Here is a 41688-nt window from a genome sequence, read left to right on the forward strand (position 1 = left end):
TGTCGATGTCGCGCAGGTTATTGATGTTGAGCACCGCCGTCGCCAGCAGGCCGCAGGCGGTCGCGGGCAGGAACAGGGCAGGGATCACCGTATGCGCCTGCAGGTACCAGCTTCCCATCACGCTCAGCCAGCCGAAGAAAACCAGTACGGAGATATCACCGAGCCCAATATAACCGTAAGGACGCGTGCCGACGGTGTAGGTAATGGCCGCGATAATGGCCAGTAAACCCAGCACCAGGAAGCCAATGAAATCGCTGGGAGTCTTAGACGCCACCGTCACCAGCGCCAGGCCGGATGCGCAGATCAACACCACGGTGATAATCAGCGCGCGCTTCATCTGCGCCTGGGTAATCACCCCTTTCTGCATTCCGCGCAGTGGCCCTATGCGGTCCGGCTTGTCGCTGCCTTTTACCGCGTCACCGTAGTCGTTGGCGAGATTGGAGAGGATTTGCAGCAGGCCGGCGGTAATCAATGCCAGCGCGGCGACCAGCGGATCAAAATAACCCTGCCACCAGGCAAGGGCGGTGCCGACGATAATCGCGGCAAAGGCCAGAGGAAGTGTTTTAGGGCGCAGACTTTCGAGCCACGCCTGAGTACGGCTGATGTCAGTCATAAGTATTTAGCCAATAAAAATGGGGGCATTAGCCCCCATTAAACGTGATGAGAATCCAGTAACCGCGATTATAGGATAAAACGGCTCAGATCTTCATCTGCCACTAACGCATCCAGATGTTTACTCACATATTCTGCGTCAATGGTAACGGTTTGACCGTTCAGGTCGCTCGCGTCGTAAGAGATATCTTCGACCAGGCGTTCCAGCACGGTATGCAGACGACGCGCACCAATGTTTTCGGTGGTTTCGTTCACCTGCCATGCAGCCTGAGCAATACGTTTGATACCGTCTTCGGTGAACTCGAGGTTCACGCCTTCGGTCGCCATCAGCGCTTTGTATTGTACGGTAGCAGAGGCGTTTGGCTCAGTCAGGATACGTTCGAAATCTTCGGTGGTCAGCGCCTGCAGCTCAACGCGGATAGGCAGACGGCCCTGCAGCTCGGGGATCAGATCCGACGGGCTGGCAACCTGGAAGGCACCTGATGCGATAAACAGGATGTGGTCCGTTTTCACCATGCCGTGCTTGGTGGAGACGGTGCAGCCTTCTACCAGCGGCAGCAGGTCGCGCTGAACGCCTTCGCGGGACACATCCGGGCCGGAGCTGTTGCCGCCGCGCTTACAGATTTTGTCGATCTCGTCGATAAACACGATACCGTGCTGCTCAACCGCGTCGATAGCGTCCTGCTTCAGCTCTTCAGGGTTCACCAGCTTCGCGGCTTCTTCTTCAATCAGCAGCTTCATTGCGTCTTTAATTTTCAGCTTACGCGCTTTCTGCTTCTGGCCGCCCAGGTTCTGGAACATGGACTGCAGCTGGCTGGTCATTTCTTCCATGCCCGGAGGCGCCATGATTTCCACACCCATTGGTGCGGCAGCGAGATCGATCTCAATCTCTTTGTCGTCCAGCTGGCCTTCACGCAGCTTCTTGCGGAACGCCTGACGCGCAGCGGACGGTTCCGCCTGCTGTTCTGCCTGGCCCCAGTTGTTTTTTGCCGGTGGGATCAGCACGTCGAGAATGCGCTCTTCGGCCATCTCTTCCGCGCGATAGCGGTTTTTCTCGATCGCCTGGACGCGCACCATTTTGATCGCCGAGTCGGTCAGATCGCGGATGATGGAGTCCACTTCTTTACCCACGTAGCCCACTTCGGTGAACTTGGTGGCTTCAACTTTGATGAACGGCGCGTTGGCCAGCTTCGCCAGACGACGGGCGATTTCGGTTTTACCGACGCCGGTCGGGCCGATCATCAGAATGTTCTTCGGCGTGACTTCGTGGCGCAGCTCTTCGTCAAGCTGCATACGACGCCAGCGGTTACGCAGGGCGATAGCCACGGAGCGCTTGGCGTTATCCTGGCCGATAATGTGTTTGTTCAGTTCGCTGACAATTTCGCGTGGGGTCATTTCAGACATGGGAGATCCTTACGCTTTGGAGGTCAATTCTTCGATGGTGTGGTTGTGGTTGGTATAGATGCAGATATCACCTGCAATATCCAACGCCTTCACCGCGATATCACGCGCGTTCATGTCGGTATTTTCCAACAGCGCGCGGGCTGCAGCCTGGGCATAAGGGCCGCCAGAGCCGATGGCAATCAGGTCATTTTCCGGCTGAATCACGTCACCGTTACCAGTGATGATAAGCGATGCGGTTTCATCGGCGACCGCCAGCAGCGCTTCGAGCTTGCGCAGCATGCGGTCGGTACGCCAGTCTTTCGCCAGCTCAACGGCAGCTTTCACCAGATGACCCTGGTGCATTTCCAGTTTGCGTTCAAACAGTTCAAACAGCGTGAAGGCATCCGCCGTGCCGCCTGCAAAACCGGCGATCACTTTGTCGTTGTAGAGACGGCGCACTTTCTTCACGTTGCCTTTCATGACGGTATTACCCAGCGTGGCCTGGCCATCACCGGCGATTACCACATGGCCGTTACGGCGTACACTTACTATTGTTGTCACGAGCAGACCCCCTGGTTACAGAATCGGGAAACAGAAGCCCTGAGCCTGTGCTCAGGGCTGAATTAAATGATAGATGGGGGGGATTTCGGGGGTTTCAACCCCCGGAGGCGAGTCGAATGCAGTTTGTGTGGCCGGCGACTTTCAAACGCGAAATGGTACCATCGGCATTTTCTTTGCCTTTGACCGGACCAATCACCACGCGATTCCAACCGTTATTGGTGGTAATACGCGAATCAAACCCTTCAAAGGCCAGCTGAGCACGTACCGTTTCCGCCTGCTCGGCACCTTTGAACGAACCGCACTGTACCATCCAGCGGCGTTCATCTTTTTTCTCCGCCGTCTGCTTCGGTGCTTCGGTCTCTTTGGTGACAGGCGCGGCCTGCTGCGTTTTCGGCTGCTGCGCGGTGGTATGCGCTGGCGTCTGGAGCAGATCCTGATACGGCTGAGCCGCCTGTTTCTGCGGCTGCGTTTTCGGCTGCTGTTGGACAGGCTGAGACTGCACCGTACGCGTCTGCTGCTGGTATGGCTGTTCCGTTACCCGCGGCTGCGTTTTAGGCTGCTGCACCGGCTGGGTTTGCGCCCACTGCTGCTGTTGCTGCTGAATCTGCTGTTGTGCCTGACGTCGCTGTAGCGTTTGCTGGCGCTGCGCTGGCGTCTGTTCATTCCACGGCACTTCGTTCAGCTGCGTAGGCTGCTGACGCATATCGGCCTGCATTTGTGCCAGCAGCTGACGCTGTTCATCCGTCAGCTGATTCGCATTCTGTACTTCACCACCCGCAGAAGGTTCGGTTGGCGCACGTACCCCAGGCTGACGGCTTTCCAGCTCTTTGATATAGCGCCAGCGCTCTTCAGGCTTCGGAGGAAGGCCGTTTCCGGCGACTTTACTGGCCTGAAGCGCCTCAGACTCTTCTTTTTTATGGTGCGTGATAAAGTACAGGCCACCAATAAAGGCGACGACTACAGCCGCAGCAATAGCGACCATTGCTGGCGAGACAGCAGGCAGGTTACGTTGCTTTTTCCTTGAGCTACTCTTTTTGCGTCGCGAAGGTGCCGGCTGGCCGCGACGTACATAATCTCGTTGTGCCACTATCGTTTCGCTGTATTTATTCGTTCGTCAGCCCGCCATGTTACTTAAGCGGCGGGGCTTTGACCAGATAAGGGTATCCGAAAGACGTTTACTTTAAGTCAATGCCTGGGTCGTGCCGCGAACAATCAGTTCGCAGTCCAGCAACCGCGAGCCGCTGCTAACTGTTTGACCGTGAAGCTGATCCAGCAGCAGAAGCATTGCTTCGCGGCCGATTTGATAGCGCGGCTGAGCGACCGTTGAGAGCGGCGGATCGCAAAATTCCGAAAGCGAAATATTATCGAATCCGATGATCGATAAATCTTTCGGTATGCGAAGGCCGCGGCGTTTGGCATACGATAATGCACCCAGCGCCATCACGTCGCTGTGACAAAATACGGCGGTTGGCGGCTCAGGCAGGTCCAGAAGTTTCTCCAGCGCCTGTCCACCCGCAGCGAAGGTAAAATCACCGCGCGCAATGTAGTGTGGATCGACGGTGACGCCGGTACGGCGCAGCGCCTGAACGTAGCCCTGTAAGCGGTAGTGACACAGCGGCATCTCTTCCGGTCCGGCAATACAGCCAATACGCTTATGCCCCAGTTCCTGGAGATAGTTTACGGCGTTGAATGCGGCGGTGAGGTTATCAATGTGGACCGTCGGCAGCTCCAGCTCTGGCGCAAACTCGTTGGCCATGACCATCGGCGGTAAATTACGCTGTTCTTCAATGCTGGCATCAAACGGCAGGCGAGAGCCAAGCAGCAGCATGCCGTCGATCTGCTTGGTGATAATGAGATCGATGAAGGTTTTTTCCTGCTGGTTCTGGTGAGCACAGTCGCCAATCAGCACCAGGTAACCCTGTTCCGCTGCGGTGACTTCAATACCGCGGATAATCTCGCTGAAGAAAGGGTCACAGATGTCCGGTACAATCACCAGGATAGTGCGCGACTCATTGCGTTTGACGTTTCTCCCCATCGCCTGTGGGAAATAGCCCACTTCAAGCGCAGCCTGCTCCACCCGGTTACGGGTCGCCTGGGAGACTTTATCCGGGTTCATTAATGCGCGGGATACCGTTGCCGTAGAGACCTGCGCTTTCTGGGCAACGTCTTTCATGGTCGCCGGTGCAACCTCTTTCCTGGACTTCAACGTCTTCTCCTCGCCTGAACACCGAACTTCTGACATCACCATTTTTACAGATAGTTAATGGAATCGGTTACAGAATTTTCATAAAAAGTGTGAGGAGCGTTAAATTTTTCGATCCAGCTTCAGCCTTCGATGGGATCGACGTCCAGTACCCACTTCACTTTTCTCGCCTCGGGCAGGGTGTTAATCAGCACCAGCGCGCCGCTGACGATGTGCTGAAGACGAACGCGAGAGGGGTGCTGGAGCAAAATTTGCCAGCGGAAACGGCCGCCGCGTTTTGGGGCGAGTGCCGGCACCGGGCCCAAAATCCACAGCTGATTATCCACCAGCGGACTGGCCTGCAGGAGGTTTCTCAGCTGCTGCAGGAAAAGCGGCGCCTGCTGGTTGTTGTGGTCTTCCGCGCGGATGATGACGTGGCTGGTCCACGGCGGTAGCTGCATGGTCTGGCGTTCGGCCAGCGCCTGCTCGGCAAAGGCGTCATAGCCTTTGTGCAGAAGGGTTTGTAGCAGCGGGTGCTCCGGGTGGTGCGTTTGCAATACCACTTCGCCCTGTTTACCGGCGCGCCCGGCGCGCCCTGCCACCTGGGTGTAAAGCTGGGCGAAGCGCTCGGCTGAACGGAAATCTGCCGAGAACAGCGCGCCGTCCACGTCCAGCAGGGCGACCAGCGTCACGTCCGGGAAGTGGTGGCCTTTTGCCAGCATCTGAGTGCCAATCAGGATGCGTGCGCCGCCGCGATGCACTTCCGCCAGCTGCTGCTCCAGCGCCCCTTTGCGGCTGGTGGTGTCCCGGTCGATTCGGGACAGGGGCACGTCGGGGAAGAAGGGCGCAAGGGCCTGTTCCAGCTGTTCCGTTCCCAGACCCACCGGCACGATATGCGTGGAACCACATGACGGACACTGGCGCGGCACCGGACGCTGGCTGTCGCAGTGGTGGCAGCGTAAATGCCGCTGGGCCTGGTGGAAGGTATAGTAGTGGTCGCAGCGCGGGCACTCGGCAATCCATCCGCAGTCGTGGCACAGCAGGGCAGGTGCAAATCCGCGACGGTTAAGAAACAGGATCACCTGATTGCCCGCCTGCAAATGCTGGCGCATGCGGGTAATCAATGCAGGTGCTAGCCCGGCCTGGACCTGCTGACCTTTCAGATCCAGTACGTGCTGAATGGCCGGACGGGCATTCCCCGCGCGACGCGTCAGGCGCAGCATATGGTATTTACGCTGGCGCACGTTGTGCAGCGTTTCGAGCGCAGGCGTGGCGGAGCCGAGAATAATAGGAATTTGCTCGCTGTGGGCGCGATAAACAGCCAGATCGCGGGCGTGATAGCGCCAGCCTTCCTGCTGTTTATAGGAGCTGTCGTGTTCTTCGTCGATCACGATAACGCCAAGATTTTTAAACGGCGTAAACAGCGACGAGCGGGTGCCGATCACAATCGCCGCTTCGCCGTTTTTCGCTTTCAGCCAGGCGCTGAGGCGTTCGCTGTCGTTCAGGCCAGAGTGCAGCACCTCAACCGGCGCATTAAAGCGTTCGCGAAAGCGGGCGATGGTTTGCGGCGTCAGGCCAATTTCCGGCACCATCACCAGCGCCTGTTTGCCCTGCGCAAGCACGTTTTCCAGCACGCTCAGGTAGACTTCCGTCTTGCCGGAGCCCGTCACGCCCGCCAGCAGCCAGGCGGAGAAATGATCGGAGGCGCTATGAATCGCGCCCACGGCGGTTGCCTGTTCGGTATTCAGACGCAGGCGATCCCCTGAAACGGAGAAACTCTCGCGCCAGTCGTAAAGGGCAGGCGCTTCGCTTGCCAGGTCGCTCAACCCTTTCTTTCTTAATGCCTGTAGCGCCGTTTCGCTGACTTCAAGTTCGTCGACCTGATGCCGCCAGATTTTCCCCTGACGCAGCGCCGCCAGGGCCTGCTGCTGTTTCTGTGAGCGCTTGAGGCTGTTAATGTCGACGGCCTGGCCATCTTCCGTAGCAAACCAGTACCACATCGGCGCATGGCTGGCGCTTTTGCCCTGGCGCAGCATGATGGGCAGGGCGTGGAACAGGACGTCGCCAATGGGGTGATGATAATAATCCGCCGCCCATAGCAGCAGTCGCCAGGTGCTGGTGGAATAAACGGGCTCGCCGTCGAGCACCTCAACCACCGACTTTAGTTCATTGAGCGGCAGTTCGCTTCGATCGCTGACGGAGACAACAATTCCCACGCGCTGCTGTTTGCCAAACGGCACGGTCACGCGACAGCCCGCTTTGGCGCTCATGCTGTCGGGCAGCAGGTAGTCAAAGGTTCGGGGAAGCGGAACGGGCAGGGCAACGTGAGCGACGGGCATCGAATCTTCCTGACTTGAAAAGTGGCGCGTTAGTATACACATTAGTGAAAGCGGCGTGCGGATCAGTTTGCATACGTTGGTCAAATTCTGTATGATTCGCCGCCTTTGGTGTACTTTACGCCAAAGAACTTACAATCAACATCGCGTGGTGTCTGGCGTTAGGGCTGGAAGAGCGACGCGGCCTTAACTGAGGTTCTCCCATGAAAAAAGATATTCACCCGAAATACGAAATGATTACTGCAAACTGTTCTTGCGGTAACTCTATCCAGATCCGCTCTACCGTGGGTCACGATCTGAACCTGGACGTGTGCGGCAAATGCCACCCGTTCTACACTGGTAAGCAGCGTGATGTTGCAACCGGTGGCCGTGTTGACCGCTTCAACAAGCGTTTCAGCATCCCGGGCGCTAAATAAGTTTCCCGAAAAAAAGGCACCGCAAGGTGCCTTTTTTGTATCCGCTTCTCAGTATTCCCACGTCTCCGGGTCAATACCCAGTTCACGCATGATCACCTTCGCCTCTTCCGGGATTTCATCACTGCGTTCTTTACGCAGATCTTCATCGTTCGGCAACGGTTGACCGGTAAACGCATGCAGAAACGCTTCGCACAGCAGCTCGCTGTTGGTTGCGTGGCGCAGGTTGTTCACCTGACGACGCGTACGTTCATCGGTGAGGATCTTCAACACCTTCAGAGGAATAGAAACCGTAATTTTTTTTACTTGTTCACTCTTCTTACCGTGCTCAGCGTATGGGCTGATATATTCGCCGCTCCATTCAGCCATGAGATACCTTTAATCCTCTCAGTCATTTATCTAAAGGTGCAAAACCTGTAACCACTCGTTTTGAACCGCAATCTTGCCTAGTTTACCGTAGAGACGATACCGTGGCACGGATATTGCCGCTGCAGCGTGCACTAAAGCATATAATTTTAACGGCTATTTGCGCATTGCTCAATCTATACGCAAAGAAGTTTAGATGTCCAGATGTATTGACGTCCATACTTTCAATGTTTACTCTGGTGCCTGACTTTTCACCTCATTCGCCAGGAAGCCCTCACCATGACGCGTAAACAGGCCACTATCGCAGTGCGTAGCGGATTAAATGATGACGAGCAGTACGGCTGCGTTGTCCCGCCCATTCATCTTTCCAGTACCTACAACTTCACCGGATTTAATGAACCCCGCGCGCATGATTACTCGCGTCGTGGCAACCCTACGCGTGACGTGACCCAGCGCGCGCTGGCCGAGCTGGAAGGTGGCGCAGGCGCCGTATTAACCAATACGGGGATGTCCGCCATTCACCTGGTGACCACCGTGTTCCTGAAACCAGGTGACCTGCTGGTTGCGCCGCACGATTGCTACGGCGGCAGCTATCGCCTGTTTGATAGCCTGGCAAAACGCGGCTGCTATCGCGTACTGTTTGTCGATCAAAACGATGAACAGGCGCTGAAACAGGCGCTGGCAGAGAAGCCAAAGCTGGTTCTGGTGGAAAGTCCAAGCAATCCATTGTTGCGCGTTGTCGATATTGCGAAAATTTGTCAGCTCGCAAGGGATGCGGGAGCGATAAGTGTAGTGGATAATACGTTCCTCAGTCCGGCCCTTCAGAACCCACTCGCACTGGGTGCCGATCTGGTATTGCATTCATGCACTAAATATCTGAACGGCCATTCTGATGTGGTAGCGGGCGTGGTGATTGCCAAAGATCCCGACGTTGTCACCGAACTGGCATGGTGGGCCAATAATATTGGCGTCACCGCGGGTGCCTTCGACAGCTATCTGCTGTTGCGCGGCATCCGCACGCTGTCGCCGCGCATGGAAGTGGCGCAACGCAATGCCCAGGCGATTGTCGATTTCCTGAAAACCCAGCCGCTGGTGAAGAAGCTCTATCACCCGTCGCTGCCGGAAAATCAGGGGCACGAGATTGCCGCGCGCCAGCAGAAAGGGTTTGGCGCGATGTTAAGTTTTGAACTGGACGGTGACGAGCAAACGCTGCGTCGCTTCCTGAGCGGGTTGTCATTGTTTACGCTGGCGGAATCCTTAGGTGGGGTTGAAAGCTTGATCTCCCACGCCGCGACCATGACGCACGCAGGTATGGCACCGGAAGCACGTGCCGCCGCCGGGATTTCTGAGACGCTGCTGCGAATCTCAACCGGTATTGAAGATTCTGAAGATTTAATTGCCGATCTGGAAAATGGCTTCCGGATCGCAGCCAAGGGGTAATCATGAGTGTGATAGCGCAGGCAGGGGCGAAGGGTCGTCAGCTGCACAAGTTTGGTGGTAGTAGTCTTGCTGATGTGAAATGTTACCTGCGTGTCGCAGGGATCATGACGGAATATTCACAGCCGGGTGACATGATGGTTGTCTCGGCGGCGGGCAGCACCACCAACCAGTTGATTAGCTGGCTGAAACTGAGCCAGACCGATCGCCTTTCTGCGCATCAGGTGCAACAGTCCTTACGTCGTTACCAGAGCGAGCTGATTGCTGGCCTGCTGCCTGCGGACGTAGCGGACGGGCTGATCAGCGCCTTCACGCATGACCTTGAGCGTCTGGCCGCCCTGCTGGACAGCGGGATCACCGATGCGGTGTATGCCGAAGTGGTGGGCCACGGTGAAGTGTGGTCCGCGCGCCTGATGGCCGCCGTTCTGCAACATCTGGGCGTGGAGGCGGCCTGGCTCGATGCGCGTGATTTCCTGCGCGCCGAACGCGCCGCGCAGCCGCAGGTGGATGAAGGGTTGTCCTATCCGCTGCTGCAACAGCTGCTGGTGCAGCATCCGGGCAAACGTATTGTGGTTACCGGCTTTATCAGCCGCAGCAACGCGGGTGAAACCGTGCTGCTGGGCCGTAACGGCTCCGACTACTCGGCAACGCAAATCGGTGCCCTGGCGGGCGTGTCCCGCGTCACCATCTGGAGCGACGTGGCCGGTGTTTACAGCGCCGACCCGCGTAAAGTGAAAGATGCCTGTCTGCTGCCGCTGCTGCGTCTCGACGAAGCCAGCGAGCTGGCGCGTCTGGCGGCGCCGGTACTGCACGCGCGCACGCTGCAGCCGGTTTCCGGCAGCGATATCGACCTCCAGCTGCGCTGCAGCTACACCCCGGATCAAGGCTCTACCCGTATTGAACGCGTACTGGCGTCCGGCACCGGGGCGCGTATTGTCACCAGCCACGACGACATCTGCCTGATTGAGTTCCAGGTGCCTGCGGGCCAGGACTTCAAACTGGCGCATAAAGAGATCGACCTGATGTTAAAGCGTGCTCAGGTGCGCCCGCTGGCCGTTGGCGTCCACAATGACCGCCAGCTGCTGCAGTTCTGCTATACCGCTGAAGTGGCGGACAGCGCCCTGAAAATTCTGGATGAAGCGGGCCTGCCGGGCGAGCTTCGCCTGCGTCAGGGGCTGGCGCTGGTGGCGATGGTGGGCGCGGGCGTCACCCGTAACCCGCTGCACTGCCACCGCTTCTGGCAGCAGCTGAAAGGCCAGCCGGTGGAGTTCACCTGGCAGTCGGAAGAGGGCATCAGCCTGGTGGCCGTTCTGCGCAAAGGGCCAACCGAAAGCCTGATTCAGGGTCTGCACACCTCCCTGTTCCGCGCGGAAAAGCGCATCGGCCTGGTGCTGTTTGGTAAAGGCAACATCGGTTCCCGCTGGCTGGAGCTGTTCGCCCGCGAACAGGTCACGCTCTCGGCGCGTACCGGGTTCGAATTCATTCTCGCGGGCGTAGTGGACAGCCGCCGCAGCCTGCTGAACTACGAAGGGCTGGACGCCAGCCGCGCGCTTGCCTTCTTTAATGATGAAGCCGTAGAGCAGGATGAAGAGTCGCTGTTCCTGTGGATGCGCGCGCACCCTTACGATGACCTGGTAGTGCTGGACGTGACCGCCAGCGAACAGCTTGCCGATCAGTACCTTGATTTCGCCAGCCACGGTTTCCACGTCATCAGCGCCAACAAGCTGGCGGGGGCGAGCAGCACCGATAAATACCGTCAGATCCACGACGCGTTTGAAAAAACGGGGCGCCACTGGCTGTATAACGCCACCGTGGGTGCAGGCCTGCCGGTAAACCACACCGTGCGTGACCTGATTGAAAGCGGCGACAGCATTCTGGCGCTGAGCGGTATCTTCTCCGGCACGCTCTCCTGGCTGTTCCTGCAGTTTGACGGCACCGTTCCGTTCACCGACCTGGTGGATCAGGCGTGGCAGCAGGGCTTAACGGAACCCGATCCGCGTGTTGATCTCTCCGGTAAAGACGTGATGCGCAAGCTGGTGATCCTGGCGCGTGAAGCCGGTTATGACATCGAACCGGATTCCGTACGCGTCGAATCGCTGGTGCCTGCCGGCTGTGAAGAAGGTTCTGTGGACCATTTCTTTGAAAATGGGGAAGAGCTTAACGAGCAAATGGTGCAGCGTCTGGAAGCGGCGAACGAGATGGGGCTGGTGCTGCGCTACGTGGCGCGTTTCGAGGCCAACGGAAAAGCGCGAGTCGGTGTCGAGGCGGTGCGTCCTGAACATCCGCTGGCGGCGCTGCTGCCGTGCGATAACGTCTTCGCCATCGAAAGCCGCTGGTACCGCGATAACCCGCTGGTGATCCGCGGTCCGGGCGCGGGGCGCGATGTCACCGCCGGGGCCATCCAGTCCGACATCAACCGTCTGGCTAAGCTGCTGTAACCCCTCACCCTAACCCTCTCCCCAAAGGGGAGAGGGGACTGCTCGGTGCGGTCTTTTCCCCCTCGCCCCTTTGGGGAGAGGGCCGGGGTGAGGGGCCTTCTCACCCTCATCTTGAATTTTTCTCATATTCCCTGAGCAAACCTCACCGTTATTGTTGATTATTTCTATTGACGTCCCTCCACTTTTCCGTCATTTTTACATCTGGACGTCTAAACGTATAGAAGTTCACAACACAACAGACAATGACACGCGATTGATAGAGGTAAGGTATGAGCTTTTTTCACGCCAACCAGCGGGAAGCACTGAATCAGAGCCTGGCCGAAGTAAACGGCCAGATTAACGTCTCTTTTGAATTTTTCCCGCCGCGCACCAGTGAAATGGAGCAAACCCTGTGGAGCTCTATCGATCGTCTCAGCAGCCTGAAACCGAAGTTTGTCTCCGTGACCTACGGTGCGAACTCCGGCGAGCGTGACCGTACGCACAGCATCATTAAAGGCATCAAAGATCGCACCGGTCTCGAAGCGGCCCCGCACCTCACCTGTATCGACGCCACCCGCGACGAGCTGCGAGCCATCGCCCAGGATTACTGGAATAACGGTATCCGTCATATTGTCGCATTGCGCGGTGACCTGCCTCCTGGAAGCGGTAAGCCGGACATGTATGCCGCCGATCTGGTGGGGCTGTTGAAGGGGGTGGCGGACTTTGATATCTCCGTGGCCGCCTATCCTGAGGTTCATCCGGAAGCGAAAAGCGCTCAGGCCGATCTGCTTAACCTCAAGCGTAAGGTGGATGCCGGCGCGAACCGCGCCATTACTCAGTTCTTCTTTGATGTGGAAAGCTATCTGCGCTTCCGTGACCGCTGCGTCTCCGCGGGCATCGACGTTGAAATAATCCCGGGTATTCTGCCGGTCTCTAACTTCAAACAGGCGAAGAAATTTGCTGATATGACCAATGTGCGTATTCCTCTCTGGATGTCTAAAATGTACGAGGGGCTGGACGATGACCCGGAAACACGCAAGCTGGTGGGCGCAAATATCGCGATGGACATGGTGAAGATCTTAAGTCGTGAAGGGGTGAAGGATTTCCACTTCTACACGCTGAACCGTGCTGAGATGAGTTACGCCATATGCCACACGCTCGGCGTTAGACCAGGCGTGTAACAAAAAAGAGCCCTCTTCGGAGGGTTTTTTGATTTATAAGGGTTTTATTTTCCTGCCATATCAGCAATGCTGCCTTTGACGTACAAAACTCATGTATTTTCCATGGGAAATTAAACGGATTTAACTATCGAATCTGTGGGTTATCTCAACTATACCTTATCAACAAGGGCGTATATCGTAACGGTAACACTGTAAAAGGGAGCATAGCGATGAGCACGTCAGACGAAACCAATAAAGCGGCATCAGTCGGCAAATGCCCGTTCCATCAGGGCGGCGTCGATCACAGCGCGGGCGCAGGTACAGGCAGCCGCGACTGGTGGCCAAAACAACTCCGCATCGATCTTCTTAACCAACATTCCAATCGTTCGAACCCGCTGGGTGAAGACTTTGACTACCGCAAAGAATTTAGCAAGCTTGATTACTCCGCGCTGAAAGGCGATCTCAAAGCACTTTTAACCGACTCCCAACCGTGGTGGCCTGCCGACTGGGGTAGCTATGCGGGCCTGTTTATCCGTATGGCCTGGCATGGCGCGGGTACCTATCGCTCCGTTGACGGACGCGGTGGCGCAGGACGCGGTCAACAGCGCTTTGCGCCGCTGAACTCCTGGCCGGATAACGTGAGCCTGGATAAGGCGCGCCGTCTGCTGTGGCCCATCAAGCAAAAATACGGACAAAAAATTTCCTGGGCTGACCTGTTTATCCTCGCGGGTAACGTGGCGCTGGAGAATTCGGGCTTCCGCACCTTTGGTTTCGGTGCCGGGCGTGAAGATGTCTGGGAACCGGATCTGGACGTGAACTGGGGTGATGAAAAAGCCTGGCTGACCCACCGCGATCCGGAAGCGCTGGCGAAGCGTCCTCTGGCCGCCACCGAAATGGGCCTGATCTACGTGAACCCGGAAGGGCCAAACGCCAGCGGTGAACCGCTGTCAGCGGCGGCAGCGATTCGCGCGACCTTCGGCAACATGGGCATGAACGATGAAGAGACCGTCGCGCTGATTGCAGGCGGCCACACCCTCGGCAAGACTCACGGCGCGGGTGAAGCCACCCACGTGGGTACCGACCCGGAAGCCTCACCAATTGAAGCGCAGGGCCTGGGCTGGGCGAGCACGCTCGGCACGGGCGTGGGTGCAGATGCCATTACCTCCGGTCTGGAAGTCATCTGGTCGCAAACCCCGACCCAGTGGAGCAACTACTTCTTCGAGAACCTGTTCAAATACGAATGGGTGCAGACCCGCAGCCCGGCAGGGGCGATTCAGTTTGAAGCCGTAGATGCACCGGAAATCATGCCCGATCCGTTCGACCCGTCGAAAAAACGCAAACCTACCATGCTGGTCACCGACCTGACGCTGCGTTTTGACCCGGAATTCGAGAAAATTTCCCGCCGCTTCCTGAACGATCCGCAGGCTTTCAACGAAGCCTTCGCGCGTGCCTGGTTCAAGCTGACCCACCGTGATATGGGGCCAAAAGCGCGGTACATCGGCCCTGAAGTGCCGAAAGAAGATCTGATTTGGCAGGACCCGCTGCCGCAGGCGGTGTTCAATCCGTCGAAAGAAGACATTGAAAGCCTGAAGGCGGAGATTGTGGCGTCCGGTCTGTCCGTGAGCGAGCTGGTTTCCGTAGCCTGGGCGTCTGCTTCAACCTTCCGCGGTGGCGATAAGCGTGGCGGCGCTAACGGCGCACGTCTGGCGCTGGCGCCTCAGCGCGACTGGGATGTGAACGCCGCGGCGGTTCGCGCTTTGCCGGCTCTGGAAGCTATTCAGCGCACCACCAACAAAGCCTCACTGGCCGATATCATCGTGCTGGCGGGCGTGGTAGGCGTTGAGCAGGCCGCAAAAGCCGCGGGCGTGTACGTCACCGTACCGTTCATCCCAGGCCGCGTGGATGCGCGTCAGGATCAGACGGATATCGAGATGTTTAACCTGCTCGAACCGGTTGCCGATGGTTTCCGCAACTATCGTGCGCAGGTGGATGTGTCCACCACGGAGTCACTGTTGATCGACAAGGCCCAGCAGCTGACGCTGACCGCACCGGAGCTGACGGTGCTGATCGGCGGCCTGCGCGTGCTGGGTGCCAACTTTGATGGCAGCAAGAATGGCGTGTTCACTGACCGCGAGGGCGTGCTGAGCAACGATTTCTTCGTGAACCTGCTGGACATGAACACGCAGTGGAAGGCGACCGACGAATCCAATGAGCTGTTTGCCGGAAGCGATCGCGCCAGCGGTGAAGTGAAATATACCGCCACCCGCGCCGATCTGGTCTTCGGTTCGAACGCCGTCCTGCGTGCGCTGGCAGAGGTTTACGCCAGCGATGATGCGCATGAGAAGTTTGTCCGCGACTTCGTTGCCGCATGGGCGAAGGTGATGGATCTGGACCGGTTTGACCTGCAGTAACCCTTGTGCCGGGTGGCGCTAACGCTTACCCGGCCTACGGGCAAAAAAATCCCCGCTGATGCGGGGATTTTTATTCACGCTATTTACTCCCACTCCTGCAGGAACCGCTGCCCATACTGGTCGGCTACCAGCAGTGCCGCATACACCTGATCCGGCGTTACGCCGCCGGGCATGTTGTGGATGGTTTCTCCTTCCGCACAGGACGCTTCCGCGATCAGACGCATTTTGGCCGGAATATCCTCTTTGATGTTCAGCTGTGCCAGCGTGATCGGCAGCCCAACGCTGTGACAAAGCGCGGCGACGGTCTCTATTTCTTCTACCGGCGCGTTTTCCAGTACCAGCTGCGTCAGCGTACCAAACGCCACTTTTTCGCCGTGATAGAAGTGATGCGCGTCCGGCACCGCCGTCATGCCGTTATGAATAGCGTGTGCTGCCGCCAGCCCGCCGCTTTCAAAGCCTACGCCGCTGAGATAGGTGTTGGCTTCGATAATGCGTTCCAGCGCCGGTGTAACCACATGCTGTTCCGCCGCCAGCATGGCTTTTTCACCCTCTTCAACCAGCGTGTTGTAGCACAGCTCTGCCAGCGCGAGTGCTGCCTGCGTACATTTGCCGCCCGCCATGGTGGTCGCACCGCTGCGCGAGCAGGCGCGTGCTTCAAACCACGTCGCCAGCGCATCGCCAATCCCGGCGGCCAGCAGACGTGCCGGCGCACCCGCCACCACTTTGGTATCGACGATAACCATGTTCGGGTTGTGAGGCAGCATCAGGTAGCGATCGAACTCACCGCTGTCGGTGTAAATGACGGAAAGGGCGCTGCATGGCGCATCGGTGGAGGCGATAGTTGGCGCAATGGCGACGGGTACGTCCATGAAATGGGCCAGCGCTTTGGCGGTATCCAGCGTTTTACCGCCGCCAATGCCCAGCACTGCCAGGCAGTCGGCGCTGTCGGCCAGCTTTTTCAGGCGATCGATTTCATTTTGTGAACATTCGCCGCCAAACGGCGCGATTTCGGCATGCAGTTCGGCTTTTTTAAAACTCTGACGCAGGGTCTCTTCGGCAAAACCCAGCACAAATTTATCGCCGACAACCAGCCAGCGATTGGCCAGGGGTTTCAGATAGTCGCCGAGACGGGTAAGCACATCAGCGCCCTGGATATATTTCCCCGGCGATTGAATGATACGGTCCATAACAGTTCTCCCTTAGAGGTTGAGGTTACCAAACGCGTTTTTCCAGTCCTGCTCGAACTTCTCTATGGCTGACTCTACCGCTGGTGTGCCGAGCATGTGTTGCGCTACGTCTAAGGGAAGCGTGATTGCTTCACATCCGGCGAGCAGACAGTCCAGCGCCTGACGCGGCGTTTTGAAGCTGGCGGCCAGCATCTTGCTTTCCGGCGCGTGCAGCTCCAGCAGAGACTGCAGCTCCTGCACCATGCGAATGCCGTCACCGCCCTGCGCATCAACGCGGTTTACGTACGGCGCGACATATTTCGCCCCTGCGAGTGCGGCGAGCAAGCCCTGAGCGGCGCTATAAACGGCGGTCCCCAGCGTGGTTATCCCCTCTTTTTTCAACGCCTTGATCGCGGTAAGGCCCTCAGCCGTGACAGGGATTTTCACCACGATGTCCGGTATGGCATTACTCAAACGTTTGGCTTCCGCCACCATGCCTTCGGCATCGCGGCTCATGGTTTGAGCAAACAGCGTGCCTTCCGGTCCAATGGCTTTTTGCAGACGCGGCAGCACGTCCCAGATGGATTCGCGGCTGGCGGCGATGATGCTCGGGTTGGTGGTGACGCCCGCAATAGGAAAGATGCGCGCCAGACGTTCAACTTCCGCCACGTTGGCGGTATCCAGATACAGTTCCATTACTCTTCCTCGTTTCAGAGTTCTAATTCGTGTTGCAGCAGGGAGGCGATGGCCTCTTCTGAGCTGGCGTTGACCAGCGCGCTGCGGAAATCGTCATGCATGATGCGGCGTGCCAGACGGGAGAAAATACGCATATGCTGATCGCCCGCGGCGTGTTTGTTCAGCGTCAGCATGATGATGAATTGTGCTTCTTCATCTCCCCACATGACGGGCGATTTCAGGCGTGCGACGCTGATGGTGGATTGCTCAATGTGCTCAGACTTGCTGTGCGGAATGGCGAAGCTGAAGCCAAGACCGGTAGAGAATACGGCTTCGCGCGCCCACAGATCGGCCTCCAGCTTGCGGGGGTAGCGGCAACGTCCGGCGAGCAGCAGGTTATCGGTCATCCCTTTCATGACCTCTTCTTTACTGTTCCAGTCATTGTCCAGCGAAATACAGCGAGGTGTGACCAACGGCGTGTCCTGCTGATTCATGCGGAACTGTGCCAGCAGGTGTTCCACTTCAAGCGAGGTGCGGCACGCCATGGCCTGGTTCAGCAGCTGGCGGCAGGCGCGGCTATCAAGCTGTGCCAGGCGCGCTTTGGTTGCCGGAATGGCGGGCGACCCCATGCTCAGTTCGTCCAAACCCAGACCCACCAGCAATGGCAGCACCGAACCTTTTGCACCCAGTTCGCCGCACAGGCCAATCCATTTCCCCTGGCGATGGACGGCTTGCACCGCGTAATCCAGCGCCCGCAGGAAGGCTGGGTTCAGGCTGTTGTAGTGGCGTGTGACTTTGGCGTTGTCGCGGTCGACGGCCAGCAGATATTGCGTCAGGTCATTGCTGCCGATGCTAAAGAAATCAATCTCTTCACAGCACTGATCGATGATGAACATTACCGAAGGCACTTCCAGCATGATGCCGAGCGGGATTTTTTCATCAAATGGAATATGTTCAGCCCGGAGCTGCTGTTTCGCTTCGGCAAGTTTCTCTTTCACCCACAGGATCTCTTCCATAGAAGAGATCATCGGGATCATGATCTTCAGGCTGCCGTGAGCAGAGGCGCGCAGGATCGCCCGAAGCTGGGTGGTGAAAAGCGCTGCATACTCTTCGTAAATGCGTACGGCGCGGTAGCCGAGGAACGGGTTGTTTTCGGCCGGGATATTCAGGTACGCCACCGGCTTATCGCCGCCGATATCCATGGTGCGCACGATAATGCTGCGCCCGTTTGCACTCTCCAGCGCCTGACAGAAAATGTTGTACAGCTCGTTTTCACCGGGTGCGCTGCTGCGGTCCATATACAGCATTTCGGTGCGAAACAGGCCAACGCCCTCGGCGCCGTTCCCGAATGCTGCCTGCGCTTCCACCGCGTGGGCGATGTTCGCGGCAATCTCAACGCGCAGGCCATCGGCGGTTCTGGCTTCCCGATCGAGCCAGATACGCTGCTGCTCGCGTAGTGCCTGTTGTACTCGTGCTTCCTGGCGGTAGTAGCGTGCCACCGCATCGCTGGCGTTGACCACGACCGCACCGGCATTGCCATCAATAAATACGGGTTTATTGCGCCACTGCAGCAGGCTTTCACTGTCGACGCCCACCAGCGTCGGAATATTAAAGGAACGTGCAAGAATGACGGTGTGCGAGGTGGTTCCGCCGCTTTTTAACAGCAGCCCCTTAAGTAAGGTTTTATCGAGTTCCAGGAACTGGCCGGGCGTAAGATCATCAGCCAGACAAACACTCTGTTGAGTGAGCTGTCCCGGTGCGGGGAAGCGTTGTTCACCATAAATATGTTGTAAAAGTTGATAGCAGACATCGCGCACATCCAGCGCACGTTCCCGTAAGTAGCTGCTGCTGGAACGAGAGAACGTATCGCAGAAATGGTTGGCTGTGGCGATTGTCGCTTGCGCACAGCTTAGCCCCTGGCTTACGCCCGCAAGAAGATGCTGGCGCAAAGAGGTATCCGTAGCCAGCGAACGATGGGCTTCAAGAATGGCGTTGGCGGTGCTGTCGCTGTCCAGCGCGCGCAGCTCAATATTTTTCACCAGCAGGGTGAGGCCGCTATCCAGCGCTGACTGCTCTTCTTCCACGTTTTTCACGTCGGGTAAATCCGTCAGTGCATTGAGATCCAGCGAGGTCAGCAAGGTCAACACGCCCTGGACGCTACCGCTGCAAACGGGCAGGGCGCGGAAAAGCGTTGGATTAAGGCGCGCGAGGGATTCTGGCAGCGGATCGCGCTCAATATTGATGGCTTCTGCGAGCGGTGCATCACAGTGTGGGAACTCTTCCCGGAGCCATTGTTCCAGCTTTTGATGGGCGCTCTGCTCATCTTCACCGTGGATCACCAGACGACAGGCGTCGCCTGCCAGCGTGTCGGTGCCAATAAGTGCCAGTGCGCTCTTGGCATTCCCTTTTCGGTCGGTGCGCAGATTATGCCATTCGATCTGCGAGATAAACGTATTGCACAGCGTCTCCACATGACTTGCCGGACGCGCGTGAACCCCGTTGGGTAATTCACAGGTAAATTCCACTACCAGAGCCATACACACTCCTGAAAGCAATCAACATTCATTGGGGAACAGCATACGAGCGTGGTGATGATGCGCGCCATGTGACAAATCTGCCAAACACTGGATAAATGTAATATCACGCGAAAAGTGAGATTTGACTCACAGGTTATTAATTTTTGCTTAACGCCGGAGTGCTTCGAAATGTCGAGGCGGATCGCATTTTCATTTCGACATTACAAAAATCCAGTAAATGGCCTTTTTGTCTCCTGTCCGCCGTCTTTCTGATTGCCTATTGTTTGCCACAACATCTTTATGGTTTTAGGCCTGGAGCGACATATGAAAGAGTTGGTGCATATTCTCAAGAACACGCGGCAGCATCTGATGACCGGGGTGTCGCACATGATCCCGTTCGTGGTCGCGGGCGGTATTTTGCTGGCGGTTTCAGTCATGCTGTACGGCAAGGGCGCGGTACCGGATGCCGCAACCGATCCCAACCTCAAAAAGCTATTCGATATCGGCGTGGCGGGGTTAACGCTGATGGTGCCTTTCCTGGCCGCCTATATTGGCTACTCCATTGCCGAGCGCGCCGCGCTTGCTCCCTGTGCTATTGCCGCGTGGGTTGGTAACAGCTTCGGTGCGGGTTTCTTCGGCGCCATTATTGCCGGGATCCTCGGCGGGATTGTGGTCTGGTATCTGAAAAAACTGCCGGTCCCGAAAGTCCTGCGCTCCGTCATGCCTATCTTCATCATCCCTATCATCGGCACCTTTGTTACCGCGGGCATCATGATGTGGGGTCTGGGCGAACCTGTTGGTGCGTTGACGACGGGCTTAACCCAGTGGCTGCAAGGGATGCAGCAGGGCAGCATCGTCGTGCTGGCCATCATCATGGGATTGATGCTGGCCTTCGACATGGGCGGCCCGATTAATAAAGTCGCCTATGCCTTCATGCTGATCTGCGTTGCTCAGGGCGTCTACACCGTGGTGGCGATTGCGGCGGTAGGTATCTGCGTGCCTCCTCTGGGCTTAGGCCTGGCGACGTTGATTAATCGCAAGAATTTTACCGGTGAAGAGCGTGAAGCGGGCAAGGCAGCATTAGTGATGGGCTGCGTGGGGGTTACCGAAGGGGCCATTCCGTTCGCCGCAGCCGACCCTCTGCGTGTCATTCCCTCCATCATGCTGGGATCCGCGTGTGGCGCAGTGACGGCTGCCGTGATGGGCGCGCAATGTTATGCCGGATGGGGCGGGCTTATCGTTCTCCCTGTGGTGGAGGGCAAGCTGGGCTACATCGCGGCGGTTGCCGTAGGGGCTATGGTGACTGCCATTAGCGTCAACGTGCTGAAGAGTATTGCCCGCAAGAATGCAAAACAGGTCGATGAAAAAGAGGACGACCTGGATCTGGATTTCGAAATTAACTGAGTGAGGAAGAGAACATGGCCCGAATTATCGCAGTAACCGCATGCCCGTCAGGCGTTGCTCATACCTACATGGCGGCCGAAGCGCTGGAAAGCGCCGCTAGAGCCAAAGGCTGGGAAGTGAAGGTTGAAACGCAGGGGTCGATTGGTCTTGAGAACGAACTGAATGCTGAGGATATCGCCGCAGCGGATATGGTGATCCTGACCAAAGATATTGGCATTAAGTTCGAAGAACGTTTTACCGGGAAAACCATCGTGCGCGTCAACATCAGCGACGCGGTGAAACGCGCTGACGCCATCATGAACAAAATTGATGCCCACCTGGCGCAAACCGCCTGACGCTCTCCCGCCCTTCGGGGCGGGCTCGTTTTCCGTTACAGGAGTTCCCTCATGACGAATCGTACCCAGCGTTTGAAAGACGCACTTTTTGCCAGCCCACGTGAAATCTCGCTTGAGCGTGCTTTGCTCTATACCGCCAGCCATAAGAAGACGGAGGGCGAGCCGGTTATCCTCAGGCGTGCAAAAGCCACGGCGTACATTCTTGACTATGTGAACATCGCGATTCGTGATGAGGAACTGATTGCCGGAAACCGGACCGTTAAACCGCGTGCGGGCATTATGTCTCCTGAGATGGATCCCTACTGGCTGCTTAAGGAGCTGGACCAGTTTGCCACGCGTCCGCAGGATCGCTTTGAAATCAGCGATGAGGATAAGCAGATCTACCGTGACGTGCTGTATCCCTACTGGGAAAAACGGTCGATGAAGGATTTCATTAACAGCCAGATGACGGATGAGGTGAAAGCCGCTGTGGGGACGCAAATTTTCAGCGTCAACCAAACGGACAAAGGGCAGGGGCATATCATTATTGATTATCCGCGCCTGCTCAATAACGGCCTGGGTGTGCTGGTGGAGGAATTGCGCGAATACTGCGCCCGCGATGCGCAGAACACGTTCTATGCCGCCGCACTGATTCTGCTTGAAGCGTCCCAGCGTCATATTCTGCGCTACGCCGCGCTGGCTGAAACCCTTGCTACCGTCTGTGATGAAGCTTCACGGCGTGAAGAATTACAGAAGATGGCAGAAATCTCGCGCCACAACGCGCAGCATAAGCCGCAAACGTTCTGGCAGGCGTGTCAGCTCTTCTGGTACATGAACGTCATTTTGCAGTATGAATCTAACGCCAGCTCGCTCTCCATCGGGCGCTTTGACCAGTACATGCTGCCCTTTTATCAGGCCTCGCTCTCACAGGGCGAAGAACCCGCGTTCCTGAATGAGATTCTGGAATCGCTGTGGGTGAAGTGCAATGACGTGGTGCTTTTACGCTCCACCAGCAGCGCCCGCTATTTTGCCGGGTTTCCGACCGGGTATACCGCACTATTGGGCGGCCTGACGGAGAGCGGTCGTAGCGCGGTGAACGTGCTTTCCTTCCTGTGTCTGGATGCTTACCAGAGCGTTCAGCTTCCTCAACCGAATCTCGGCGTGCGGGTTAACGAACTTATCGACCGGCCCTTCCTGCTTAAAACGGCGGAGACGATCCGCCTGGGTACCGGCATCCCGCAGATCTTTAACGATGAAGTGGTGGTGCCTGCCTTCCTCAACAGGGGAGTGTCGCTGGAAGATGCGCGCGACTACGCGGTGGTTGGCTGTGTAGAGCTGTCAATTCCGGGTAAAACCTACGGTCTGCACGATATCGCGATGTTTAACCTGCTGAAGGTGATGGAAATCGCGATGCAGGAGAACGAAGGCAACGCAGCGCTGAGTTATGAAGGCTTGCTGGAGCATATTCGCGCCAAAATTAATCACTACATTGCGCTGATGGTCGAGGGGAGCAATATCTGCGATATCGGCCATCGTGACTGGGCTCCGGTGCCATTGCTCTCTTCTTTTATCAGCGATTGCTTAGCATCAGGGAAAGACATCACCGACGGTGGCGCGCGCTATAACTTTTCCGGCGTACAGGGCATTGGGATAGCGAATTTGAGCGACTCGCTGCACGCCCTGAAGGGGTTGGTCTTTGAACAGCAGCGCTTAAGTTTTGACGCGCTGTTAGCCGTGTTAAACGCTAACTTTGCCACGCCTGAGGGCAAAAAAATCCGCGCCCGGTTGATCAATCGCTTCGAAAAATACGGCAATGATATCGATGATGTCGACAACATCAGCGCTGAACTGCTGCGCCACTACTGTAAAGAGGTCGAAAAATACCGCAACCCGCGCGGCGGGCAGTTCACCCCGGGTTCTTATACCGTATCGGCACACGTGCCGCTGGGGGCGGTGGTGGGGGCAACGCCCGATGGCCGTTTTGCCGGGGAACAACTGGCAGACGGTGGACTCTCGCCGATGCTTGGACAAGATATGCAGGGCCCGACGGCGGTACTGAAATCGGTAAGTAAGCTGGATAACTATCTGTTATCTAACGGCACGTTGCTAAACGTTAAATTCACCCCTGCGACGCTGGAAGGTGATGCCGGGCTGCAAAAGCTGGCGGATTTCCTTCGCGCCTTCACCCAGCTTAAGTTGCAGCATATCCAGTTCAACGTGGTGAATGCGGAAACACTGCGTGAAGCGCAACAGCGTCCGCAGGATTTTGCCGGGCTGGTGGTACGCGTTGCAGGGTACAGCGCCTTCTTTGTTGAGCTATCGAAGGAGATCCAGGATGACATTATCCGCCGCACAGCGCATCAGCTGTGACGTGGTTGAAACGCGCGTCGACGTGGCGCGTATTTTCAATATCCAGCGCTACTCATTAAATGACGGACGCGGCATCCGTACGGTGGTTTTTTTTAAAGGCTGCCCTCACCGCTGTCCGTGGTGCGCGAATCCGGAGTCGATCTCGCCGAAAATCGAAACGGTGCGTCGGGAAAGTAAATGCCTGCACTGTGTTCCCTGCCTGCGGGACGCAGATGAATGTCCGTCCGGTGCCTTCGGGCATATCGGAAGAGATGTGACCCTGGATGAGCTGGAAAACGAGGTAATGAAAGACGATGTCTTCTTTCGTTCCTCGGGAGGCGGGGTGACGCTTTCGGGCGGGGAAGTGTTGCTGCAGGCGCCTTTCGCGACAAAGTTTCTACAGAGGCTGCGTCGTTTCGGCGTGCATACGGCCATCGAAACGGCAGGCGATGCGCCGTTGTCCCGACTAATGCCGCTGGCGCGCCAGTGTGATGAAGTGCTGTTTGATTTGAAGATCATGGACACGGCGCTGGCCCAATCAATTGTGGCAATGAATCTTCCCAGAGTACTGGATAATTTCCGTCAGCTGGTGGCTGACGGGATAAACGTGATTCCCCGCGTCCCGCTTATTCCTGGCTATACGCTTAACGAAACGAACATGGCGCGCGTGCTGGCTTTCCTGCTACCTTCAGGAATACGGCAGCTGCATTTATTGCCCTTCCATCAGTATGGGGAGCCAAAATACCGCCTGCTGGGGCAGAAGTGGGGAATGCGGCAAGCGAGCCCGCCGACAGAAGATGAGGTGTCAGCGATGCGTCTACTGGCCGAGCGCGAAGGTTTCAATGTTACCCTGGGAGGCTGAACATGACAGTGATAGCGGGACGTCATCTGGTGGCGGTGACCGCGTGCGTCAGTGGCGTCGCACATACCTATATGGCTGCCGAACGGCTGGAAAAGCTCTGCCAGCAGGAGAAGTGGAGCGTTAACATCGAGACGCAGGGAGCGCTGGGCGTTGAGAGCGAGCTTACGGAAGAGGACATCCGGCGTGCCGATGTCGTATTGCTCATTACTGATATCGAACTGGCGGGCAGTGAACGTTTCGAGCATACGCGCTACGTGAAGTGCGGTATTAACGCCTTTTTACGTGATCCCCAAAAGGTGATGGGAGCGGTGCGTAAAATGCTATCCGCTCCGCAGCATACTCAGGTCATTCTGGACTAGCTGCCTTTCCGGTGAGCTGGCTGTGATACTGGCGGCGGTATTCTGACGGCGAACGCTCCGTGTTCTTGCGAAATAACCGGCAGAAATAGTTGCTGTCGACAAATCCGCAGGCATGCGCCACCTCTTTCACTTTTAAATCATACCCTTTCAACAGCTGGCGCGCGTGTTCAAGCCGGGTATGCGTCAGGTACTCATTGAAACCCACTGCGCCCGTTTTCTGAAACAGATGCGACAGGTAGTTTGGGGAGATATAAAACGCCTGCGCGACGGATTCCCGGGTAAGCGGAGTGGCGAAGTGTTCGTCAATATAGACCCGAATCGCTTCAAACAGAGCCTGACTGCGGGAGGCGGTTTGGATCTGACTCCCCAGCAGGTCGACGCAGTGGCTAAGCAGGCTGGCGATAATCAGCCGCGCGGTTTGCTGCTCGTGCGGTTGCATCTGCATTTCATGGAGCGTCTGTAAGAGAAGCGAGCCAATGCGCGGACCGCGGCGGGCAACGTGCTGCTTCGCCAGGTTACGAACGTCTACACCGTCCCAGTGCAAAAGGCTAAACCCAAGCTGCTGTTTGCCAAACAGGATGCTCAGCGTTGTTGCGGGGGCTTGCCATTGTGGATTATTCCAGCCGCCAGCCGGGACGTATAAAACATCACCCTGCTGTAAAACGCAGCCAGCAAGGTCTGTCATCGAACCTTCGATCACAATCTCCAGACGCGGAAAATCGACCTGCAAGGCAAGTTCGGGGGCGGAGATCGCTGGGTTTGCAAAATGCACCTGACGCAGCGGCGTTGTGCTATTGATCAGGTCCGTCAGGATGCGGGTAATGTCGTGGTGCATGGTGGATACCAGGGTATTGCCGGGTGGCGCTAACGCTTACCCGGCCTACTTAACGTAGGCCCGTGCAAGCGCAGCGCCGCCGGGCATAAAGCATTAGCCGGTGTTACGCATACCCGCCGCAACGCCCGCAATCGTCACCATCAGCGCCTGTTCAACGCGTGGATCCGGTTCTTTCCCTTCTTCTTCCGCCAGACGCGAACGGTGCAGCAGCTCTGCCTGCAGGACGTTCAGCGGGTCGGTGTAAATGTTACGCAGCTGAATAGACTCGGCAATCCACGGCAGGTCCGCCATCAGATGTGAGTCGTTGGCGATGTCCAGCACCACTTTGATGTCGCCTTCCAGCAGTTCGCGCAGCTCTTTACCCAGCGCCCACAGTTCAGGTTTCACCAGACGCTGGTCGTAGTATTCCGCCAGCCACAGGTCAGCTTTCGAGAAGACCATCTCCAGCATTCCCAGACGGGTAGAGAAGAATGGCCAGTCGCGGCACATGGTTTCCAGTTCGTTCTGTTTGCCGTCTTCCACCACTTTTTGCAGCGCAGCACCGGCACCCAGCCAGGCGGGCAGCATCAGGCGGTTCTGCGTCCAGGCAAAGATCCACGGGATCGCGCGCAGAGACTCTACGCCACCGGTTGGGCGACGCTTTGCAGGACGTGAGCCCAGCGGCAGTTTACCCAGCTCCTGCTCAGGGGTGGCTGAACGGAAGTAAGGGACGAAATCTTTGTTTTCACGCACGTAGCCGCGGTACAGATCGCAGGAGATAGCCGACAGCTCGTCCATGATATGGCACCAGGAGGCTTTCGGCTCCGGCGGTGGCAGCAGGTTGGCTTCCAGGATCGCGCTGGTATAGAGCGACAGGCTGCTGATGGTCACTTCCGGCAGGCCGTATTTGAAGCGGATCATCTCGCCCTGCTCGGTGACGCGCAGGCCGCCTTTCAGGCTTCCCGGCGGCTGCGACAGCAGCGCTGCGTGCGCCGGTGCGCCGCCACGGCCAATTGAACCACCGCGTCCGTGGAACAGGGTCAGTTCAATACCGGCTTTCTCGCAGGTTTTGATCAGTGCGTCCTGTGCCTGATATTGCGCCCAGGATGCTGCCATCACGCCCGCGTCTTTCGCGGAGTCGGAATAGCCAATCATCACCATCTGTTTGCCCTGAATAAAGCCGCGGTACCAGTCGATATTCAACAGCTGGCTCATGACGTCGTTGGCATTGTTCAGGTCGTCGAGGGTCTCAAACAGCGGGGCGACCGGCAGGGCGTAGTCGATTCCCGCTTCTTTCAGCAGAAGGTGAACGCCAAGCACGTCGGACGGGGTCTTCGCCATGGAGATCACATAGGCGGCCACCGATCCTTTCGGCGCATCAACGATCGCTTTACAGGTGTTGAGCACTTCGCGGGTTTCGTTGCTTGGCTCCCAGTTGCGCGGCAGCAGAGGGCGCTTCGAGTTCAGCTCGCGGATCAGGAACGCCTGCTTGTCAGCTTCGGACCAGCTTTCATAATCGCCGATGCCGAGATAGCGGGTCAGCTCGCCCAGCGCTTCGGTATGACGGGTACTTTCCTGACGTACGTCGATACGCACCAGCGGCACGCCGAAACACTTCACGCGACGCAGGGTGTCGAGCAGTTCGCCGTTAGCGATGATACCCATCCCGCAGGCCTGCAGTGATTTATAACAGGCGTAAAGCGGCTCCCAGAGCTGTTCGTTCTGGCTGAGCAGGCCTTCTGGTTTTGGCAGGCGCTGGCCTTTCAGGCGCGCTTCCAGCCAGGCCTGAGTGGCCATCAGCTGACCACGCAGTTTTTTCATCAGGAAACGGTACGGCTCGCTGGCGCCTTCTTCGCCGGCCAGCGCGCGCAGTTCCGGCGTTGCTTCAACCATCGACAGCTCGGAGATCAATACCTGAATATCTTTCAGGAACAGATCGGTCGCTTTCCAGCGGCTCAGCAGCAGGACGTGGCGGGTGATTTCCGCGGTCACGTTCGGGTTGCCGTCGCGGTCACCGCCCATCCAGGAGGTGAAGCGCACCGGAACAAAATCAACCGGCAGGCGGTAGCCGAGGTTCTCTTCCAGCTGTTCGTTCAGCTCGCGCAGGTAGTTAGGCACCCCTTCCCACAGGCTGTTTTCCACCACCGCAAAGCCCCATTTGGCTTCGTCGACCGGGCTTGGGCGATGCTTACGAATTTCATCGGTGTGCCAGGACTGGGCAATCAGCTGGCGCAGACGGCGCATCAGCTGGTTGCGTTCGTAGTCGGCAATGTCTTTGTTATCCAGCTGCTTGAGGCAGTTGTTCACTTCCACCATTTTGTGGATCAGGGTGCGACGGGTAATTTCGGTTGGGTGTGCGGTCAGCACCAACTCCAGCGAAAGCGACTCCACCGCTTTTTTGATGGTGGCTTCGTTGAGGTCTGGCTGGTCTTTCAGTTTACGAAGGGTGCGGGCAATGACTTCCGGGTTGCTGGCCGCTTCGCCGTTTGGCGAAATGCTGTGGTATTGCTCAGCGGTGTTGGCCAGGTTCAGGAACTGGCTGAAGGCGCGTGCAACGGGCAGCAGCTCATCGTTAGAGAGGTTCTGCAAAGTGGTGAGCAGCTCCTGACGACTGGCCTCGTTACCGGCACGGGAAGATTTAGACAGCTTGCGGATGGTTTCAACGCGGTCGAGGATGTTCTCCCCCAACGCATCTTTGATGGTATCTCCAAGCACTTTGCCGAGCATACTGACATTACTACGCAACGCGGAATATTGTTCGTTCATAAAAACCCAGTCACCCCATCATTTTTGTTTATGCCCAGGCGAAAATCTTCTGGACATTATTTTGTCATCTCCCTTTATAAAGCCACGTAAAACCCCCGTCGTCAATTGCTGCGAAAACGGTTCAGCAAACGAATAAATGCGGGCAATTTACGAAATTTAATTCGCATTGCGTCAGATAAGAGATGCTTATGGGAATGTGACGGAGATCATGCGATTTGTTGCTCTCACCCTAACCCTCTCCCACAGGGAGAGGGGACTCTTCGGTGCGGTTTTAATGCCAGCAGAAGTGATGCACAACCTGGGTAATCAGTTCGCGGGTGGGCTTGATAAAGCGGGTCTCCAGATATTCATCCGGCTGGTGCGCCTGGTTGATGGAGCCAGGGCCAAGGACCAGGGTAGGGCAAAGCGTCTGAATAAACGGCGCTTCGGTGCAGTAGTTCACCACGTCGGTTTTCTCACCGAGCAGTTTTTCCACAACTTCAACCAGCTGATGGTCCGGCGGGCATTCATAACCCGGGATCGGCGGATGCAGTTCGGAGACCGTCAGGCGACCCGGCCAGCGCTCGCTCACCGGGGCCAGAGCCTCATTCAACAGGCCGTCAAGATCGCTCAGGGTCATGCCCGGCAGCGGGCGAATATCCATGTGCAGTTCGCAGCAGGCGCAGATACGGTTGGAGGCATCACCCCCGTGCAGGCTGCCGAGGTTCAGGGTCGGATACGGTACGGTGAACGCCTCGTAGTGATAGCGTTCTTTCAGATCGTCGCGCAGGGTCATGATGCGGCCGATGGCGTCATGCATCAGCTCGATGGCGTTCACGCCGCGCGCCGGATCGCTGGAGTGGCCGGACTGGCCCAGCACGCGCACGGCGGTAGAAATATGGCCTTTGTGCGCGCGGATCGGTTGCAGAGACGTCGGCTCACCGATAATGGCGCAATCCGGGCGAATCGACGTGTTTTCAGAGAAGTAGCGCGCGCCCGCCATGCTGGTCTCTTCATCAGCGGTCGCCAGAATGTAGAGCGGTTTTTTCAGCTTCGTCACGTCCACGTCACGCAACGCGTCGAGGATAAAGGCGAAGAAGCCTTTCATGTCGGCGGTGCCCAGACCGTAGAGCTTGTTGTCGTGCTCGGTCAGGGTGAACGGATCGCGCGTCCATCGGCCATCGTCAAACGGCACGGTGTCGGTATGACCGGCCAGCAGCAGACCGCCCGCACCGGTTCCGGTGCTGGCGAGCAGGTTAAATTTGTGGCGAGTGCCGGGGACGGGCTGAACCTCAACGTTAAACCCAAGATCGCTAAACCAACCCGCCAGCAGATTGATTAAAGACTCATTGCTCTGATCCAGCGCTTCTTCCGTTGCGCTGATGGACGGTGTGGCAATCAGGGCGCGGTAGATCTCGATAAATGGCGGTAAGTTCATTTTCATTGTTGACACACCTTAGGTCGTGATAGTATCAATATTCATGCAATAAATGTGAATAAAAATACATTAACGTTGAGCATAAAGGAACCCGATGTTGAATACGCTGATTGTAGGCGCTAGCGGTTATGCGGGCGCAGAGCTTGTAAGCTACGTGAATCGCCATCCACATATGACCATAACCGCTTTGACCGTGTCAGCGCAAAGCAATGATGCAGGAAAGTTAATTTCCGATTTGCATCCGCAGCTTAAGGGCATGGTCGATCTGCCGCTGCAGCCCATGTCTGACATCAGCGAGTTTACCGACGGCGTCGACGTGGTGTTTTTAGCCACCGCGCATGAGGTCAGCCACGACCTGGCGCCGCAGTTTCTGGCGGCCGGCTGCGTGGTCTTCGACCTCTCCGGCGCGTTCCGCGTTAACGACGGCGCGTTCTACGAAAAATATTATGGTTTCACCCATCAGCACCCTGATCTGCTTGAAAAAGCGGTGTACGGTCTGGCGGAGTGGAGCGCAGATAAACTGAAAGAAGCGGACCTGATTGCCGTTCCGGGCTGCTACCCGACGGCGGCGCAGCTTTCCCTGAAGCCGCTGATCGACGCGGGTCTGCTGGATCTGAACCAGTGGCCGGTGATCAACGCCACCAGCGGCGTGAGCGGTGCAGGACGCAAGGCGGCGATCTCCAATAGCTTCTGCGAAGTGAGCCTTCAGCCGTATGGCGTGTTTAATCACCGTCATCACCCTGAAATCACGACGCATCTGGGCGCGGACGTCATTTTCACCCCGCACCTGGGCAGCTTCCCGCGTGGGATCCTCGAAACCATCACCTGCCGCCTGAAACCGGGCGTGACCAAAGAGCAGGTGAGCGAGGTCTTCACGCAGGCGTATGCGGATAAACCGCTGGTGCGCCTGTACGACAAAGGCGTGCCGGCGCTGAAAAACGTGGTCGGTCTGCCGTTCTGCGATATCGGCTTTGCCGTTCAGGGTGAGCATCTCATCGTGGTGGCCGCAGAAGATAACTTACTGAAAGGCGCTGCCGCACAGGCAATGCAGTGTGCAAATATTCGTTTCGGTTTCCCGGAAACGCAGGCTCTTATTTAAGGTGTGATGATGAACCCATTAATTATCAAACTCGGTGGTGTACTGCTGGACAGCGAAGAAGCGCTGGAGCGTCTGTTTACCGCGCTGGTGAACTATCGCGAATCACATCAACGTCCGCTGGTGATTGTGCACGGCGGTGGCTGCGTGGTGGATGAGCTGATGAAAGGGCTCAACCTGCCGGTGAAAAAGAAGAACGGCCTGCGCGTGACGCCTGCTGACCAGATTGACATCATTACCGGCGCGCTGGCGGGTACGGCGAACAAAACGCTGCTGGCGTGGGCGAAGAAACACCATATCGCGTCCGTGGGCCTCTATCTGGGCGATGGCGACAGCGTAAAAGTGACCCAGCTCGACGAAGAACTCGGCCACGTTGGACTGGCGCAGCCAGGTTCGCCTAAGCTGATTAACACGCTGCTGGAAGGCGGTTTCCTGCCGGTGGTGAGCTCCATCGGCGTGACCGAAGAGGGCGAGCTGATGAACGTTAACGCTGACCAGGCGGCGACCGCGCTGGCGGCAACGCTGGGTGCGGACCTGATCCTGCTCTCCGACGTGAGCGGCATTCTGGACGGTAAAGGCCAGCGCATTGCGGAAATGACGGCTGAGAAAGCCGAGCAGCTGATTGCGCAGGGCATCATCACCGACGGCATGATCGTCAAAGTGAACGCCGCGCTGGATGCGGCACGCACGCTGGGCCGCCCGGTGGATATCGCCTCATGGCGTCACGCGGAGCAGCTTCCGGCGCTGTTTAACGGCACGCCGATTGGCACGCGTATTTTAGCGTAATCGATTTAATGTTTTGTAGGCCCGGTAAGCGCAGCGCCACCGGGCAATGAAATTCAAAGATATTAAGGAAGCATGTTATGGCACTTTGGGGTGGGCGTTTTACACAGGCAGCGGATCAGCGGTTCAAACAGTTCAACGACTCTTTGCGCTTCGACTACCGCCTGGCCGAACAGGATATTGTCGGCTCTGTGGCCTGGTCCAAAGCGCTGGTAACGGTAGGCGTACTGACCGCAGACGAACAATTACAGCTGGAAGAAGCGCTGAACAATCTGCTGGAAGAGGTGCGTCTGGATCCGCAGCAAATCCTGCAGAGCGATGCCGAAGATATTCACAGCTGGGTGGAAGGCAAACTGATCGACAAGGTCGGCCAGCTGGGTAAAAAGCTGCATACCGGCCGGAGCCGTAACGACCAGGTCGCCACCGACCTGAAGCTGTGGTGTAAAGATACCGTCGGCGAACTGCTGGCGGCCAACCGTCAGCTGCAGAGCGCGCTGGTGGAAACCGCGCAGAACAACCAGGACGCGGTGATGCCGGGTTATACCCACCTGCAGCGCGCGCAGCCGGTGACCTTTGCGCACTGGTGTCTGGCCTACGTTGAGATGCTGGCGCGTGATGAAAGCCGTCTGCAGGATACCCTGAAACGTCTGGACGTCAGCCCGCTGGGCAGCGGCGCGCTGGCGGGTACCGCTTACGAAATCGACCGTGAACAGCTGGCAGGCTGGCTGGGCTTTGCCTCCGCCACCCGTAACAGCCTGGACAGCGTCTCTGACCGCGACCACGTGCTGGAGCTGCTCTCCAATGCGTCTATCGGGATGGTGCACCTGTCGCGCTTTGCTGAAGATCTGATCTTCTTTAACTCCGGCGAAGCGGGCTTCGTCGAACTGTCCGACCGCGTGACCTCAGGCTCATCCCTGATGCCGCAGAAGAAAAACCCGGACGCGCTCGAGCTGATCCGCGGCAAATGTGGCCGCGTGCAGGGTGCGCTGACCGGCATGATGATGACCCTGAAAGGGCTGCCGCTGGCGTACAACAAAGACATGCAGGAAGACAAAGAGGGGCTGTTCGACGCGCTCGACACCTGGCTGGACTGTCTGCATATGGGCGCGCTGGTGCTGGATGGCATTCAGGTGAAGCGTCCGCGCTGCCAGGAAGCGGCGCAGCAGGGCTATGCGAACTCTACCGAACTGGCGGATTATCTGGTGGCGAAGGGCGTACCGTTCCGTGAAGCGCACCATATTGTCGGTGAAGCGGTTGTGGAAGCCATTCGTCAGGGTAAACCGCTGGAGGATCTGGCGCTGGCCGATCTGCAGAAGTTCAGCGCGGTTATCGGGGATGATGTGTATCCGATTCTGGCGCTGCAGTCCTGTCTGGACAAGCGTGCCGCGAAAGGCGGCGTGTCGCCTAAGCAGGTGGCGCAGGCGATTACGGATGCGAAAAACCGGCTGGTTTGAACCGTGCGGGCTGGTGCCCTCACCCCGGCCCTCTCCCACAGGGAGAGGGAGAAAAACGGAGCCTGGCTTAGCGCTGGGCTTTTTTTTACGCAAAAAAAAGCGGACCACGGGGTCCGCAAAAGTTCACGTTGGCTTTAGTTGTTCGAGTTTTGAGAGAAACTCGCTGACGGTGCGGGGACGTCAAGGGTCAAACACGTGCCGCCTCGTCTATGTGGTGTATTATTCAACAGAATGCTTGATAGGGATAATCGTTCGTTGCTATGCTATCTATCGCCATGAACTATCGTGGCGACGGAGGATGAATAATGAATATTCGTGATCTTGAATACCTGGTAGCGTTAGCCGAGCATCGTCACTTTCGCCGCGCGGCAGATTCCTGTCACGTCAGCCAGCCCACGCTGAGTGGCCAGATCCGCAAGCTGGAAGACGAGCTGGGCGTGATGCTGCTGGAGCGCACCAGTCGTAAGGTTCTGTTCACACAGGCAGGTCTTCTGCTGGTGGATCAGGCGCGCACCGTGCTGCGCGAGGTCAAAGTGCTCAAGGAAATGGCAAGCCAGCAGGGGGAGGCGATGTCCGGCCCGCTGCATATTGGCCTGATCCCAACCGTTGGCCCGTACCTGTTGCCGCACATCATTCCGATGCTGCACCAGACGTTCCCGAAACTCGAAATGTACCTGCACGAAGCGCAAACCCATCAGCTGCTGGCGCAGTTAGATAGCGGCAAGCTCGACTGCGCCATTCTGGCACTGGTAAAAGAGAGTGAAGCCTTTATTGAAGTGCCGTTGTTCGATGAGCCGATGATGCTGGCGATCTATGAAGATCACCCGTGGGCGAACCGCGATCGCGTGCCGATGGCCGATCTGGCGGGTGAAAAGCTGCTGATGCTGGAAGATGGCCACTGCCTGCGCGACCAGGCGATGGGCTTCTGCTTCGAAGCGGGTGCGGATGAGGATACCCATTTCCGCGCAACCAGCCTGGAAACGCTGCGTAACATGGTCGCGGCGGGAAGCGGTATAACGCTGCTGCCTGCGCTGGCCGTGCCGCGCGAGCGTAAGCGTGATGGCGTGGTCTATTTGCCGTGCATCAAGCCGGAGCCGCGTCGCACTATCGGCCTGGTGTATCGTCCGGGGTCACCGCTGCGCAGCCGCTATGAGCAGCTGGCAGAGGCCATCCGTGGTTCGATGGATGGCCATTTCGACAGCGCGTTAAAACAGGCGGTTCAGGCCGTTTAGTGCCGCTACCCGGTAGGCTTCCGCCATGGTCGGGTAGTTAAAGGTGGTGTTAACGAAGTACTCAATGGTGTTACCACCACCTTTCTGCTCCATTATCGCCTGTCCGATATGAATGATTTCCGCGGCGCGTTCACCAAAGCAGTGAATGCCGAGGATCTCTTTCGTCTCGCGATGGAACAGAATTTTCAGCGTACCCACGCTCATCCCCACGATTTGCGCCCGCGCCAGATGTTTAAACTGCGCACGACCCACCTCGTAAGGCACCTTCATAGACGTCAGCTGCTGCTCGGTTTTCCCTACGGAACTGATTTCCGGGATGGTGTAGATGCCCGTCGGGATATCTTCAATCAGATGAGCCGTCGCTTCGCCTTTCACCAGCGCCTGAGCCGCAATGCGTCCCTGGTCGTAAGCGGCTGAAGCCAGGCTTGGGTAGCCAATCACGTCGCCGACCGCGTAAACGTGCGGCAGGGCGGTCTGATACATGCTGTTGACCTTCAGCTGACCGCGGCTGTCGGTCTCGAGTCCGATATTTTCCAGCTGCAGGGAATCGGTATTGCCGGTACGGCCGTTGGCGTACAGCAGGCAGTCCGCTTTCAGCTTCTTGCCGGACTTCAGGTGCATGATCACCCCGTCGTCGCATCCTTCGATTTTCTCGTACTCTTCGTTGTGGCGAATCACCACGCCGCTGTTCCAGAAGTGGTAGGAGAGCGAATCTGACATTTCCTGATCGAGGAACGCCAGCAGGCGGTCGCGGGTGTTGATCAGGTCAACTTTGACGTCCATTCCGCGGAAGATCGACGCATATTCGCAGCCGATGACTCCTGCGCCATAGATAATGACGTGGCGGGGTTCATGGTGCAGGCTCAGAATCGAGTCGCTGTCGTAGACGCGCGGGTGCGAAAAGTCCACGTCGGCCGGATGGTATGGGCGTGAACCGCAGGCAATCACAAATTTTTCAGCGGTGATGGTTTCAACCGACCCGTCGTGGCATTCGAGTGCCAGGGTGTGTTCATCCACAAAATGCGCGTTACCCTGCAAAATTTCGCAGTGGTTACGCTCATAAAACCCCTGACGCATACGCGTCTGCTGGTTAATGACAGTATCCGCGTGATTCAGTATGTCGGCAAAAGATGAACGAAGAAGTCGGGAATGGTCGCTGTAAAGAGGGTTCTGGTTAAATTCGATAATGCGGCTAACGGCGTGGCGGAGGGCTTTCGAAGGGATGGTGCCCCAGTGGGTGCAACCGCCGCCGACATTATGGTAGCGCTCAATGACCGCTACTCTGGCTCCCTGTTTCACCAGACCCATAGCAGCGCCTTCGCCGCCGGGGCCGGAACCAATAACTATTGCGTCGTAATCGTAGGAATGTGGCATGGCAAGGCTTACCTGTTCTTATACATAAAAGCAACAGAATCATAACATCATTGCCAGAGTAACCCAATTATCGTTGTGCTTTTTTCCGGCAGTGGAGCACAAACCGCACGTAAACAATCATTCACAAAGCCAGGCAAACAGATTAATTTTATTCTCTGGTATAGTGCCATCAGGCCTTTGGAAGGATTCAACTATCGTGATGGGCGTAAGAGCACAACAAAAAGAGAAAACCCGGCGTTCGCTGGTGGAAGCCGCATTCAGTCAACTGAGTGCCGAGCGGAGTTTTGCCAGTTTGAGCCTGCGCGAAGTCGCACGTGAGGCCGGGATTGCGCCAACGTCCTTCTATCGTCACTTCCGTGATGTGGATGAACTGGGCCTGACCATGGTCGACGAGAGCGGCCTGATGCTGCGTCAGCTGATGCGCCAGGCGCGTCAGCGTATCGCCAAAGGGGGCAGCGTGATCCGCACCTCCGTATCGACCTTTATGGAATTTATCGGCAACAATCCCAACGCGTTTCGTCTGCTTCTGCGCGAGCGTTCGGGCACATCGGCAGCGTTTCGTGCCGCCGTCGCGCGCGAAATTCAGCACTTCATCGCGGAACTTGCCGACTATCTTGAACTCGAAAACCATATGCCGCGTGCGTTTACTGAAGCACAGGCCGAGGCGATGGTGACGATTGTATTCAGCGCGGGTGCCGAAGCGCTGGATGTCAGCATTGAACAACGCAAGCAGCTCGAAGAGCGACTGGTATTACAGCTCAGGATGATCTCCAAAGGCGCGTACTACTGGTATCGCCGTGAACAAGAGAAACTGGCACATCAAACCGAAGAGTGAAGGTGAGTAGTGAAACAGTCAGGTCAGGATAAAGGGACGCTGTTGCTGGCATTGATCGCTGGCTTATCCATTAATGGTACGTTTGCCGCTATTTTTAGCTCAATCGTGCCGTTTTCGATTTTCCCGCTTATTGCGCTGGTGCTGACGGTGTACTGCCTGCATCAACGTTACCTGAACCGCACCATGCCGGTGGGGTTACCGGGGCTGGCCGCCGCCTGCTTTATTCTGGGCGTATTGCTGTACAGCACCGTGGTTCGCGCGGAATATCCGGATATCGGCTCTAACTTCTTCCCTGCGGTACTGTCTGTGGCGCTGGTGTTCTGGATTGGCTCGCGCATGCGTAGCCGTAAGAGCCAGTTACCGGAGTAAAGGGTTTTGTCATTGTAGGCCGGATAAGCGAAGCGCCATCCGGCTTTTTGGCAGGTGGCGCTTCGCTTACCTGCCCTACAAGGCCACATTACTTCGCCATGAGCAGTACACCGCACTCCATATGGTGCGTATAAGGGAACTGATCGAACAGCGCCAGACGTTCAACCTTGTGCGTCTGGCCTAACGTTTCCAGGTTCTTGCACAGCGTCTCCGGGTTACAGGAGATGTACAAAATACGCGGGTACGCCTGCACCATCTTCTCTGTTTCGCTGTCCAGGCCACTGCGCGGCGGGTCGACAAAAATCGTCTCACACTGGTAGCTCTTCAGATCGATCCCTTCCAGGCGGTTAAACTGGCGAACGCCGTTCATGGCCTGGGTAAACTCTTCAGCGGCCATGCGAATGATCTGCACGTTGTCGATATGGTTAGCGGCAATGTTGTACTGCGCGGCGGCCACCGACGGCTTGGCGATTTCCGTTGCCAGCACGCGATCGAAGTTACGCGCCAGCGCCAGCGAGAAGTTGCCGTTACCGCAGTAGAGCTCAAGCAGATCGCCCGTTGACCCTTCCGTCGCCTTCAGCGCCCACTCCAGCATCTGCACGTTCATCGCGGCGTTCGGCTGGGTGAAGCTGTTCTCGACCTGACGGTAAACCATCTCTCTACCCGCTACCGGCAGGCGCTCGTCGATGTAGTCCTGATCCAGCATGATTTTGGTTTTGGTCGCGCGGCCAATCAGGTGAACGTTGATGTTCTGCGCGCGCAGCGCATCGCGCAGCACTTCTGCCTGCTCGCGCCACTCGTCGTTCAGGGCTTTGTGGTACAGCAGGGAGACAATCGCCTGATTGCTTTGCGTGGTCAGGTAGTCAATCTGGAACAGCTTGTTACGCAGTACCGGATTGTTACGCACGCCGTCCATTATCAGCGTCATTAACTGGTTAATGAGCTCGCTCGCCGCCGGAAAGCTGTCCACGCGGATACGGGACTTTGTCTGCTGATCGAAAATGATGTGGTACAGGTCGTCACCGTCGTGCCAGATGCGGAACTCGGCGCGCATGCGGTAGTGGCTGACAGGAGAGCGGAACACCTCGGGAACGGGCGCGTTGAAAGGCGTCATCATACTTTGCAGGCGGACAACTTTCTCTGCCAGCTGCGCGTCGTACTGTTCTGTCGGGAGGTGTTCTGGGGTCATGATGCGTCCTGAGTGATAAAGAATTACGCGGCGATTGTAGGCATTGTTCAGGGGATGTCCAGATTTAATGGCCAATAGCTGTCTGGACATCCATACGTGTCTAATTGTAGCATTCTGTTTCCGGTCTCCTGAGAGTGAAAAGGGAATCCAGTGTAAATCTGGAGCTGACGCGCAGCGGTAAAGACTGGCGGGATGAGCGTTGTAGACACTGTGAAAATGGGAAGTCTTCATCCTTATATAGCCACCTAGCCCGAAGACCTGCCGGGATCACGTCGCATTTGGTTTCATCATCGCGTGCTATCGATGAGGCCTGCGGCATCCTTCTTATATTGTGGATGCTTTAACAATGATTAAAAAAGTATCGCTGTTGACGGCGTTGTCCGTCACGGCATTTTCGGGCTGGGCGCAGGACAGCGCCGACTCGTTGGTGGTGACGGCAAATCGTTTTGAACAACCGGCAAAAACTGTTCTGGCACCGACGTCCGTCGTGACGCGTGAAGACATTGAGCGCTGGCAGGCAAAGAGCGTGGTGGAAATCATGTCACGTCTGCCTGGCGTGGATATCGCGCAAAGCGGTGGAATGGGCTCGAACTCTTCGACTTTTATTCGCGGAACGGAATCTCGCCATGTGCTGGTGCTGGTTGACGGTATTCCTTTGAATAACGCCGGGATCAGCAACGTTCCCGATCTGAGCCAAATCCCGACCTCGCTGATTCAGCGTATTGAGTACATCCGTGGTCCGCGTTCAGCCCTGTATGGCTCCGACGCGATTGGTGGCGTGATTAACATCATTACCGGACGTGATAAGCCGGGTGCAGAAATCTCAGCGGGCGTTGGCTCTAAGGGATATCAGACCTATGATGGCGCTTTCCAGCAGGTGCTGGATAAAACCAAAATCACCATGGCGGGTAACTACACCTATACCCGGGGTTTTGACATCGCCGCAAAAGATGCGCCGCGCCAGCCTGACCGCGATGGCTTTATGAGTAAATCGCTGTACGGCTCCGTGGAACAGCAGATTACCGACAGCGTGAGCGGCTTCTTCCGTGGCTTTGGTTATGACAACCGCACCGCGTATGACGGTTACGATCACTACGACGCCAACTTTATGGTGGATGGACGACCTGATACTCGCCAGCTCTACAGCCAGAACTGGGACACCGGTCTGCGTTACAACCAGGGGATTTTCCAGTCACAGTTGGTGGCGGGCTATGGTCGCAGTAAAGATCAGAACTATGATCCGAAGAAAGGGCGTTACGCTGATTCCGCCACCATGGATGACGTGAAGCAGTACACCACCCAATGGCTCAACACCGTAGAAGTCGGTCACGGCAACATTGGCGCAGGTCTGGACTGGCAAAAGCAGAAGACCCAGGCTGGAACGGGCTATCTGGAGAAAGGTTACGAGCAACGCAATACCGGCGTGTTTGTTTCGGCGATGCAGCAGTTCAGCAGCGTGACGCTTGAAGCGGCGGCGCGTAATGACGATAACTCCAACTTTGGTAACCATGGAACATGGCAAACCAGCGCAGCGTGGGAGTTTGTGGAGGGCTATCGCGTCATTGCCTCCTACGGTACCGCATTTAAAGCACCGACCATGAGCCAGATCCACAGTGCCTCTTACGGTAATCCGGACCTTAAACCAGAGGAGAGTAAGCAGTGGGAAGGTGGCTTTGAAGGCCTGACGGGACCGGTCAACTGGCGTATCACCGGTTATCGCAATGACATTGATAATCTTATTAGCAGCGATCCGCATACGTATCGTTACTACAATGTTGACGAAGCACGTATTAAAGGTGTGGAAGCGACGGCACAGTTCGATACTGGCCCGGTCGGGCATCAGATTTCCTACGATTATGTCGACCCGCGTAATGCCAAAACCAACGAAGTACTGGCCCGTCGTTCTAAGCAGCAGGTTAAGTACCAGCTTGACTGGCAGGTATGGGATCTCGACTGGAACCTTGCCTACCGTTATCTGGGCACTCGCTATGATGTCGCGATTGATCCAGACACCTATTCGTCAGAACGCGTGAAAATGGGCGGTGTTAGTCTGTGGGATGTCGCAGTTTCGTATCCTGTCACCTCACATCTCACAGTTCGTGGTAAAATAGCCAATCTGTTCGATAAAGATTACGAGACAGTTTATGGCTACCAAACTGCAGGACGGGAATACACCTTGTCTGGCAGCTACACCTTCTAATCCGCGTCCCACCGTGCTGGTGTTTGATTCCGGCGTCGGTGGGCTTTCGGTCTATGATGAGATTCGGCATCTTCTGCCGGATCTCCATTACATCTACGCCTTCGATAACGTCGCTTTCCCGTACGGGGAAAAGAGCGAAGATTTTATTGTTGAGCGTGTGGTGGAAATCGTCACTGCGGTACAAAAGCGCTATCCCCTTGCGCTGGCCGTCATCGCCTGTAATACGGCGAGCACCGTTTCTCTTCCCGCCCTGCGTGAAAAATTCCAGTTCCCGGTTGTGGGCGTCGTTCCTGCAATAAAGCCTGCCGCGCGTCTGACGGCGAACGGCATTGTGGGCTTGCTGGCCACGCGGGGTACGGTAAAGCGTCCTTATACCCGCGAGCTGATCGACCGTTTTGCAAACGAATGCCAGATAGCGATGCTGGGTTCGGCTGAGCTGGTGGAGATGGCTGAAGCGAAGCTGCATGGCAAGGCGGTATCACTCGAGGAGCTGCGTCGTATTCTACGTCCGTGGCTGCGTATGCCCGAACCTCCGGATACCGTTGTGCTGGGCTGTACCCACTTCCCGCTATTACAGGAAGAGCTACTGAAGGTGCTGCCGGAGGGGACACGCCTGGTGGATTCCGGTGCGGCTATTGCCCGTCGTACGGCCTGGTTGCTGGAGCATGAAGCGCCGGATGCGAAATCTACCGATGCGAATATCGCGTTTTGTATGGCCATCACGAAAGAGACTGAGCAACTTTTACCCGTTTTACGCCGTTATGGCTTTGAAACGCTCGAAAAACTGGCGCTGTAGCACGGTTTTGAGCAAAAAAGAGACGGTTGAAAGTTTTTTTTAAAAGAGGGGTTGTCAACGTCTGAGAACTCCCTATAATGCGCCTCCACTGACACGGAACAACGGCTTACAGGCCGCCGGGTTAGCGGGGTTCAGAGATGAACGCCAGCAGAGAAAAGCGAAAATAATCACTTGACTCTGAATGAGGAAAACGTAATATACGGGACCTCGCAACGGTGAGCTTAACGCCGCGTTGCAACTGCTCTTTAACAATTTATCAGACAATCTGTGTGGGCACTCAAAGTGACATGGATTCTTAATGTCTTCGGACAATAAATGAATACCAAGTCTCTGAGTGAACATACGTAATTCATTACGAAGTTTAATTCACGAGCATCAAACTTAAATTGAAGAGTTTGATCATGGCTCAGATTGAACGCTGGCGGCAGGCCTAACACATG

Annotated in this window: 33 protein-coding genes and 1 riboswitch (1 of these 34 cut by a window edge); of the genes, 18 read left to right on the top strand and 15 right to left on the bottom strand. The window is 56.7% G+C overall.

The window, feature by feature from the left end:
• The 6 genes from menA to priA all read right to left on the bottom strand — a co-directional run.
• Positions 1 to 613, bottom strand: the 5' portion of a protein-coding gene (menA, locus tag P349_RS02515) for a 1,4-dihydroxy-2-naphthoate polyprenyltransferase (protein WP_032648463.1). The gene continues 308 nt to the left of window position 1, outside the view; only the first 613 of its 921 coding nucleotides appear in the window; the start codon lies at positions 611 to 613; its stop codon lies beyond the left edge, outside the window.
• 68 nt (positions 614 to 681) lie between these two features.
• Positions 682 to 2016 (bottom strand): HslU--HslV peptidase ATPase subunit, encoded by a 1335-nt coding sequence (hslU, locus tag P349_RS02510; protein ID WP_023309685.1) that lies wholly within the window; start codon positions 2014 to 2016, stop codon positions 682 to 684.
• A 9-nt stretch (positions 2017 to 2025) separates the two neighbouring features.
• Entirely contained in the window at positions 2026 to 2556 is a 531-nt protein-coding gene (gene hslV, locus P349_RS02505) for an ATP-dependent protease subunit HslV (RefSeq protein WP_008501802.1), read from the bottom strand.
• A 94-nt stretch (positions 2557 to 2650) separates the two neighbouring features.
• Entirely contained in the window at positions 2651 to 3643 is a 993-nt protein-coding gene (gene ftsN, locus P349_RS02500) for a cell division protein FtsN (protein WP_032648466.1), read from the bottom strand.
• A 93-nt stretch (positions 3644 to 3736) separates the two neighbouring features.
• A complete protein-coding gene (gene cytR, locus P349_RS02495; RefSeq protein WP_023309683.1) occupies positions 3737 to 4762 on the bottom strand; it encodes a DNA-binding transcriptional regulator CytR in 1026 nt (341 codons plus the stop codon).
• A gap of 119 nt (positions 4763 to 4881) precedes the next feature.
• Positions 4882 to 7077, bottom strand: a complete 2196-nt coding sequence (priA, locus tag P349_RS02490; protein WP_032648469.1) for a primosomal protein N' — start codon at positions 7075 to 7077, stop codon at positions 4882 to 4884.
• A gap of 200 nt (positions 7078 to 7277) precedes the next feature.
• On the opposite strand from priA, the gene rpmE reads away from it, so the two are divergent.
• Complete coding sequence (gene rpmE / locus P349_RS02485) at positions 7278 to 7490, top strand: 50S ribosomal protein L31 (RefSeq protein ID WP_003862040.1); 213 nt, start codon at positions 7278 to 7280, stop codon at positions 7488 to 7490.
• A 48-nt stretch (positions 7491 to 7538) separates the two neighbouring features.
• Here rpmE and metJ read toward each other — a convergent pair whose 3' ends face one another.
• Positions 7539 to 7856: a met regulon transcriptional regulator MetJ gene (gene metJ / locus P349_RS02480; RefSeq protein WP_015966498.1), complete on the bottom strand. Its 318-nt coding sequence runs from the start codon at positions 7854 to 7856 to the stop codon at positions 7539 to 7541.
• Between the two features lie 276 nt (positions 7857 to 8132).
• Between metJ and metB the strand changes: the two genes are divergently transcribed.
• The 4 genes from metB to katG all read left to right on the top strand — a co-directional run bounded on the left by metB (position 8133) and on the right by katG (position 15278).
• Positions 8133 to 9293 carry a cystathionine gamma-synthase gene (metB, locus tag P349_RS02475; RefSeq protein ID WP_032648472.1) on the top strand — a complete coding sequence of 387 codons (1161 nt, stop codon included), beginning with the start codon at positions 8133 to 8135 and terminating at the stop codon, positions 9291 to 9293.
• 2 nt (positions 9294 to 9295) lie between these two features.
• The gene (locus P349_RS02470; RefSeq protein ID WP_032648474.1) at positions 9296 to 11728 is read left to right on the top strand and encodes a bifunctional aspartate kinase/homoserine dehydrogenase II; all 2433 of its coding nucleotides are present in this window, start codon (positions 9296 to 9298) and stop codon (positions 11726 to 11728) included.
• A gap of 269 nt (positions 11729 to 11997) precedes the next feature.
• Positions 11998 to 12888, top strand: a complete 891-nt coding sequence (gene metF / locus P349_RS02465) for a methylenetetrahydrofolate reductase (RefSeq protein WP_024909186.1) — start codon at positions 11998 to 12000, stop codon at positions 12886 to 12888.
• 209 nt (positions 12889 to 13097) lie between these two features.
• On the top strand, positions 13098 to 15278 hold the full coding sequence (katG, locus tag P349_RS02460) for a catalase/peroxidase HPI (RefSeq protein WP_032648476.1): 2181 nt from the start codon (positions 13098 to 13100) through the stop codon (positions 15276 to 15278).
• A gap of 83 nt (positions 15279 to 15361) precedes the next feature.
• Here katG and gldA read toward each other — a convergent pair whose 3' ends face one another.
• The 3 genes from gldA to ptsP are packed head-to-tail and all read right to left on the bottom strand — an operon-like array spanning position 15362 to position 19656.
• On the bottom strand, positions 15362 to 16465 hold the full coding sequence (gene gldA / locus P349_RS02455) for a bifunctional L-1,2-propanediol dehydrogenase/glycerol dehydrogenase (protein WP_008501794.1): 1104 nt from the start codon (positions 16463 to 16465) through the stop codon (positions 15362 to 15364).
• Positions 16466 to 16477: 12 nt separating this feature from the next.
• Positions 16478 to 17140 (bottom strand): fructose-6-phosphate aldolase, encoded by a 663-nt coding sequence (gene fsa / locus P349_RS02450; RefSeq protein WP_032648478.1) that lies wholly within the window; start codon positions 17138 to 17140, stop codon positions 16478 to 16480.
• Between the two features lie 14 nt (positions 17141 to 17154).
• Positions 17155 to 19656, bottom strand: a complete 2502-nt coding sequence (ptsP, locus tag P349_RS02445; protein WP_032648480.1) for a phosphoenolpyruvate--protein phosphotransferase — start codon at positions 19654 to 19656, stop codon at positions 17155 to 17157.
• A gap of 303 nt (positions 19657 to 19959) precedes the next feature.
• Here ptsP and P349_RS02440 point away from each other — a divergent pair, with 303 nt between their 5' ends.
• Genes P349_RS02440 through P349_RS02420 form a run of 5 tightly spaced genes read left to right on the top strand, consistent with a single transcriptional unit; the run spans position 19960 to position 24923 of the window.
• On the top strand, positions 19960 to 21039 hold the full coding sequence (locus tag P349_RS02440; RefSeq protein ID WP_032648482.1) for a PTS fructose transporter subunit EIIC: 1080 nt from the start codon (positions 19960 to 19962) through the stop codon (positions 21037 to 21039).
• Between the two features lie 14 nt (positions 21040 to 21053).
• Entirely contained in the window at positions 21054 to 21374 is a 321-nt protein-coding gene (locus tag P349_RS02435) for a PTS fructose-like transporter subunit IIB (RefSeq protein WP_032648483.1), read from the top strand.
• 51 nt (positions 21375 to 21425) lie between these two features.
• On the top strand, positions 21426 to 23723 hold the full coding sequence (locus tag P349_RS02430) for a formate C-acetyltransferase (RefSeq protein ID WP_032648485.1): 2298 nt from the start codon (positions 21426 to 21428) through the stop codon (positions 23721 to 23723).
• The gene (locus P349_RS02425; RefSeq protein ID WP_032648487.1) at positions 23689 to 24564 is read left to right on the top strand and encodes a [formate-C-acetyltransferase]-activating enzyme; all 876 of its coding nucleotides are present in this window, start codon (positions 23689 to 23691) and stop codon (positions 24562 to 24564) included. The genes P349_RS02430 and P349_RS02425 overlap by 35 nt, the downstream gene beginning before the upstream one ends.
• A 2-nt stretch (positions 24565 to 24566) precedes the next feature.
• A complete protein-coding gene (locus P349_RS02420) occupies positions 24567 to 24923 on the top strand; it encodes a PTS fructose-like transporter subunit IIB (protein WP_024909177.1) in 357 nt (118 codons plus the stop codon).
• Here P349_RS02420 and P349_RS02415 read toward each other — a convergent pair.
• The 3 genes from P349_RS02415 to argE form a co-directional block, all read right to left on the bottom strand.
• Complete coding sequence (locus P349_RS02415) at positions 24910 to 25758, bottom strand: helix-turn-helix transcriptional regulator (protein ID WP_032648488.1); 849 nt, start codon at positions 25756 to 25758, stop codon at positions 24910 to 24912. The two genes, P349_RS02420 and P349_RS02415, sit on opposite strands and share 14 nt — an antisense overlap.
• A gap of 93 nt (positions 25759 to 25851) precedes the next feature.
• Positions 25852 to 28503, bottom strand: a complete 2652-nt coding sequence (gene ppc / locus P349_RS02410) for a phosphoenolpyruvate carboxylase (RefSeq protein WP_024909175.1) — start codon at positions 28501 to 28503, stop codon at positions 25852 to 25854.
• 271 nt (positions 28504 to 28774) lie between these two features.
• A complete protein-coding gene (argE, locus tag P349_RS02405; RefSeq protein ID WP_008501790.1) occupies positions 28775 to 29926 on the bottom strand; it encodes an acetylornithine deacetylase in 1152 nt (383 codons plus the stop codon).
• An 88-nt stretch (positions 29927 to 30014) separates the two neighbouring features.
• On the opposite strand from argE, the gene argC reads away from it, so the two are divergent.
• From argC to oxyR, 4 genes are all read left to right on the top strand, one after another.
• Positions 30015 to 31019 carry an N-acetyl-gamma-glutamyl-phosphate reductase gene (gene argC / locus P349_RS02400; protein ID WP_032648489.1) on the top strand — a complete coding sequence of 335 codons (1005 nt, stop codon included), beginning with the start codon at positions 30015 to 30017 and terminating at the stop codon, positions 31017 to 31019.
• Positions 31020 to 31025: 6 nt separating this feature from the next.
• Positions 31026 to 31802, top strand: a complete 777-nt coding sequence (argB, locus tag P349_RS02395) for an acetylglutamate kinase (protein ID WP_090420882.1) — start codon at positions 31026 to 31028, stop codon at positions 31800 to 31802.
• 77 nt (positions 31803 to 31879) lie between these two features.
• Positions 31880 to 33253 (top strand): argininosuccinate lyase, encoded by a 1374-nt coding sequence (gene argH / locus P349_RS02390; RefSeq protein WP_032648491.1) that lies wholly within the window; start codon positions 31880 to 31882, stop codon positions 33251 to 33253.
• 305 nt (positions 33254 to 33558) lie between these two features.
• Entirely contained in the window at positions 33559 to 34485 is a 927-nt protein-coding gene (gene oxyR, locus P349_RS02385) for a DNA-binding transcriptional regulator OxyR (RefSeq protein WP_023333839.1), read from the top strand.
• Here oxyR and sthA read toward each other — a convergent pair.
• Complete coding sequence (gene sthA, locus P349_RS02380) at positions 34459 to 35859, bottom strand: Si-specific NAD(P)(+) transhydrogenase (RefSeq protein WP_008501785.1); 1401 nt, start codon at positions 35857 to 35859, stop codon at positions 34459 to 34461. The genes oxyR and sthA overlap by 27 nt on opposite strands.
• A gap of 196 nt (positions 35860 to 36055) precedes the next feature.
• On the opposite strand from sthA, the gene fabR reads away from it, so the two are divergent.
• Positions 36056 to 36694, top strand: a complete 639-nt coding sequence (gene fabR / locus P349_RS02375) for an HTH-type transcriptional repressor FabR (RefSeq protein ID WP_008501784.1) — start codon at positions 36056 to 36058, stop codon at positions 36692 to 36694.
• 9 nt (positions 36695 to 36703) lie between these two features.
• A complete protein-coding gene (locus P349_RS02370) occupies positions 36704 to 37063 on the top strand; it encodes a YijD family membrane protein (protein ID WP_008501783.1) in 360 nt (119 codons plus the stop codon).
• Positions 37064 to 37151: 88 nt separating this feature from the next.
• Here the strand turns inward: P349_RS02370 and trmA are convergent, their stop codons facing one another.
• Positions 37152 to 38252, bottom strand: coding sequence for a tRNA (uridine(54)-C5)-methyltransferase TrmA (gene trmA, locus P349_RS02365; protein ID WP_032648493.1), 1101 nt, complete (start codon positions 38250 to 38252; stop codon positions 37152 to 37154).
• Positions 38253 to 38356: 104 nt separating this feature from the next.
• Positions 38357 to 38532: riboswitch (cobalamin riboswitch) on the top strand.
• Positions 38533 to 38598: 66 nt separating this feature from the next.
• Between trmA and btuB the strand changes: the two genes are divergently transcribed.
• Both btuB and murI read left to right on the top strand, forming a co-directional pair.
• A complete protein-coding gene (gene btuB / locus P349_RS02360) occupies positions 38599 to 40452 on the top strand; it encodes a TonB-dependent vitamin B12 receptor BtuB (protein ID WP_024909851.1) in 1854 nt (617 codons plus the stop codon).
• Positions 40397 to 41248, top strand: a complete 852-nt coding sequence (murI, locus tag P349_RS02355) for a glutamate racemase (RefSeq protein WP_032648495.1) — start codon at positions 40397 to 40399, stop codon at positions 41246 to 41248. Before btuB ends, murI begins: the two co-directional genes overlap by 56 nt.
• Positions 41249 to 41688 lie beyond the last annotated feature (440 nt).

This window comes from Enterobacter sp. DC4, assembly GCF_000568095.1.
In the GTDB taxonomy this organism is placed as follows: Bacteria; Pseudomonadota; Gammaproteobacteria; order Enterobacterales; family Enterobacteriaceae; genus Enterobacter; species Enterobacter pseudoroggenkampii.

Coding starts and splice junctions, on each gene's coding strand:
- hslU (WP_023309685.1), bottom strand. CDS start 2,016: ATGTCTGAAATGACCCCACGCGAAATTGTCAGCGAACTGAACAAACAC.
- priA (WP_032648469.1), bottom strand. CDS start 7,077: ATGCCCGTCGCTCACGTTGCCCTGCCCGTTCCGCTTCCCCGAACCTTT.
- rpmE (WP_003862040.1), top strand. CDS start 7,278: ATGAAAAAAGATATTCACCCGAAATACGAAATGATTACTGCAAACTGT.
- metJ (WP_015966498.1), bottom strand. CDS start 7,856: ATGGCTGAATGGAGCGGCGAATATATCAGCCCATACGCTGAGCACGGT.
- metB (WP_032648472.1), top strand. CDS start 8,133: ATGACGCGTAAACAGGCCACTATCGCAGTGCGTAGCGGATTAAATGAT.
- P349_RS02470 (WP_032648474.1), top strand. CDS start 9,296: ATGAGTGTGATAGCGCAGGCAGGGGCGAAGGGTCGTCAGCTGCACAAG.
- metF (WP_024909186.1), top strand. CDS start 11,998: ATGAGCTTTTTTCACGCCAACCAGCGGGAAGCACTGAATCAGAGCCTG.
- katG (WP_032648476.1), top strand. CDS start 13,098: ATGAGCACGTCAGACGAAACCAATAAAGCGGCATCAGTCGGCAAATGC.
- gldA (WP_008501794.1), bottom strand. CDS start 16,465: ATGGACCGTATCATTCAATCGCCGGGGAAATATATCCAGGGCGCTGAT.
- fsa (WP_032648478.1), bottom strand. CDS start 17,140: ATGGAACTGTATCTGGATACCGCCAACGTGGCGGAAGTTGAACGTCTG.
- ptsP (WP_032648480.1), bottom strand. CDS start 19,656: ATGGCTCTGGTAGTGGAATTTACCTGTGAATTACCCAACGGGGTTCAC.
- P349_RS02440 (WP_032648482.1), top strand. CDS start 19,960: ATGAAAGAGTTGGTGCATATTCTCAAGAACACGCGGCAGCATCTGATG.
- P349_RS02435 (WP_032648483.1), top strand. CDS start 21,054: ATGGCCCGAATTATCGCAGTAACCGCATGCCCGTCAGGCGTTGCTCAT.
- P349_RS02430 (WP_032648485.1), top strand. CDS start 21,426: ATGACGAATCGTACCCAGCGTTTGAAAGACGCACTTTTTGCCAGCCCA.
- P349_RS02425 (WP_032648487.1), top strand. CDS start 23,689: ATGACATTATCCGCCGCACAGCGCATCAGCTGTGACGTGGTTGAAACG.
- P349_RS02420 (WP_024909177.1), top strand. CDS start 24,567: ATGACAGTGATAGCGGGACGTCATCTGGTGGCGGTGACCGCGTGCGTC.
- P349_RS02415 (WP_032648488.1), bottom strand. CDS start 25,758: ATGCACCACGACATTACCCGCATCCTGACGGACCTGATCAATAGCACA.
- ppc (WP_024909175.1), bottom strand. CDS start 28,503: ATGAACGAACAATATTCCGCGTTGCGTAGTAATGTCAGTATGCTCGGC.
- argE (WP_008501790.1), bottom strand. CDS start 29,926: ATGAAAATGAACTTACCGCCATTTATCGAGATCTACCGCGCCCTGATT.
- argC (WP_032648489.1), top strand. CDS start 30,015: ATGTTGAATACGCTGATTGTAGGCGCTAGCGGTTATGCGGGCGCAGAG.
- argB (WP_090420882.1), top strand. CDS start 31,026: ATGATGAACCCATTAATTATCAAACTCGGTGGTGTACTGCTGGACAGC.
- argH (WP_032648491.1), top strand. CDS start 31,880: ATGGCACTTTGGGGTGGGCGTTTTACACAGGCAGCGGATCAGCGGTTC.
- oxyR (WP_023333839.1), top strand. CDS start 33,559: ATGAATATTCGTGATCTTGAATACCTGGTAGCGTTAGCCGAGCATCGT.
- sthA (WP_008501785.1), bottom strand. CDS start 35,859: ATGCCACATTCCTACGATTACGACGCAATAGTTATTGGTTCCGGCCCC.
- trmA (WP_032648493.1), bottom strand. CDS start 38,252: ATGACCCCAGAACACCTCCCGACAGAACAGTACGACGCGCAGCTGGCA.
- btuB (WP_024909851.1), top strand. CDS start 38,599: ATGATTAAAAAAGTATCGCTGTTGACGGCGTTGTCCGTCACGGCATTT.
- murI (WP_032648495.1), top strand. CDS start 40,397: ATGGCTACCAAACTGCAGGACGGGAATACACCTTGTCTGGCAGCTACA.